A 57671-nucleotide genomic window follows, 5' to 3' on the forward strand; every position below is an offset into this window, starting at 1 on the left:
CCCCGGCGACGACCTGCTCGCCGCCACCGCCCCCACCGAGGAGGCCACCGGCGAGGCGTTCGCGCACACCGCGCTGCTGGCGGGCAGGCCCGGCAACGAGGCGCCGCTGCGCGAGGCCGGGCGGCTGTTCGGCCGGGTCGCGCACCTGCTGGACGCCGTCGAGGACCAGGCGGCCGACCGCGCCCGCGGCGCGTGGAACCCGATCACCGCCACCGGAACGGACATCACCCGGGTACGGCAACTGTGCGACGACGCGGTGCTGGGCGTGCGGCTGGCCCTCGCCGAAGCCGAGTTCACCGACGGCCGACTGGTCCACGCCCTGCTGGTCCACGAACTGGACCGCGCGGTACGGCGGGTCTTCGCCGCCTCCGGACACGGGGACGAGCACCCGCACTGCTCGGCCCGCCACCCCGGCCCCCGCACCGGCACGCCGCACGAGGACGACCGCCACGACACCCGGGACAAGCCGGTCGACCAGGGCGGGTGGTGCTGCACCACGCCCCGCGCCGAGCGGCCGCCGCGGCGCCGCGGCCTGTGGGCGGGCTGCGCGGTGGCGCTGTTCATGACCTGCACCGGCCAGGTGTGCTGCCGCGACCCCTACCCCGGCCCGTGGCGGGGAGAGCCCCGCGAGGCGTGCTGCTCCTCGTGCGGGGACTGCGTCCCCGACTGCGGCTGCGACTCCTTCGGGGACTGCTGCAAGGCCTGCGGCCGATGCGACTGCGACTGCTGCCCGTGCGACTGCTGACGGTCCGGCTCAGCGCACCAGCAGGTCCAGCAGGCGGGCCGCCTCGGCCGCCGGGTCGAGGGTGAGACCGGTGTGCACCGGCCCGGGCTGCACCACGGTGCTGCGGGGCGCGGTGAGCCACCGGAACCGGCGGCCGACGTCCTCGGCCGCCGCCGGACCCGCCCCCGGGGCGGCGGCGCACACGGCCTCCACGGCGCGCAGCGCCGACCGCACGGCCTCGGCGTCGGCGTCGGGGGCCAGCGCGTGCAGCCGGTCCACGTCGAGGTGGACGTGCGCGGCCAGGAAGCGGCGGTCCTGGCAGTACAGGACCACCCCGGCGTTGATGCACTCGCCGCGGCGCAGGTCGGGGACGACGCGCAGCAGCGCGTACTCGTAGGGGAGGCGGGTCATCGGACGGTCTCCGGAAGCCAGGAGCGGTCGGCGACACGGGCCAGCAGGTGGCGCACGTAGGCGTCGCGCACCTCGTCGGGCGAGGCGAAGCCGGGCTCGTCGGCGAGCCACCGGTCGGGGACGAGCGCGGTGACCTCGGCCAGCAGCGCACGGGTGATGCGGGGGGCGAGCGCGGCGTCGGCGGAGGCCAGGTCGGGGCGGGCGGTGGCCAGCACGTGGTCGTCGGCGTTGTAGGGGCGCAGCACCGCCCCCTCGGCGCCCGGCCAGTTGTGGTGGAAGATCAGGCTGGCCCCGTGGTCGATGAGGTAGGGGCTGCCATGCCACAGCAGCAGGTTGGGGTTGCGCCAGGTGCGGTCCACGTTGCTGGTGAAGGCGTCGAACCACAGGATGCGCCCGGCCAGGTCCGGGCCGAGGGAGTGGACCGCGGGGTCGTAGCCGATGGAGCCCGGCAGGTAGTCCATGGCGAGGTTGAGTCCGGCGCTGGCGCGCAGCAGCTCCTGGATCTCGGGGTCGGGCTCGGCGCGGGCGACCAGCGGGTCGAGGTGGATGAGCGCCAGGTCGGGGACGGGCAGGCCGAGGCGGCGGGCCAGCTCCCCGGAGACGATCTCGGCGACGAGGGACTTGCGGCCCTGACCCGCGCCGACGAACTTGATGACGTAGGTCCCCAGGTCGTCGGCCTCGACGACCGCGGGAAGGGAGCCGCCCTCCCGCAGGGGCGTGACATAGCGGGTGAGGGTGATTTCCGGGAGCACGGACCGATCCTAGTGCGCGGCCGCCGCGCCGCCCGCCGCGCGGGACAGCAGGAACACGGGCCCCCGGTGTAACAGAGATCACATCATCCGACAATATTTTTGTGGATTTTTTACGCCGCACGGCGTGTTCGCACCGTTCGGTGTCCCATCCTCCGCTCTTCTGTTGTCGGGTCATCCCATGCTTCGAAGGAGTGCAGTGACGCGCAGCGAGGCCGAGCCCCCCGTGCCGACTCCCCCCGAAACCCCCGGCCCCCACCACCCGGCCCCCGCGAAGCGGCGACGGCGGTCCGTCCTGCTGCTGGCCGTGGTCCTCGGCGTGCTCGCCGCCGCGGGCCCCCTGGCCACCGACCTGTACCTCCCCGCGTTCCCGATGATCGCCGAGGACCTGGGCACCACCGAGGCGCGCGTCCAACTGACCCTGACCTCCTCCCTCCTGGGCCTGGCCGTGGGACAACTGGCCGTGGGGCCGATGAGCGACGCGTGGGGACGGCGCGGACCGCTGCTGGCGGGCACCGCCCTGTTCTGCGTCACCTCACTGCTGTGCATGCTCGTCACCTCCGTGGAGGCGTTCGTCGCCATCCGGTTCGTCCAGGGACTGGCCGGCTCGGCGGGCGCGGTCGTCTCCCACGCGGTGGTCCGCGACCTCTACGAGGGCGACGAGGCGGCACGGTTCTTCTCCCGCCTGATGCTCGTGTCGGGCATGGCCCCGATCCTCGGACCGCTCCTGGGCGGCCAACTGCTGCTCGTGGGCCCCTGGCCGCTGGCCTTCGCCCTGCTGGCCGCGGTCAACGGACTGGGATTCCTGGCGGTGCTGCTCCTCCTGCCCGAGACCCTGCCGCGCGGCGACCGCCGGCCGCTGCGCCCGGGAGCACTGCTGGCCACCGTGGCACACCTCCTGCGCGACCTGCGCTTCCTCGGTCCCATGCTGGCGCTCAGCCTGAACTTCGGAATGATGTTCACCTACATCTCCTCCTTCTCCTTCGTGTCGCAGAACGAACTGGGCGCCTCCCCCCAGACCTTCGGCCTGCTGTTCGCGCTCAACGCGGTCGGCATGATGGCCGGCACCCAGCTCAACGGGCTGCTCATCGGCCGCATCGACACCACGCGGCGGCTGCTGGCCGGCCTGCTCCTCGGCTTCGGCAGCGTGGCGGCCATGGTCGTCCTGGAACTCACCGACACCGCCGCACTGCCCGCCCTCACCGCCGCCCTGGCGGTCATGATGTTCGGCATGGGCGTGGTCTTCCCCAACGCGACCACACTGGCGCTGTCCTCGCAGCCGCCGTCCGTGGCCGGAACCGCCTCCGCACTCTCCGGCTCCTCCCGCTTCGTGTTCGGCGGAATCCTGGCCGCACTCACCGGGATCGCCGCCGGAGGCCACGCGTCGCTGGCGAGCATGGTCTGGGTCATGGCGGCCACCGCGGTACTCGCCCTGGGCGTCTTCACGGCCACCGCCTGGCTGGGACGCAGCCCGGCCACCTGACCAGCCCCGCCAACACAGGACCGGACCAGCGACAAGACCCGCGACGGACTAGACTCGTCGCCCCCTGAGACCTGTTGCGCAAGGAGGCGACGATGGCGTTACGGCGGCTGCTGGCCGGACTGGGATTCGGCGGCGCCTCGGTGGAGACGGTCCTGGACGACGCCGTCGCCGTGCCCGGCGGCGTGATCCGCGGCCGGGTGCACATCGAAGGCGGCACGGTCGACCAGCACGTCCAGGAACTCACCGTGGGCCTGCAGACCCGCGTGGAGGTCGAAGCGGGCGACAGCGAGTACACCCGCGACATGGAGTTCACCCGCCAGCAGCTCGGCGGCGCACTGCACCTGGCCCCCGGAGCACGCCACACGGTCCCCTTCGAACTGCGGATCCCCTTCGAAGCCCCGCTGAACTGGTACCGCGGCACCCTGCTCCACCCGATGCGGCTGGGCGTCAACACCCGGCTGAGCATCGCCGGAGCCGTCGACCCCGGCGACCTCGACCCGGTCCGCATCGCACCGCTGCCCTCCCAGCAGGCGATCCTGGACGCCCTGGCCGCCCTCGGCTTCGTCGTCAAACACACCGACACCGAACAGGGACACCTGCGCGGCACCCGCCAGCGGCTGCCGTTCTACCAGGAGATCGAGTTCCACGCCCCGCCCCGCTACCGCGGCCTCAACGACCTGGAACTGTCGTTCGCCACCGACGAACGCGGCGCCGACGTCGTCCTCGAACTGGACCGCAAGTCCGGCCTGCTGACCGAACGCTCCGACACCTACTTCAGCTTCTCCTTCGACCACGCCACCGCGACCCAGCAGGACTGGACCGGCTACCTGCACACCCGGATCGACGCGATCGCGGGACGGCGCGGCTGGCTGTGACGGACCGTGAGCTTGCCCGAAGGTAACGATTCAGTGCACAGTAGGGCACGTTCGGATGACCGGGGACAACGGGGGGAGCTTCTCCGGCCCTGCTGCGAGGAGTGGGAAGGTAATGCGCCAGTCACGAATCCCTGATTCACCGCTGTCGCGCCCGGACGTGCTGGGCGAGTTGGCGTACCTGTGCGCCGAACGTGACGGCGACCGTGTGGTCCTGCAACTCCCCACCGAGGACGGCTGGCGGGACGTGACCGCCACCGAACTCCTCACCTCGGTGACCAAACTGGCCAAAGGCCTGATCGCCGCGGGCGTCGCCCACGGAGACTGGGTCCTCCTCACCGCGCCCGACGGCCACGAGCGGACACTGCTCACCCTCGCCGTGTGGGCCGTGGGAGGAGCCGCGGTGTGGGTGCCGTCGCGCTGCTCGCCCAAACTGCTGCAATGGACGCTGCGCGACAGCCGCCCCGTCGCAGCGGTGCTGCGCGACCAGCGGCAGGCCCGCGTGGCCGCCCCGCTGCAACGCGAACTGGTGGACCTGGGACGCATCTGGACCCTCGACGAGGCCGACCTGGACGCCATCGCCAAACCCGGCGCCTACATGGACGGCACCGCCGTACGGTTCCGCATCGAGGAGACCAGCGCCCAGGCGCCCGCACTCCTCCACTACACGGCCACCGCACGGCGACGGGTGCGCGCCGCCGTGCTCACCCACCGCAACCTGCTGTCCGCCGCCTCGGCGACCCTGGCCCGCCTCTCCCCGCTCCTGCAGAGCATCCCACCCGGCGAGGCCTCCACCCTCCTGGGACCCCAGACCCAGGGCTTCGCCGCCTGCGCCACCGTCGTCGCCGCACTCCTGGGAGGCGTGCGCACCGCCTTCGCCCGCCCCGACCGGCCCTTCGCCCACCAGGTCCGCGACTACGCGCCCACCCTGCTCGTGACCGACGCCGCCTTCCTGACCCGCGTCTACGAGGTGGAACGCTCCCGCGCCCAGCAGCAGGGCGGCTGGGACGGCGCCCAGGGCTTCGAAGCCGCCACCCGGCTCGCGGTGGACCTGGGACAGAAGAAGCGGCGGCCGTGGCAGCGGATGTCGCGCGCCATCTACGACTGGGCGTTCGCCCGGGTCCGCGACGCCCTCGGCGGCCGACTGCGCGCCGCCGTGTGCCTACAGGGCGGACTGGAACCGCGGATGGCCTACTACTACGCCGGCCTGGGCATCCCCGTCCTCGAAGGATTCGGACTGGTGGAGACCGGCGGCCTGGCGACCCTGGCCGCCCCGGGCGAACCCCGGCCCGGCACGGCGGGACCCGCACTCGACGGAACCGAGGTGAAGACCACCGCCGACGGCGAGGTGCTGCTCCGCGGCCCCGGCGTGTTCACCGGGTACCACGGCGCGGTACGCGAGAACGACCAGGCGCCGGCGGACGGCTGGCTGGCCACGGGATGGCTGGGAGAAGTGGACGACCACGGCTACCTGGCCCTGCGGGGCCGCCGCAGGGGCGCCCCCCACCGCGGAGCCGAACTCCCCCCGGTGGTCGGAGTCGTCACCGACGCCTCCGCACGGCCCGCGACCCCCGACTACGCGGACCTGGAGGCGCAACTGCTCGCGCACCCGCTGATCAGCCAGGCCCTCGTGCTGGGCGAGGGACGCCCCTACGCGACCGCGCTGATCACCCTGAAACGCGACCAGCTCGAGTACTGGCGGCTGGTCAACAACCTGCCGCTGTCCGTCCCCCTGGAACAGGTCGCACTGACCCCCGAAGTGGGAGCGGAGATCCGCCGCGCGGTGGAGGAGGTCAACAACGGACTGCCCGCCGAGATGGCGATCCGCGCCTTCCACGTGCTCCCCGAGGAGTTCAGCCAGGCCAGCGGACTGCTGCTGCCGTCGGGACGGCTGCGCCGCGACGCGGTGCTGCGCGCGTTCGCCGAGGAGATCGAGGCGCTGTACACGCCCCCGTCGATCGAGGGCGGCCGCTGACCCGGGCACGCGATGTGTGGACGCCGACCCGCCGGGTAGCGGTGGTCCCGGGCGCGCCCGCCCCGCGGCGGCGCGCACCGGCACCGTCGACCAGGGAGGACACCGCATGTCTCAGGTCATCGAAACCGTCGAGGTCAACGTCCCCGTCCAAGCCGCCTACGACCAGTGGACCCGCTTCGAGACGTTCCCGAGGTTCATGGAGGGCGTGGAACTCGTCGAACAACGCGACGACACCCACACCCACTGGCAGATCTCCATCGGCGGCCGGCACCGCGAGTTCGACGCGGTCATCACCGAGCAGATCCCCGACGAACGGGTGGCCTGGAAGAGCGAGGACGGCACCACCCACGCCGGCGTGGTGACCTTCCACCGCATCGCCCCGCAGCGCACCCGGGTGACCCTGCAGATGGACACCGCCCCCGAAGGCGTCGTGGAGAAGCTCGGCGACAAACTCGGCCTGGTCAAGGCACGCGTCAAGGGAGACCTCAGACGCTTCAAGGAGTTCATCGAGAAGCAGGGCGCTCCCCCCGAGGGCGGCTGGCGCGGCGAGGTCCGCCCCGGCCGGGGCAAGGTCGCCGGAGACCGGCCCGAACACCCCCGCGGGACGACCTAGCCCGCAGCGCGCACGGGGCCGGGGCGGCGGCGACCGCCCCGGCCCCGTGCCGTGCCCGGCCCCGCCCGCAGGCGCGGACCACGCCCGTGACACGGTGGTACCGGCGGGCAACGGCGCCCCCGCCGGGGCACGCCGACAGGAACGCGAAGAGTGCAGAAGCGTGTGCGCTGCGACGTCATCCGTTGGCCACACGTCGGCGACGCGCCGGAAAAATTCGGACGCTATAACGAATCGCCGGGACGCGGCACCCCTGCCGCGTCACAGAGTTGATTCAGGGGAGGCACCGTGCTGCCAGAGGTAGAGGCATGGCTCGACCGGCGCACCAGCCGTGCGCAGGACTGGGACGCCGGCGTCCTTGCCGAGAACAAGCGGGGCCAGCGGATCACCGTGGTCCTTCCGGCCCGTAACGAGAGCGCGACCGTCGGCACCATCGTGACCGACATCCGCACCGCCCTGTGCGAGCGGGTTCCCCTGGTGGACGAAATCGTGGTCATCGACTCGCGGAGCACCGACAACACCGCGGAGGTGGCCGCGCAAGCGGGGGCGACCGTCTACCACCAGGACGCGATCCGCCCCGACCTGCCACCCGGAGCCGGCAAGGGCGAAGCCCTGTGGAAGTCGCTGTTCGTGGCCACCGGAGACATCATCGTCTTCATCGACGCAGACCTGCTGAGCTTCACCCCCGACTACGTGTCGGGACTGCTCGGACCGCTGATCACCGACCCCGAGGTGGTCTACGTCAAGGGCTGCTACGACCGGCCGCTCAACGGCGCCTCGGACGGCACCTACAACGGCGGACGGGTCACCGAACTGGTGGCCAGGCCGCTGCTCAACCAGTACTGGCCCCAGCTCGCCGGATTCGTCCAGCCACTGGCCGGGGAGTACGCCGGACGCGCCGACGTGCTGCGCCGCGTACCGTTCGTCTCCCACTACGGAGTGGAACTGGGGCTACTCATCGACCTGCTGGAAACCGTCGGCCTGGACGCTCTCGCCCAGGTCGACCTGGGAGTGCGCGAACACACCAACCAGAGCACCCCGGACCTGGGGGTCATGGCCGCCCAGATCCAACACACCGCCCGCAACCGCCTGCTGCGGTCGGGCCGCCTGGTGGAGACCGTCGACACCTCCACCACGCTCGTACAGTACGTGCGCAGTGACACCGCCGACGGCACCTACCTGCCCTACCCGCGGGAGACCGCCATCACCGAACGGCCCCCAGCGGACAGCGTGACCGAACCCGTCCTGACCTGAGCCACAGCGCCCCGTGAGCCCGGGGCGCCCACCGCGGTGGATCCGCACCCCCGGCGGGCGGATCCACCGCGGACCCGTCCGGCTCCGCCCGCCGATTTCCGGTGACAGGGGCGGAGCTGTGATGATTCAACCGTGTGGCGCTTACTGATCCGTGAACTGTACCCCGACGCGGAATTCGCCGAACCGGCCAAGGAGGCCCTGTTCTGGCGGATCGAGGAGACGCTCGGCCTGCCCGTTCCCCTGGAACTGGTGGAACTGCTGCGCGAGACCAACGGGGTGTGGAACGAGTACGGCGACGCCGTGGTGTGGCCCGCCGAACGCATCGTCGAGGACAACCTCGCGATGCGCACGGAACCGGACTACCGCGAACTGTACGTGCCTTTCGACGACCTGCTGTTCTTCGGAGACAGCGACATGGGCCCCCAGTTCGCCTACGTCCACACCGGATACGGCCCCGGCATCATCACCTGGGACCACGAGACCGACGAACGCCGGCTCGTGGCGGTGTCCCTGCGCGACTACCTGGTGCGCTGCCTCACCCCGGGCGACAGGTTCCGGTGAACCGGGCGCCCTCAGCTCCGCGGCAGCCGGGGCCGGGGCGCACCGCTCCCGGCCAGCACCTCACGCATCGGCGGGCGCTCGCTGACCTCGACGTCCCAGTCCAGGGACTCGTAGCCGTCCGCGGTCTGCACGAACTGGGTGATCCCCCGGGAGAAAGGACGCTCCGGCACGACGATCCCCTGCCGGTGCATCCGCGACCACGCGGTGTCGAGGATCTGCCCCGCCATGCGCCCCAGCGCCGCGGTGGACTGGTGGGAGTGCTCGCGACAGCCCAGGTCCACCTGGGCCATGCGGTCCACGCCCACCAGTTCGGCCAGGTCCACCAGCAAGGCGAACTCCACGCCGTAGCCGCACACGAAGGGCACCGCCTCCAGGGCCGTACGCCGTCCCGCGTACTCCCCGGCCAGCGGCTGCACGAACCCCGACAGCTCCGGCCAGCACATGTTGAGCAGCGGACGCGCCAGCAGCTCGGTGACCCGCCCCCCGTCGAACGGACTGAAGGAGTCGGCCTCCCGCAGCGGACGGCTGTAGCAGCCCTTCACGTACACCAGCTCCGGATCGGCCAGCAGCGGACCCACCAGGCCCGTCACGAAGTGCGGCCCGAAGTTGCGGATGTCGGAGTCGACGAAGACGACCACGTCCCCGCTGGTGACCGCCAGCGACTTCCACAGCGCCTCGCCCTTGCCCCACAGCCCCGGCAGGTGGGACAGGATGTCGTCCTGGTGGTGCACGGTCGCGCCCGCCCGCGCCGCCACCTTCGCGGTGTCGTCGGCGGAACGCGAGTCGATCACGACGAGCTCGTCGACGAGTGGCACCCGCTCCACGAGGGCCTCCCGGATGGCCGAGACGATCGACCCCACCGTCTCCTGCTCGTCCCTGGCCGGCAGGACGACGCTGATCGTGGTGTCTCCCTTGAGCGCCAGGGCACGGGAAGCGGGCCAGTCCAGGTGCGAACTCATCCGGTTCGCCAGCCACTGGCGGGTGCGGGTTGGCATCATGGGCAACTCCTCACGGTTGCGGCGGGAGTCGGACCGTCCGGCCGCCCCGGACGGGGGCACGAAAAGCCCCGGTGACGTGCGCCCTCTCCCTAACCAGGATTGCCCGGTATGAACATCGAAGTGCGGGTTTATTGTGATGTGCCCGCAAACGCGGGGCGGCACCCCCGACACCCCCGGCCCTCCCGCACGCAGGACCCGGCACGGTGCGGCACCGGCTCAGGCGGTGCGCAGCACCGGAGTACGCCGCCCGAGGAACACCCAACCGGCGAACACCGCCCCGGCCGCGGCAGCGGTCAGCAGCATCACCACCGACATCGACATCAGGCTCGCCGCCCCGCCCTCGCCCATGCCCGTGGTCGCGGCCAGACCGCCGCCCACCGCGAACTGCAACGCACCCAGCAGCGCCGAACCGGTTCCGGCCACCGAGGAAGGCTGGCTGGCGATCGCCAGCGTCGTGGCGTTCGGCGAGATCAGACCGGTGAAGAACATCATCACGAACAGCACGGCCGTCACCGGCACCAGCCCGGCCCGCCCGGAGGCCGCCAGGCACACCAGCACCGCCACCGCACCCAGCGCACCCAGCAGGCCCGCCAGCAGCCGCCGGGGACCGTCCACCCGGCCGATCAGCACCGTGTTGACCTGGTTGCCCAGCACCATGCCCAGCGAGTTGACCCCGAAGATCAGGCTGAACTGCTGCGGAGTGGCACCGAACTCGCTCTCGGACACGAAGGAGAACGCGGAGATGTAGCTGAAGGTCATCGCGAAGCTCAGCGCCATCACCAGGGTCGGACCCATGAAACGCGGGTCCAGTTGCAGCCGCAGCAGCGACCGCAGCACCGAACCCCGCTCCCCGGAGCGTCGTACGCCCCGCTCCCGCGGCAGGGTCTCGGGCAGCGCCAGGTGCACCAGCACCAGGTTGGCCAGGCCTACCAGGGCCAGCACGCCGAACAGCAGCCGCCACGAGCCGAACAGCAGCAGTTGCCCGCCCAGCATCGGAGCCAGCATCGGAGCCAGACCGGTCAACAGGGACAGCCGGGAGAAGAAACGGGCTCCCTCCTCGCCGTCGAAGACGTCACGCACCACCGCACGGGCGATCACCGCACCCGCGGCACCCGACAGGCCCTGCAGCAGGCGCAGCACGCTCAACACCTCCACCGAGGGCGCCACGACCGACACCAACGACGACAGGGTGAACACGCCCGCACCGGCCAGCAGCGGCAGCCGACGCCCCAGACGGTCGCTGAGCGGCCCCAGCACCAACTGGCCCACGGCCAACCCCACCATGATCGCGGTCAGGGTCAACTGCACCTGCGCCTCGGAGGCGCCCAGGTCGGCGGAGATCTCGGGAAAAGCCGGCAGGTACAGGTCGGTGGCCAGCGAACTGGTCGCCGTCAGCAGGCTCAGCACGAACACCAGCAGGGCCACCGACCGCCGGGGACGGCCCCCCGGCACGGAGCCGACCGCCGGACGCCGGACGGCGGGCGCCCGGAACGCGGCGGAGGAAGCGGAAGCAGCGGACTGGCGGGGACGCAGAACGGTCAAAGACAACTGCACACTCCGAGACACGCGTCGAAGGAAAAGGAAGAACCAGGGAGGGTGCGCCACAGCACTGCACAGGGGCGCGGGAAGGATCCGCCGGGGCCGCGCTCAGGACGATCGGAGCGTCCCCTCCGCCGCACCCGCACACGGAGGCGGTTCCGCCACGGAACCGGATCCCGAACGGCACCGGACCGCCACCTTCGGGACACGCGCCTGACAACAAACCCGGAAGGCGGTAATAATCCGACGAAAACCCGTTGAAACGGCGTGACCTGCGACACGGCCGGAAACCCGCGCACCCGCCAGGAAACCGCGCCCTGTGAAAGCCGCCACTGCCGACCGCAGAAGGAACGGACCCGGCCGCAACGGCAAGCCCCGCCGCCGGCCCACCGGCCGGGCACGGCCGCCGCGAACCGGGACAGCGCTCCCCGGCCCCCGAACCGGCGGAGGCGGGAACACGGTGCCACGTGCCGGCCTGCGACTACGACGACACACTCGCCCCAGCCGGCAGAGTCGACGCCGCGACCGCGCACACGCCAAAACGGCTCTTGCACCCCGGGCTCCGCCAGGTCCCGGTGACCGGACGCCGACCCGACGACCTGCTCGGCGTGTTCGACACGGTCGTGGAGAACGGCGCCGTCCTCCACGACCCGGACCGGCACGACCGCCGACCGCTCGCCGAACAGCCCTCCGCCGAGTCCGTCACCCGGCCGCGCTCCCGGGACGTCGCCCCGCTCGCCGTGGCCGACGTGGTCGCCACCACCCGGGAACCGCACGGCCGGACCGTGCTCGACACCATCCGCGACCCGGGCCCGGACCTCCACACGGTCCGCAACCGGAGCGACGTCGTGGTGCTCCCCGCAGAAGCCGGCAAGGCGTCGGGACCGGCCGCGGCACTGCACCGGAAGCAGCTCTCCCCGCACTCCGCGGCCGCCGTCGGCGACGCCGAGAACGACCGCGCCGTGCCGCACCACTGCGAATGCGCCGCCGCCCTCGCCAACACCCTCGAACCGGTCACGAAGACGAACCACCCCGTCCTGGACCACCCCCGCGGCCGAGGAGTGGCCGACCCCCTCGACCAGCTCCTCACCGACGACCCCGCCGGAGTCCCCGTCACCCGGCACGACCTGCGCCTCGGCGCCGCCGACACGGCCCCCTCCCTCGCCCCCACGGCACAGTCGCGACCGTGGCGGGCCACTCCGACAGCCGCCGGGCCGCCGCGGCCGCACCTCCGGCCCGGCTCGGCCGCAGCGGCTACCAGTACTGCGTGATCACCCCGGAAGACGGCCACGCCCCCGCGAGGAGGCGACCGCGGTCGGCGACGCCACCCGCGCCCCTCGGCCGACGAGGCGGGGGCCGCGCTCCACGCCCCCGGCACCCGGGGCGTCGCCACCCGGCGGCCGTCCCCCGCACCAGCGCTCCACCCGCGCCGCCGACCTGCTGCCCCGCCTGGCAGGCTGCTGCGCAGAACTGGGCCACCCGCATGGCCGGCGGTCGACGAGGCCCACCGCCTCCTGCCCGCCGACCCGGCACGCCCCCGCCGCTGCGACAGCAGGTCCACACCGTCGTCGCGGTCGGCCCCCACACCCAGGACACCCCGGCGCGTTCGCCGCGGCCACCGGCCGCACCCCGCCCCGGACGACAGCCGAAGACGGACACCGTCGTGTGGCGGGTCGACCGCCCCGAGGCGCACCGGGCCGACCTCGCCCCCGGAGAACACACCGCACCCGGCACAGCCGCGGACACGCCGCGACCCCGCCCGGCAGGGCAGAGGGGGAAGTGCGGCCGCACCCCGAGGCCCGACCACCCCGCACGACCGGGCCGACCACGCCCCGGTGCCGCCCACCGCGACGCCGCACCGTGCACCGAGACGCCCTCCCCGCGCGGCAGCACACACCGCGCCGACACGCCGCACGGACAGGACGCGGACCCGGCCACACGCACCGTCGGCCGTGCCACCGCACGACGACGGCCCCGCCCACCGGCCCTCCGGGCCACGGCCAGGCGCAAGCCGCCCGGTGTGATCCTCGTCCGACCAACGGGCGTGAACCGCATACACCCTGACGTCCGTTATCGTCGAGAACGCCGGAGAGCGCGGTCGCTGATACCGTGCAGGAGCCGTTCCAGCCACGGAGTTCCCGGTGTACGGCCGCCCGACCATCTGGAAAGACGAGTCAAGCGATGTCTGAGCAGCACGTGTCCGAAGCCCCCGTCGACACCCGGGTGCGGGTCCAGGGACAGCCCGTGGACTCCTACCCCGAGCGGGCGCCCGAGGCCGCCCGCGGAAAGACGCTGCGGGTCACCGTTGTCGGCGAGGACGTCCTGCACCGGCGCAACGCCGAGGTCACCGAGTTCGGCACTCCCGAACTGCACACGCTCATCGACGACATGTTCCGCACCATGTACGTCGCAGAAGGGGTGGGACTGGCCGCCAACCAGGTGGGCGTCGACCTGCGCGTGTTCGTCTACGACTGCCCCGACGACGAGGGCGTGCGCCACGTGGGCCACGTCGTCAACCCCGTGCTGGAGACCTGGGGCGTGGAAGAAGAGGGCCTGGCCGTCGAGAACGAGGGCTGCCTGTCGGTGCCCGGACCGCACGCCGAACTGCCCCGCGCCCCCTACGCCCGGGTCACCGGCTTCGACCGGGACGGCAACCCGGTGACCATCGAGGGCAGCGGATACTTCGCACGCTGCCTGCAACACGAGACCGACCACACCCTGGGCCGCCTCTACATCGACCGGCTGCCCAAGCGGGAGCGCAAGAAGGTCCTCAAGACCATGAACGACATGAAGGACCAGGTGTTCGCGCGCCGCGCGGAGAACGCCGAGAACATGCGGTTCGAATAGCCGACACGCGGCCGGAACGCGGACACCGCCGCGGCGGGCTCCTAGGATCGCACCGTGGTCCACGTCCTCGGCAGCCGTGTCCTGCTGCACCCCACCGACCTGGAGCGCAGCCGCGCCTTCTACCGGGACGTGCTGGGACTGGCGATCTACCGCGAGTTCGGCCCGTACGAGCAGCGCGGCACGGTGTTCTTCCTGGGCGGCGGCTTCCTGGAACTGTCCGGAGGCAGCGGGCACCCGCCGGACCCCGAAGCCGTCCAGTTGTGGCTACAGGTGCCGGACGTGGCCGCCGCGCACGCCGAACTCGTCGAGCGCGGCGCCACCGTCCTCACAGCGCCCCGGCGCGAGCCGTGGGGACTGGTCGAGATGTGGATCACCGACCCCGACGGGCTGCGCATCTGCGTCGTCGAGGTGCCCGAGGAGCACCCGCTGCGCTACCGGCCCTGACCGCGCGGCCCGGCGCTAGGCTGCAAGGGTGAGTGGCAACCCCGTTCCCGCGGCCGCGCTCGTCGCAGCCGTCCCCGTTCTCGCTCCGGTCGGCCGCACCGAACGCGGCAGGGTCAGCTCCGCCACGGTGCCCCCGGGACGCGCACTGCCCGACAAGGTGGTGGTGGACTTCGGATGGCGCTCCGCCGACGCCCACCTCGACCTGGAGATCACCGTCCGCTGCTGGGAGGCCGAAGCACCTCCGCAGGAGCGGTGGCTGCGTGCGTTCTGCACCGAACGCGACATCATGCAGCGCTGCACCGTCGGCGCGGCCGACTGGGCCGCACCCGCGCCCGCACCCGACGCCGCCTGGTCCACCCGCTCCCTCACCGTCGACGGGACCGCACGGCCGTTCACCGTGCTCACGACCGGGCACTCGTGGGTCGCCGCCGCGGTGCTCGACGCCGACTGGGTGGTACGCCTGTTCGCGCCCGCCGAGCCGACCGGGCTCACCGCACTGCGCCGCGTCACCGACCCGGACGACCTGCGCCCCCTGCTCGGCCGGGGCTGACCCCGACGGTGCGCCGCCCTGGCGGCCCGCAAGCGGCCGGGGAAGCGCCGCTGCGGCACGACCGTGGAAGCACCCGCGGCCGACGGCGTGCGGCCGCGGGCTTCGCACGCGCAACAGGGAGCTCCGCGGCGAACACGCACGGCCCTCCCACCGGAGCAGCGCCGAAAATCCCTTGGCCTCCACCGACACGACGTGTGAGGCTGACCGGCATGTCCATCGCCGAGCTCTACGCGACCCTGCACGCCCGGAAACGCCCCGAGGACGTCGCCGACCTGATCCTCCGGGTCCTGCCGGGGGAGAAGCCGCGTGCCCTGAGACAGGCGGCGAAACACTCGCTGCGCCGTACCTGGCACGGCTACACCTCCATGCTCGAGGACTTCGCCCGCCCGGTCGGCGCGCACAAACAGCTCACCTCGGCCGCGCGGGTCTTCGAGACGCTGCGCGACCTCCCCGCTGACACGGCGGACGACCCCGAACGGCTCGCGGAAGCCGTCCGCGCGGCAGGCAGGGAGATCGCCAAGGAGTACGGCGCCAACGACTACCTCGGCCACCGGCTCAACCGGGCCCGGCGCAGCGAGGCGGGACTGGGGCAGATGTCGCGCCGCCAGTACAACAAGCGGTTCCGCGCACTGCGCCACCTGGAGGACAAGATCACCCGCCTGGCGCGGGCACAACACCTGCGGAAGGTGACCATGACCGGGAAGTCCGGACTGGCCACCAGACTGTCCTACGAGGAGTTCGCCGCCGACACCGCGACCGCGTGCTTCGTCGCCTACCTCACCGCGCGAGCCAACCTGCGCACCGAGTTCACCGTCACCGGCCACAAACGCGCCTACGACTCGGTCGCGCGGTCGCTGATGGAGATCCTGCGGCGCAACCCCGACCGCACCAACTGGTTCGCGGTGGCACACGTCTTCCCCACCACCGAGGTGCTGGGCCACCTCGACGACGAGCAGAAGGGGAGGCTGCTCGGCATGTGGTACGGCGTGCTCACCGAGGTCGGCGACCTCCTGGAGAGCCTCTGGAACAAACAGCGGCCGGACCGCTCCACCATGATCGTGCGCCCCGGAGACGACTCCACCACCTGGAACCAGGCCGCCCGGGCCTGGACGAAGGCGCGCGAGGGCTGGTTCGCGCTGCTGCACGCCGTGGGAGCCGAGGAGATCCTCGACCGGATGTGCCCCGGCAAGGTGCTGCTGCTGGTCGCCGCGGACCTCGCCGCCCTGCACCGGCAGCTCGGGGGCGGACTGCACCCCGACACACCGGTGTGGGCAGAACTCCCGCTGCCCTGGCAGGTGCTGCGCGGCGAGGCCGAGTGCCCCCGCTCCCTGGTGGAGGAGGTGTGCGCACGGCACGGGCTGGATCCCGCGGCCACCGGATGGACCGCGCCCCGCCCCGACCCGCAGCACGCGGTGCCGTTCGAACCCACCCCGGAACTGGTCCACGGCGTCGCGGTGAGCGATCCGCTGCTGGCCACGCTGCTGCGCTCGGCCGGAGTGTTCTCCGGCAAGAAGAAGCCCGCCGCAACGAAGGCCGCGACACGGACCGGAGAAAACCCGTCGCACGGCGATCCGCGGAAAACCGGTTGACCGCCCCGCCGCGGTGGTCCATCCTGGCGGCGCCCCCGGGGTAGTTCAGAGGTAGAACGCCCGGCTCGGGACCGGGTGGACGCAGGTTCGAGCCCTGCTCCCGGGGGCCTCCAGACCGGACGCGCCGCCGGAGCGGAGACGGAACGCCCAGCTCCCGACCGCACGGACGAGGGGTTCGGGCTCTGCTCACAGGTACGGCCCGGCGCTTTGGCTCCTCCCGCGCCGCAGACCGCTGCCGGGGAGTGCCCCGCGAAGGCACCGCGGCCCCGGCAGCGTTCCCGCCTCACCCAAAACCGGCTCCGCGGGGCCGCGCAGAACACGCACCCCCGCTCCGCTGTCGGCCACGGCCGAACGGAAACGGGCTAGGGTCACCACCGACGGACACGACCGCACCACCGGGAGGCCCCCATGCTCGACGACGCCGACATGCGGCACCTGCGCCGCTGCGTGGAACTGGCGGCCCAGGCCCTGGAGGCGGGCGACGAACCGTTCGGTTCGGTGCTCGTCGCCGCAGACGGCACCGTGCTCGCCGAGGACCACAACAGGGTCGCCTCCGGCGACCCCACCCGCCACCCCGAGTTCGCACTGGCACGCTGGGCCGCCGAACACCTGGACCAGACGCAGCGGGCCGCGGCGACCGTCTACACCTCCGGCGAGCACTGCCCGATGTGCGCCGCCGCACACGGCTGGGTGGGCCTGGGCCGTATCGTCTACGCGGCCTCCTCGGCACAGTTGACGGACTGGCTCGCCGAACTCGGGGCACCCGCCCCTCCGGTGCGTCCGCTTCCCGTCCGCGAGGTCGTCCCCGGCGTCGCGGTGGAGGGACCGGCGCCCGAACTCGCCGCACAGGTGCGCGAACTGCACCGCCGTTTCCACCGCACGACAGCAGCACAGCGCTGACCGGCAGGCCGCGGCGCGGCCGCCGCAGCAACAGGACGTGGAGACGGAGGCGAGGAAGATGTTCCTGGACCTGTCGGTGCCCCTCACCGAGCAGACACCGGTCTACCCGGGCGATCCGCAGATCCGGATCGACGCCGCCGCGGACCTGGTGCCCGACGGGTACCGTTGCGGGCGCGTCTCGCTGGGCACGCACGCGGGCACACACGTGGACGCCCCCAGCCACATGCTGGCCGACGGGCCGAGCCTGGACCACTACCCGGTGGACCGCTTCGTAGGCCGAGGACGCTACGTCGACGCCCGAGACGGATTCACCCTCGACGCCGTGCGGCGGGCAGACCTCGCCGAGGGCGACATCGTGCTGTTCCACACCGGGATGGATGCCGCCCGCTCCGACCCGTCCTACTTCACCGACTTCCCGGCACTTCCCCTGGAGATCGCCGACTACCTGGTGGAACGCCGGGTGTCCATGGCGGGGGTGGACACGTGCAGCGTCGACCACGAGCCCTTCGAGGTCCATCGCGCACTGCTGGCGGGCGACGTGCTCATCATCGAGAACCTGTCCGGGCTCGACCGGCTGAGGGGACGGGAGTTCCGCGTCTACGCCCTGCCGCTGCGCCTGGACGCGGACGGCGCACCCGCGCGGGTGGTGGCCGAACTGCGCTGAACCGCCCTCACCCGCCCCTCCCGCGTGCGACGAACACCTCGATACCGTCGAGGACACGCGCCAGACCGAACTCGAAGGCGCGGTCGGGATCGTAGGACGTGCGGTACGCCTCGCCCACGGCCGTACCGACCCGTCCGGCCACCGGGAACCGCGCCGGGTCCATGACCTTCTCCAGGAACGGCGCCTGGGCGCGCCACCACTGCTCGTCGGTGACGCCCGAGTCGCGGCGGCTGCGCGCGGTGTCGAGCGCATTGCGGGCCGCGCCGTGCACGTAGTCGGTGACCAGGGTGATCACCGAGTCCATCTCCAGGTCGCTCAGCCCGATGCCGTCGATGGCGCGCAACTGGTACTCGTAGTTGAGCGAGATGTTCGGCCCCAGAGGCACCCGGTTGGTGAGCACCCGCAGCAGCCAGGGATGGCGGTGGCACAGCGCCCAGTTGTCACGGGCGATGAGCTCCAGACGGCGCCGCCAGCCCCCGGCGGCCTCGTGGTGGCGGCCCAGCTCGCCGTGGACGGTGTCGATCATGGCGTCGAGCAGTTCGCTCTTACCAGGCACGTAGGTGTAGAGGGACATCGTGCCGACACCGAGGCGCTCGGCGACCCGGCGCATCGACAGCGCCGCCACCCCCTCGGCGTCGGCCAGCTCGATCGCCGCATGCACGATACGGTCCACGCTCAGACCGTGCTTCCTGCCCCTGCGGCCGCTGCTCTCCCCGGTACGCCACAGCAGAGCCAGACTGCGGGCGGGATCGGAGGTCTCGGTGCGGTGCTCGTCGGTGGTCATCTCCCGACCATCCTACGGAGCCGCCGGAGACGGGACCGGCAGAGCCGCGCGACCGGTTCCGGTGCTCGGCGCACAGCCAGGGGTGGCGTCCGGCGATCACCGAGTGGAGGCGGCGGCACAGCAGCGCGGTGATCCGGGGCAGACCGCCGCGGACGCGCGGCCCGTGCACCGGAGCGCCGTGACGGGCGAGGACGTGGTCCAGGCAGTAGGGCTGCCCGCGCCGCGGCGGCTCGGCGGACGTGGTGCGGGGCAGCTCCCGGCGGGGCAGTCCGCTGCTTCGGGGCTCAGCGGAAGAGGAACCTCCCCGGGCGGTGCTGTGCGGGGCCGTCCGGGGAGGTTCGGGGCGTCCCTCCGGCTCGGGCGGGCGGGGCGCGGCGGCCCGGACCGTTTCCATGGCCTTCTTCCGGCGCTGCTCGGCGGCGCGCCGCGAGGCCGCGGCGCGGCGTGCCGCCTGCTGCGCCCGGGCGGCGAAGTCGGCGCCGGCCTCTGCGGCCCGCACCCGCTCCACCCGGTACAGGGCTATGGGTCCGGAGGAGCGGAAGTACGGATTGGGAAGCAGCGAATCGGGGTCGCCGAGCAGGTCGCGGACCATCGCGGGGGTCCAGCCGCGGTGGCGCAGGTCGGAGACGGTGAGCAGGACTGGGGCGTCGGACACAGCGGGACTCCCGTGGGTCGGCGTGGGCGTGCGGGCGGCCGGAGCGCTGCCGTGGGCTGCGGCCTTCCCCGTCGGTTCACTCGTGGGGCAACCGTAGGCGGCCGCAACCGGACGCTTCCAGCGCGACCGCCGAGGTGTGGACAACGTTCGCCGACGGTGCGGAAACCCGGGGCTCTTTGCCCCGAAAGCGGGGAAGCGACACCGCCTCCCCTTTCCGTATGCTGTACGGTACGTTGTACGAAAAAGGAGGCGGTGTCCGGGAGGGGCGCACCCGGCCGCCGCATCTGCACCGCCCGGAGCGGTCGGCACCGCACGCCGTGCACCCCGACCGCCCCCACCGGAACCGCCTCCTCAGGGGAGACGGCCGTGTGCGCCTTCCGCCCCCGGGACATGCCGCGACCGTCCACCACGACACCCGCACCGGACCACCGGGCGCCCGGCCGCGCCCCCGCACCCGCGGACCGGGGAATCTCCGCACCCGCGGACACCGTTTCCCACCGCAACAGCCGACAGGGAGAAGAGCACCCCGGATGACCGCGATCGCACCCCACGAGGCGAGAAGACTGGCCCGCTGCGCCGTGGCCGTGGAGCCGGGCGACCCGCCGCGCACCACCACCCTCGTCCTGTGGAGTCAGGACACCGCGGACCTCCGCACCGGCGCAGACGTCGGCGAACCCGGCACGGCCACCGTCGCCCTGCCGCACGGCGACGGAGTCCGGACCACCACCGTGCCCGCCCTGCGACTGGGAGTCGCCGAGGCCCTGCCGGTGCTGCTCGCAGCCCGCACCAGCACCGACGCCCACCCGGCCGCCGTCTTCTGGGGAACGGCCGCCGCAACGGCCCTGGGCCTCGTCGCACGCGGCCGCCTCCTTCCCGGCCTGACCCCCGCAGCCCACGACGCCTGGCGGATCGGCCCGCTCGACGCCGACGACACGCACGCCCTGAAGACCCTCGCCGCCGCCATGCCGCCCTCAGCCCGCGCGATCCCCCTCCCCGACACCGACCCGCCCGTCCTGGCCCTCGCCGAACCACTGGTGCGCGGCCTGGCAGACGCGGTCGCCGACACCCTGCCCCGAACCCCCGCCGCCCCCCGCCTCACCGGATCCGCCCCCTTCGCCGCCGCCGAACCGCAGCACGTGCCGCACCTGCGCGCCTGGACCGACCAGGTCGCCGCCGAACTCGACACTGGGGTGCGCATCTCGCTGCGCGTGGAACTCCCCGACGGAGCCGAGGACCTCGACGACCTTCCCGACGACGCAGCCCTGCGCGCCGTCCTACAGGTCCACAGCCGCACCGACCCCGGACTCGTGGTCGACGCCGCCGACCTGTGGCGCGACGGAGAGACCGGCCTGGGACCACGGGCCCGCCTGGACACGACACTGGCGCTCCGCCGGGCCGCCCGGCTCTGGCCGCCCCTGGAACGGCTGCTGGACCGAAGCGTCCCCGACGCCCTCACCCTCACCGACACCGAACTCGACGACCTGCTGGGAACAGCCGCCGAACGCCTCGCCGGGGCGGACGTCGCCGTGCACTGGCCGCGGACCCTGGTCCGCGGCCTCACCGCCACCGCCGTGGTCGGCGACACCGGCGCTCCCGGCCGCGCCGGACCGGGCCTGGGCACGGAACCGTTCGCGCTGGACTGGCGCATCACCCTCGACGGCACCGAACTCACCGCGGCCGAACTCGACCGCGTCGCCCAAGCGCACCGCCCCCTCGTACGGCTGCGCGACAGGTGGGTGCTGCTCTCCCCCGACCTCGCCCGCAGGGCACGACACCGCGGCCGCACACCACTCGCCCCCGTCGACGCACTCGCCGCCGCACTGACCGGAACCGTCGACGTCGACGGAGAACAGGTACCCCTGACCGCCACGGGCCGACTCGAACAGGTGCGTGCGCTCCTCAGCGACCCCGACGGTGGGGACGAGCCCCCGCGTCCTCCCACGGCCCTGACCGCCACACTGCGCGACTACCAACTGCGCGGACTGCGGTGGCTGGACCGCACGACCCGGCTGGGACTGGGCTGCTGCCTGGCCGACGACATGGGACTGGGCAAGACCGTCACCCTCATCGCCCTGCACCTGCTGCGCGCCGAACGGGCAGAGCAGCCCGGCGCCACCCTCGTGGTGTGCCCGGCGTCGCTGCTGGGCAACTGGGAAAAGGAGATCCGCCGTTTCGCCCCGGCCACCCCGGTACGCCGCTTCCACGGCAGCGACCGCGTCCTGGACCCCCAACCCGGCTCCGTCACCCTCACCACCTACGGCACCCTGCGCGTCGACGCCGAACGCCTCGCCGGCACCTTCTGGGACCTGGTCGTCGCCGACGAGGCCCAACACGCCAAGAACCCCGTCTCGGCCACCGCCCGAGCACTGCGCCGCCTCCCCGCCTCCGCACGCGTCGCGCTCACCGGCACCCCCGTGGAGAACAACCTGACCGAACTGTGGGCCGTCCTCGACTGGACCACTCCCGGGCTGCTCGGCCCCCTGGCGCGGTTCCGCGCCCGCTGGGCCGACGCCGCAGAGTCCGGCACCGACCCGGAGGCCGCCGAGCGTCTCGCCCGGCTCGTCCGCCCGTTCCTGCTGCGCCGCCGCAAGAGCGACCCAGGCATCGCCCCGGAACTGCCCCCCAAGACCGAAACCGAGCACCCGGTCACCCTCACCCCCGAACAGGCCGGACTGTACGAGGCCCTGGTCCGCGAGACCATGGAGCGCATCCGCGCCTCCTCCGGCACGGCCCGCCGAGGCCAGGTCATGGCACTGCTCACCGGCCTCAAACAGATCTGCAACCATCCGGCCCAGTACCTGAAGGAGACCGCACCGCGCCTGCCAGGCCGCTCCGGAAAACTGGACCTGCTCGACGAGCTCGTCACGACGATCCTCGCCGAAGGCGGATCCGCACTGGTGTTCACCCAGTACGTCGCCATGGCACGGCTCATCGAACGCCACCTGCGCGACCGAGGCGTCCCCTCCCTGCTGCTCCACGGTGGCACCCCGGTGGCGCGCCGCGAACAGACGGTCCACGCCTTCCAGGAGGGAGACGTCCCGATCCTGCTGCTGTCGCTGCGCGCCGCGGGCACCGGCCTCAACCTCACCCGCGCCGACCACGTCGTCCACTACGACCGGTGGTGGAACCCGGCAGTGGAGGAGCAGGCCACCGACCGCGCCCACCGCATCGGCCAGACCCGCCCCGTACAGGTGCACCGACTGGTCGCCGAAGGCACCGTCGAGGACCGGATCGCCGCCGTCCTGGAGGCCAAACGCGACCTCGCCGAGGCCGTCCTGGCCTCCGGTGAGACCGCCCTCAGCGAACTGTCCGACACCGAACTCTCCGAACTGGTGGAACTGAGGAGGGCCCCATGAGAGCACAGGACGCCGAGGCCCGCGGTTTCCCTCCCTTTCCCGCAACCCGGAGCCGCCGCGGAGGGGCCACGGCCCGCACCTGGTGGGGCAGGGCCTGGAACAGCGCGGTGGAACAGGCCGCGCTCGACGCGGACCAGTTGCGTGCCGGCCGCACCTACGCCCGCAGCGGGAGAGTGGGCAGCATCGCCGTCAGCCCCGGCCGGATCTCCGCGTCCGTCGACGACACCGACGGGCTCCTGCGGGTGACCGTGTCGGTACGCACCCTCACCGACGCCGAATGGAACCGCTTCGCCGCCGAGGCCGCGGCCCGCACCGGACACGTCGCCGCACTCCTGGACCACGACATACCCCGCGACCTCCACCAGGCAGCCGAGGACGGGGGAGTGCGGCTGCTGCCCCGCGACGACGAGTTCGACTTCACGTGCGACTGCCCCGGATGGGAGCACCCCTGCCGGCATGCTGCGGCCCTGTGCCACCAGTTCGCCTGGCTGCTGGACAGCGACCCCCTCCTGCTCCTGCTGCTGCGGGGCCGTACCGGGCACGCGCTTGCCGACGAGCTCCGCCGGGTCCGCCTCCCCTCCGAGGCCGCGGAGCCCTCCGACGCCGCCCACACGCACGAAGGAGAGGACGCCGCGCGGGCCTGGCGGCGCCCCGCGCCACCGCTGCCCGAACCCTTCCCGCCGCCTGGGGGCACCGGCACGCCGCCCGCGCTTCCCGACACGGAGGAACTCGACGCCGCCGCGGTGCGGCAGCTCGCCGCAGACGCCGCGCACCGCGCCGCCGCCCTGCTGCGCGGTGCACGGCCCGCCGACCTCGACGCGTGGCAGGACACCGTGCGGCTGGCCGCGTCCTGCCCCGAGGAGCGGCTACGGCGGCGCCTGGCGCGGGCGAGCGGACGCGTCGAAGGATTCGACCGGGCTGTCCGAGCCTGGCAGTACGGCGGTGCAGACGGCTTGGAGACGCTGGAACAGCCCTGGACGCCTCCCGCGGCCGTGACGGCGCGGGCACGTGCCGCACTGCGCGCTGCCTGGGAGGAGCTCGGCGAGGCACGGGTCTGGCGCAACCGGTGGACACTGCCCGAACGCGGTGTGCAACTGCGGTACGGCCGTGACGGCCGCTGGCACCCCTACCTGCTGGTGGAGGGGGAGTGGTGGCCTGCCGCGCCCGGCTCCGCGGATCCGGGGGCGGCGCTGTCCGCACTGTTGGCCGGGGAGCTGTGAGTACGGCCGGTGCCGGCCGCGGAGTCGGACACGGCTAGGACAGCAGGTCCTGCGCGGTGTCGACGGTGAGGGCGCGGCGGATCCAGGTGGTGAGCTGGTCGAGGTCGGTGCAGGAGGTGATGCGCTCGCGGATGGTGTCGCAGACCAGGATGCCGCGGGTCTTCAGGATCAGCAGCACCGACTTCGCCTCGCCTTTTGCTTCCCCCTGGGCTTCGCCGAGGGCGAAGGCCCGGCCGAAGAGGTCGGACCTGAACTCGTAGGTGCCGGTGGTCACAGCGTCCTCCGGGTACTTCCTGGCTGCGGCGGGCAGCGCCGCGAGCACGTAGTCAGCGTACAAAGCTCCCCTGTCGGGGGCGAGCGCGTCGATCGCGGGCAGCAGCGCGTCCAGGACGGCCGGATCGTCGGTGTGGTGGACGATCGCGGCCAGGATCGCCAGTTCCGGTTCGGCGCGGGCCCGTTCCGGATCGGCGATCGGGGGGCAGGTCCGCCAGGGACAGCGCGACAGGCCGGTGCACCAGGGAGCCCCAGCCCAGGTCGATCGGGGCCGCGCACCACTCGGCCACCGCCCTGCTCGGGGAGAGGGTGAGCAGCACCGTCGGGCACTTCAGTCGGGCACGCAGGTTGGCCACGTAGGCGGGCCCACCGAAGCGCTTGCGCTCGTCGGGGCGGCGCTGGCACTCCACGACGATCACCAGCACCGGGACTGGGCTGCCGACGCCGGGGGCGGGACCGCGCTCCAGGACGACGACGGCGTCGGCGCGCAGTTCCGGCGGTGCGGTGGTGGTCGCGTCCCCCGAGTCGCACCGGGCCCGGGAGAACTCCGGCAGCGGCACCTTGGAGGCACGCTCCGGCAGACAGGGGGCCAGGACAGGAAAGTGGCGGATGAGGTCGAGGGGAAGTTCATGCTCCAAAGACGGCAGGGCGGAAAGATACGGGGAATTCGGGGAAAGGTGGTAATGGGAAAAGATCTGAACTGTCTGGCTTCTGGGTTGTTTCTTGGTGGTGCAGACGTAATTGTTGGTTTATGTTTTTCTTGTGAATTTGTGGCGTCTGTGGCTTGTTTCCCCTGGGGTGAAGGTGACGAGCTTCGTGGGGAGAAGTCTGCTCCGGTCAGTTGCAGACCAGCCGCGGCATGCCGGTCCGTGCCTCTTTCCTTGCTTTGGTAAGGACTTAAGATCTTGCTCCGCTCGGGCCAGAGGCAGACGAGGCCGTGCCGAACAGCTTGGAAGACGGATTCCGGTTTCGGAGAAAAGAACGTCCCGCGGGAGGAGTCGCGTGCCGCGGCGTGTCCGTTCCGGAAGGACGTGCCGCGGACCATGCCGGGACGGTCGAAGTGGACGCTTCGGCAGGAAAGGGGTGACGACGACAAGGCCGCTTGCCGTCGGGCGTCGTCGATTCCCGGGGTGGGGCCCGGGCTGCCGAAGCAGCGGAGGACTCGGTGCTCCGTGCGGGGGGAGCGGTCCGTGCCGGGCCGGGGTGTGGGCGGCAGGAAGGTCGGCCGCGTGGGACGGGCCTGCCGGAGGCGGGCCCGCACGGAGCGGCAGCCGCAGGCGGAACGACCGAAACAGGCCACCGTACCGCCGGCGGGTCGCGGCGCCCAACCGTTTTCCGCCCTGGTGAGGCAGCGGGCCCCCGCTGACGCCCGGCGCGGTTCGGCGTACTTCGGAAAGCGGTTTCACAAAGAGGCGGAACAACATACGGGGGATCATGCGGGGTGCCGCCGGGAACGGCGTCGCCAGACGCAGGGGATACCGCCACCCCTGACCAGGTCGGTCCCGGCCGTCCGCGACGACGGGGCGGGGGAGTGGAGCTCCCGACGGCTCCCGGAGCATCCCCGAAACGGTGCTCGTGGGACGGCCGGCGGAGAAGCTGCGCGTGACCGCCGAGCAGCACGGGATCGAACGGTGGAGCACCGACCTCGACACGGCGCTCTCGACGACTCCGTCGAGGTGCACTTCGACGCCCAGATCACGCACGCCCGCGAGGCCGCGGCGCGCTCCGCCATCGCCGCGGGCAGGCACGGCTGCGTCGAGAAGCCGACCGCCGACAACCCGGCTGGCGCAGCCCTGGAGCCGGCCGAACCCGCCCGAGACGCGGGGGTGAAGAACGGCGCCGCCCAGGACGGGCAGTTCCCCCCGCGGCATGCTCACGCTGCGCCGCCTCAGCGACAGCGGCTTCCTCTGCCGCATCCTGTCGAACCGCGGCGAGTTCGGCTGCTGGGCGTTCGAAGGAGACCGGCAGCCCGCACAGCGCCCCAGCCGGAACTGCCGCGCCGAGGACGGCGGCGGCATCGCCCTCGGCATGTTCCTCCACCGGCATTCCGTCCCGCAACAGCGGGCGTGACCCCCGTCGTCATGGCCAGCCGCGCCCTCGCAGCCGCCGCGGACGACCCCGAGGACTACGCCAGGCGGTACCGGCGGCTGCTCTCCGAGACCGGCCGGTCGTCCCGCACCGACGGGGAGCAGTCTTCGCCCGGCACTCGACGGGCACCGGGACCACGCCGACCCGGCCGACGCGGTCGAGGACGTGGCCGCCCCCATCGCCGACCCCGCACGCCGCTGGTGCCCCGGCCGGGACACCAGCGGCACCGGACCAGAAGGACTCAGCCGACCCGGTCGCGCAGGGCCTCCAGGAAGCGCAGCACCGCCACCGATCCGGGGTCGGCCTCACCCACACTGCGCTGCCCCACCCAGGCGGCACGGCCGCGGGACGAGGCCAGTTCCCGGGTCTCGGCCACGGTGCGTTCGGCCGCCGCGACAGCCGCCTCGGCCGCCGAACGCGCGTCGGCGGTACCGGACAGCGCCTCCGCCACCGCCAGCAGCACGTCGAGGAAGGTCTTGTCGCCGCGGCGGGCACCGCCGCGCTCCTGCACGCGGCGGGCGACGGCCTCCGTGATCCGGGCGGCGTCCGCCGCGGTGGGCCCGGCGACGCCGTCGACCTCGGCGGCGGCGTGCAACAGCCCGGTTCCCACCAGCGCTGCGAACGTGGAGGGGTTGGCGGAGGCGAACGCCACACCCGCCGCCCGCAGCAGGTCGGCCGCGTGCACGTCCTCGGGCAGGCCCAGCAGCGCCTCGCGGACCGCCTCTGCCCCCGCGGACACGGTGATGCCCAGGTCGCCGTCGCCCAGGCGGGCGTCCAGGGCGCGCAGCTCCTCGGCGTGGGCGGGCAGCGCGGGCAGCACGTCGAGCAGCAGGGCGCGCAGCGCGCTGGGGGAGCCGGTCCGCCGCACCCGCACCTCGGACGGGGCGTCCCCGCCGCTCCCGGGGACGCCGTCGACGGCCCGGGCGGCAGGCCGGACCGGCGCGGGCTGCCCCTGGGAGAAGAACGGGGAGGCCGCGGGCGCGTCCAGCAGTTCGGCCAGTTCGTCGTCGAGCAGCAGCAGCGACAGCGACGCCCCCGCCATCTCCAGGCTGGTGGCGAACTCGCCGATGTAGCGGCGGTGGATGACCACGCCCCGTTCGGCGAGGACCTGGTGGGCGCGCCGGTAGACGAGGTAGAGCTCCTCCAGCGGGGTGGCGCCCAACCCGTTGACCAGCACCGCGACCCGCTGGCCCGGGGCCGGGTCGAGTTCGGCGAGGATCTCGGTGAGGAACCGGTCGGTGATCTCGTCGGCGCTCTCCAACGGCCCCCGGTGGCTGCCCGGCTCGCCGTGGATGCCGATACCGACCTCCATCTCGCCGTCGGCCAGGGTGAAGGTCGGTCGGCCCGCGGCGGGCAGGATCGTCGGGGACAGGCCCACGCCCATCGTGCGGGTGGCGTCCACGGTGCGCTGCGCGATCTCCCGCACGCCCTCCAGGTCGTCGCCGCGGTCGGCGGCGGCTCCCGCGGTCTTGTAGGCGAAGAACAGCCCGGCCACCCCGCGCCGGGTCGACTCCCTGCCCCTGGGGGCCGACAGGATGTCGTCGGTGCCCAGCACGGTGGCGGTGGCGATGCCCTCGGCCGCGACGATGTCGGCGGCCAGGTCGAAGTTGTAGATGTCGCCCCCGTAGTTGCCGTACAGGTACAGCACACCCGCCCCGCCGTCGGAGGCGCGGGTGGCCGCCGCGATCTGCTCGGCGGAGGGGGAGGAGAAGACGTTGCCGACCGCGACGCCGGTGGCCAGCCCCTGGCCGACGTAGCCGAGGAAGAGGGGCAGGTGGCCGGAGCCGCCGCCGGTCACGATCCCCACCCGGCTGGGCACGGGGGCGTCCGCACGGACCAGCGCCCGCCGGTCGGCCGAGGCGGCGCGCAGCCGGTCGGGGTGGGCCAGCAGCAGCGACTCGGTCAGCTCGTCGACGAAGTCCTCGGGCTTGTTGATGATCTTCTTCAGTGCCACGTCGCTCACTCGCTTCTCGATGGGGCGGCGGGCGGCCGCGTCGCGCCCGCCGCGTGGTGGTGCTCGGACCCGCCGCGGGTCAGGCCACGGCCGCGGCGGTCGCCCGCAGCTCTTCGAGGTCGGCGGCGGAGACGGACCCGCAACTGACCCGGACCGGTCCCACGGGCAGTCCCCGCACCTGCAACCCCGCCTTGAGGTGGGCGATGTTGCCCGCCTTGACCGCGGCGACCGCCCGCTCCACCAGGGGCTGCGCCGCGGCCGCGGCCGCGGCGTCACCGGAGCGCAGTGCGTCGCGCAGGGCCACGAACGGCTCGGGGAACACCGAGGAGACCCCAGAGACCACGCCCGTGCCGCCGGAGCGGACGAGCTCGGCGTAGGAGACGTCGTTGCCGGAGAAGAACGCGAAGCCCTCCGGGGCCTCGGCGAGGAACGCCGCGACCGACTCGTCGCTCTCCCCGCTGATCTTGACCCCGCTCACGCCGACGTCGGCGAGGCGGCGCAGCACGGACGGCGCGGCCGGGGTGGTGGAGCGGGCCTGGAACAGGTAGGCGAACACCTGGGCGCCGTCCGCGGCGGCGACGACCCGCTCGAAGTAGCGCAGCAGCGCGTCCTCGGGGGCGGGCAGGTAGAACGGGGTGATGGCGGCGACCCGGCGGGCGCCCGCGGCCACGGCGGCCCGGGCGAGCCGTTCGGCCTGCCGGGCAGTTGCCGCGCCCACGTGCGCGTAGGTGCGGTCGGGGCCGAACACCTCCAGGGCGACGCGCAGCACCTCCAGCCGCTCCTCGTCGTCCAGGGCGGTGAACTCGCCGGTGGTGCCCGCCGCGAACACTCCGTCGGCGCCGCTGTCGCGGATCCGGGCCGCCAGGACGGCCAGGGTGTCGGTGTCGAGCCGCTCGTCGGCGGTGAACGGGGTGGGCATCGCGGTGATCAACTGTGCTTCGGGCATGCGCGGTCTCCTCGGGAGGAAAGGAAGAAGGGGTCAGCGGGTGGGGGCGGCCGCCCCGGCGGTGCGGCGGCGCCTCCAGGCGGCGCGCAGCGGCGGCAGCAGCAGGGCCAGCAGGCTCACCGTCAGGATCGCCATGGCGAGCGGGCTGGTCAGGATGTTGGAGGGACCGCCGATCTCCAGGGCGCGGCGCAGGTTGCTCTCGGCGAGCTTGCCCAGCAGCAGGCCCAGCACCACCGGGCCGGCCGGGACGGAGAAGCGCCGCAGGAACAGGCCGACGAGCCCGAAGGCCAGCATCACGCCGACGTCGAAGACGCTGTTGTTGACGGCGTAGGTGCCCACCATGCAGAAGATCAGGATGACCGTCCACAGGAAGTGCCGCGGCAGGTCGAGGAGCTTGGCGACGCTCCGCATGCGCAGCAGGCTCAGCCCCAGGGCCAGCAGCGTGGCCACGATCATGATCCCCGCGATGCTGTAGACCAGCTCGGGGTTGTTGGTGAACAGCGACGGACCGGGCTGGATGCCCCAGACGATCATGGAGCCGATCATCACGGCCATCACCGAGTCGCCGGGGATGCCCAGGGCCAGTGAGGTGGTCGTGGAGCCGCCCAGGGTGGCGTTGGAGGCGGTGTCGGCGGCGGTGATGCCCTCCAGCGACCCCTTGCCGAACTTCTCCGGGTGCTTGGAGACGCGCCGGGCCTGGTCCCAGGCGAGGATGCCGGCGATGTCGCCGCCGGTGGCGGGCACCACGCCGACCACCCCGCCCACGCCGCTGCCCACGAGCAGCGGTTTGACCATGACGCGCCAGTCGGAGCGGCGGGGGAACCACCGGCCGAACTGGGTGATCGGGGCGGGGCCGCTGCCGGTGCGGTGGGTGAGGATCTGGTCGAAGACCTCGGCGATGCCGAACAGGCCGATGATCGCGGCGATGAACGGGATCCCGTCGGACAGTTCGAGGACGCCGAAGGTGAACCGGGGGTCGCCGGTGATGGGGTCGCGGCCCACCGCCCCCAGCAGCAGCCCCAGGGCGCCGGCCATGAGGCCCTTGACGATCTGCCCTCCCGAGATCCCGACCATCATTGTCAGGCCGAAGGCGACCAGGGCGAACATCTCGGCGGGACCGAACTGCAGGGCCAGCCGGGACAGCGGGATGGCCGCGAACATCAGCAGCAGCAGTCCCGCGAACGTGCCGATCGCGGAGGCGAACGCCGACGCGGTCAGCGCCAGGCCGGCCCTGCCCTGCTTGGCCAGCGCGTAGCCGTCGAAGGTGGTGGCGATGGAGGCGGGCGTGCCGGGGGTGTTGACCAGGATCGCGGGGACCCGGTCGCCGAAGTTGGCGGAGACGTAGATGGTCAGCAGCACCGCCAGGCCCGGAAGCGGGTCCAGGGAGAGCGTGAAGCCGCTGGCCAGGGCCACCGCCATGGTGGCGGTGATGCCGGGGAAGGCGCCGACCAGCATGCCCAGCACGGCCCCCGCCGCGATGCACAGCAGCACGGTGGGGTCCAGCAGCGAGCCGAAGCCTTCGACGAGAGGACTCATCGGGTCGTCGGGGCCGTCCGGCCGGACATTGGCCGTGGGGAGGGGCCCCTTCCTCCTCTCCGGGGGACGGGACGGTCGTGCGGGGCCGGGAGCGGACTCCGGTCCGCGGGCGCGGACGGGGGCGCGGCCGGCCGGGAGCGGGGCGGGCGCATCAGAGCGGAACCTTCAGCAGCACGCCGAACAGCAGGTAGAGGACGGCGGTGACCACGGCGGGGAAGACGAGCAGCGCCTTCCAGCCGCGGCCGCCGCCCAGGTGGACCAGGGCGGCGAGCAGGACCGGGGTGGAGACCCGGAAGTCCACGAAGTACCAGAGGACCCCGTAGCCGAGGACCGCCAGCAGCATCGCGGTGAGGCGGAGCGCCCCGGTGCGGCTGGCCGGGTCGGGAAGCTCCGCGGTCGCGCGGGGGCGCAGCAGCGCCAGCGCGGCGTGCAGGACGCTCAGCCCCAGCAGCACGTACGCCAGCGCCTCCGGCCACCAGCGCGGACTGAAACTGGTCAACCCGGTCTTCTCCGGGACCTGGGCCGCCAGCACCAGGGCGCCGACGGCCACGGCGGCCCCGGCCAGCGCCGGGACCAGTTCGCGCAGCGGTGCGGAGGGGCGGGCCGCCGCCACCGGGGACGGCCCGCCCTCCTCGGGAACGGATGCGGTGGACAACGCCGATCAGCCCCGGTCGCTCAGGAGGCCTTCGAAGCGCTGGGTCTCGCTCTGCACGAACGAGGCGAACTCGTCGGCGGGGACGTTGACCGGGATGCTGCCGGAGTCGGTGATGATCGCCGTGAACTCCTCGGACGAGGCCGCGACCTCGAACGCCTCCTCCAGGGCCTGCTTCACCCCGTCGGGGAGGCCGGCGGGAGCACCGATGCCGCCCCAGCCGCCCATGACGACGTCCACGCCCTCCTCGGCGGCGGTGGGCACGCCCGGCAGCGACTCCGACGGCTGCTCGTCGAACACCGCGAGGACGCGCAACTGGCCGTCGGCGTGGGCGGGAGCGGTCTCGGAGATGCCGGCGATGACCGCGTCCACCTCGCCGCCGATGGCGGCGGTCACGGCGGGGGCGCCGCCGTCGAAGGGAACCGGCTTGAACTCGGTGCCGGTGGCCTCGCCCAGGGCCGCGGTGGTGGCCTCCCAGATGGAGCCCGCACCGGAGTTGGAGACGGTGATCTTCCCGGGCTCCTTCTCCGCCGCCTCGACCAGGTCGCCGAGGGTCTCGTACGGGCTGTCGGCGGGGACGGCCACGGTCGCCGGGACCGACACCATCTGGCCGATCAGGTCGTAGTCGGCCGGGTCGACCTCGTAGCCCTGGAAGCCGAGCATGACCGTCTCCACCGGCAGGTAGCCGATGGTGTAGCCGTCGGCGGGCGCCGAGGCCAGGTGCTGCAGGCCCACCGAGCCGGCGCCGCCGGTGCGGTTCTCCACGATGATGCTGGTGCCGAGCTCCTGCTCGAGCTGCTCGGCGAGGGTGCGGGCGGCCAGGTCGGAGGCGCCTCCGGCCTGGTAGGGGACGACGAGGGTGATGTCCTTGCTGGGGTAGTCGGCAGCGTCCTCGGAGACCGCTCCGCGGTCGGCGCAGCCCGCGGCGGTCACGAGGGCGGCCAGGGCGAGGACGCCGCCCGCGGTGCGGAGGGTGGTGGGGCGCATGACGCCTCCTTCGGGTGTGACGAGTCCAGTGACGAATGTGCGGGTTTTGGCATGAAGATCCGATGATCGGAGGTATTCGGGCGGAAGGGCCCCTTGTGAGGGGCGGCCCGGGACCGGGGCTATGCGCTCCCCGGGAACTGCTCCTGCTCCGTGTAGGGTCTGCGGAGCCTGCGCCTGGCGTTGTCCAGGTGCGCGTGCAGTTCGGCGAAGACGGCTTCGGGGTCTCCCTCCTCGACCAGGCGGGCCAGCAGCTCGTGCGCGCGGACCGAGGGGGTGAGATCGGCGTAGCGCTCGTTGGACGCGAGCAGCAGCATCTCGATGGTGGGACGGTACTGCGCCCAGACGTCGCCCAGCCGCCGGTGCGCGGCGACGTCGTAGAAGACCGAGTGGAAACGCAGGTCGGCCGCTGTGAAGGCGGTGGGGTCCCGCTCCTCGGCGGCGCGCCGCATGCCGCGCAGCGCGGCCTGGAGGCCCTCGGTGAGGCCCCTGCGGTCCCGTCCCAGCGCGATCTCCAGGGCGAGCCGCTCCATCGCCTCCCGCAGGGAGAACAGCTCGTCGATGTCGGCGCCGCTGAGCCCCACGACGGTGGCGCTGCGCCGGTTGGTGTCGACCAGCCCCTCGGCCGCCAGGGTCTTGAGGGCGTCGCGGATCGGCCCGCGGCTCAGGTTGAACTTCTCGGCCAGGTGGCTCTCCACCAGCGTGGTCCCCGGAGCGTAGCGGCCGGTGATGATCATGCGTCGAAGCTCGCCGGCCACCTGGTCCCCCAGGGCCCGCGGCTTGATGGGCAGGATCTCCGACATCGTTTCCTCTCGGTTAACTGTTAACAGTTGACCAGATTGAATCACGGCCCGATCCGTGTCAAGTCGCCGGGGCACGGAATTCCGACCTGCTGACCTGGAAGAAGACGGAAACCCCTGCGGGTACGGGGAAACACGGCCGGGGCCCGGGCCGCGACGAAGAGGCCCCGGGGCGACGGCACCACACGTGCGGCACCGCCGCCCCGGGGCCCCGGAGCCGCGGGACAGGAGGTCAGCTCCGCGTGGGCGGAGCCGTGCTCTCCCGCACGACGACCTCGCCGCCGACCGGCACCACCCGGGGCTCCTCGGGCGTCTCCCCGTCCAGGGCCAGCCGGGCCGCCTCCTCGCCCATCCGCTCCAGGGGCAGCCGCACCGTGGTCAGCGCCGGAGTGAGGTCGCGCAGCGTGGGAATGTCGTCGAACCCGGCCACCGACAGGTCCTGCGGCACCCGCAGCCCCAGGTCGCGCAGGGCCGCCATCGCACCCGTGGCCATGACGTCGTTGACCGCGAACAGGCAGGTCGCGTCCGTGCCCGCAGCCATCAGCCGCCGGGTCGACTCGTACCCCCCATCACGGGTGAAGGCGCCGTGCACCACGTTGTGGTGGGCGAGCTCGACCCCCGCGCTCGACAGCGCCGAGTGGAACCCGTCCAACCGGTCGCGCGCGGTACGCAGATCGGCGGGACCGGCCAGGATCGCGAACCTGCGGTGCCCCTGCTCGACGAGGTGCCGCGCCAGCGCCGCGGCGCCGTTGCGGTTGTCGGGCACCACCGTGTCCGCGGGCAGCCCCTCCTGGGAGACGCAGGCGACCCGCCCGCCCTGGCGGGTGAAGATCCGGATCTCCTCGGCCAGTCGGCGCGTGCCCTCCTCGTCGATCGTGCGGCTGCCCACCAGCACCACCGCGCGGGCGCGGTGCGCGCGCAGCGTCGCCAGCATCTGCACCTCGCGCTGTGGGGCGCGCCCGGTGGTGCCCAGCACCACCACCAGGCTCTCCCCCTCGGCACGGCGGGTCACCCCCGCGGCGATGCCGGAGAAGTAGGGGTCGGCGATGTCGTGCACGATCAGCCCCACCAGCGAACTGGTGTTGCGGGCGAGCGTCTGCGCCGAGGCGTTGGCGAGGTACCCCAGCTCCCGGGCGCTCGCGGTGACCCGCTGTCGCAGCTTCTCGCCGACCTGGCGGGTACTCCCGTTGATCACGCGCGACGCGGTCGCCAGGGACACCCCGGCATGTTTGGCCACCTGCTCCAGTGTCACGTATCCGGACCCCACCCCGTTGCCCTTTCCGCTGCGTGCCACCAGGAAAACTCTTTCCTCTCCGCTCGTGGGCGGCGTCGGCGGCTCAGGAGTTCGCGCCGCCGACGCCGCCCGGTACGTTCTGCCGCAGTTCGGTACGCCGGTGCCTCCCGGAACGCCAGCCTAGGGCCTCGTGTGCCGCCGACGAGCTGAAATCCGACCGCCCGCCGGCCAGGCCCGCCGTGGCCGGGCGCCCCGGCGGACGCGGCCCGGCGGCCGCCCCACCGGGCCGCGGAGGGCCCCGCACCGCAGGCCGGGGAGGGGAGGCGGCGCGGGACGGTGTGGACCGCGGGCCCGACCGGGCAGCAGTTCCTCCGCCTGCACCGGGGCGCCCGACCCCGTCGAGGCGTTGACGGCCGGGCCGGCCGGCAGGGCGTGGGTGCCGTCGTTGCGGTCGGGGCGGATGCCGTCGCCGTGGGAGCCTTCGCCCACCGCGGCGGAGACGTCCTGCGCGGGGCTCGGTGCGGGCGCGGGGGGCGGTATGGCCGTGGTGTTCTCCTCGGAGGGCGGGCGTGGCGCGCACCGGCGTCGTCTCGTCCCGGTGCGGGGAGGCCCACGGGATCCCGGTGACGTCGAGCTCCGGGCGGCCCCCGGCCGCCGGTGGACGAGATCCGGCAGCCCTCCCAGGCCGCCAGGCGGCAGGTGGGCCTGGCATCCGAGGCGTGGCGAGCAGCACCGGCAGGTCCTCCCCCGATGGGTGATGCCGGGACCGAAGACGTTGAGGCCGCGCCGGCAGCCGTGCTCGTGCCCGACGTCCGGGGAAGCCGGGTCGGGGCCAGGGCTGCCGCTCAGGTGCAGTGCGAACGGGGCGTTCCCGGCGGCCGGACCGCCGTGGCTGCGCTCGTGGTCGGCGGCGACGCCGTGGCGGCGGCCTCCTCGCCGCAGGAGAAGAGGCCGGCCCGGGCGAAGACCTCGGCGGGACGGGAGTCGGTCCACCGGTTGACCAGGTCGGGGCGGCGGCTGGCCTGGGGCGTCAGGAGGCCGCCGCAGTGGCGCTCGGCGCGGTGCCGGCGGCGGAACCGGGCGGTGCCGTGGCGCAGGCCGAGCAGCCACGCGAAGGGCGCCGAGCCGGTCTCTGCGACGGCCCCCGAGGCAGCATCGCGCAGGTGCCCGTGGACGGGGCTGTGCCGGTGGTTGGACCCGCCGAGCCCTGGCCGCAGGTGCGCTCCCGGGCGTCGCGGACGCGGCGGCAGCCGTCCAGGCCGACGGTAGCGGCCTCTCGGCGGCGACGGCGCGGCCCGACTCCAGGGCGGCCGCGATGCAGCCGGCGCGCAGACGGTCGGGGGCGCACACGGCGACCTCGTCCACCGGCTCGGCGTCGAGCCTCCGGGGAAGTCGTCGGGCGTGCAGGCGGTAGCGGGCCGGGGCCCGCCTCGGCGACGATCGTTGCGGACACCCGTCCGGGGGCGGTTGGCGCCGCACAGGGCGGTCGGCCCCGGACGGCGCGCGTGGTGACCAGGCGCGGGGGACGTCCGGGGGCGCGGCCCGGCGCCCACGGTCGCCCACCGGCGTGCGGGGTTCGGTTCCGGAAGCGGGGCAGGTTCGTCCACCCCTCGGTAAACGCTTTCTGTGCGGAGGAGGGGACGGCCGGGCGCCTCGCAGAGCGCGGGGACCGAGGCGGGCGGCCCCGACCGGCCGGTGCTGCCCGCCGACAGCGGCGCCATGGCGCACTTCCGGGCCACCCGGCTCGGCGCGGTCAGCTCCGCGCCGGGCCGCGAGCCGACTGCTGCGCCACCCGGGCGGGCCGGGCACGCGCGCACCGGCATGCACGTCAGGCCCGCGGTGTTCTGCTCCGTCTGCGCCGACACCGGGTACCCGGAGGAGGCCGCCGGGTGCGTCGGCTTCCTGCCCGGCAGCGGGGAGGCCCGCGGTCCTGCCGGCCGGGGCGGCCTGTCGGCGTCGACGTCCGCGGGCCCGCCGCGGGCGCTGCCCGAGGCCGACAGGCGCAGCGCCGAGTTCCTCGCCGCGCGACACCGCCAGGCGCCCCGACGACGGCCTGATGCCCGGCGGACTCGCCCCGGCCGAGGCCGCCGCCGGGGCGCCTGGCCCCTCCCGCCCCGTCCAGCGGAAGGGCCCGCCGCGTCCTCCCCTTGCCGCGCGGCGGGCCTGCCCCGTCCGGCCGTCAGAGCGCGGCCTCGACCCGTTCGGCCAGGTCTTCCGACAGCAGACGGGAGTAGGTGGCCGTGATGTGGTGGCTGTCCCGGTAGACGAGGACGTTGCCGATCACCGCCGGGCAGACGTCGTCGAGGCAGAACCGGTCGCTCAGGTCCACCACACGGGCGTCCACGCCGCTCTCCTCCGCGGCGATGACCTGCGGGTCGCCGCCTCCCAGCGCGCGGTCGCGCTCCCGGACGCACGCGTCGGTGTCGGGGGCGTGCAGGTCGATGCACTCCACGATACGGCTGCGGGCCGTGGGGGTGTCGCGCAGCGCCACCACGGTGACGCCCATCGCGTCCAGCTTCCGCCACAGCTCGGACATGCCCTCGGCCACCGCCTCGCGCGCCTTCTCCTCGTCGTCGATCCCGTAGGGGGCGGCCTGCGCCCGGGAGCTGGTGAACACGATGTCCGGCCCCAGGTCGCGCAGCCGCTCCAGCACGTTGCCGGTCCACTCCCGGCACTGGGTGTAGGGCTCCTCCTCGCCGGGGCGCACGAGCAGTGTCGCGGTGAAGGCGCACGACGACTTGGTGAACGTGTGCAGCTCCCACCCGCGCTCCTCGGCGACCTCCTGCAACGCGGGGGACCAGTGCGCGGCGTGCGAGTCGCCCACGAGCGCCACCGTGGTGTCGGCGTCCTCGGCGCCGTAGACGCACGGCGAGGGCTCGGTGTCGGTCTCGGAGGACTGGCAGCCGTCGCCGTAGAGGTCGGGCAGGTCGTCCTCGGCGGTCAGCACCGAGGGGTAGGGGGGAGCGGTGAGCGCGTCGGGCTCGTCCGCGACGTCCAGGGCCTGCGGCCCGAGGTGGACCTGCGGGTCGAACTCGGTGGAGCGGACCTGCTGCACGTGGAGCTGGATGCCCCACGCGGCGCCCGCCACCACCAGCACGCCCGACAGGGCGAACGCCGCTGCCGACCGCCCGGTGGCGAGCAGACCGCGCACCCGCACCGGGTCCTCCAGCACGATCTTGGTGGCCCAGGCCAGGGCCAGGGAGAGCGCGGCCACCGCCGCCGCCTGGGCGGGGGACAGCTCCGGCACGTTGAGCACGCCCAGCGTGATCACGACGACCGGCCAGTGCCACAGGTACAGGGCGTAGGAGAGGTCGCCGACGAGGCGCGCGGGCCGGGTGCTCAGCAGCCGCCCCGCGCTGTAGCGGCTCCTGCCCTCGCCCGCGGCGATCACCGCGGCCGCACCCAGCACCGGCAGCGCGGCGGCGTACCCGGGGAAGGCGGTGTGCCCGTCGTAGGCGACTGCGGCGACGGCGACGGCCGCCAGGCCGGCCCAGCCCAGCGGGTCGCGCAGCGGGCCGGGGACGCTCCACCGGGACAGCGCGAGGGCCAGCAGGCCGCCCGCGGCCAGCTCCCACATCCGGGTCCAGGGCAGGAAGTAGGCGGCGGTCGGGTCGGACGAGGTCAGCAGCACCGAGCAGACCAGGGAGGCCGCGACGACCGCGGCCACGGCGCCGCCCAGTACGGCGGCGGCCCGCCGGGCGCGGATCCGGGAGCGCAGCGCCGCCCACCCCACGAACAGCAGCGGCCACACCAGGTAGAACTGCTCCTCCACGGCCAGCGACCAGAAGTGCTGGACCGGGCTGGGCGCCTCCTCGGCGGCCAGGTAGTCCACGGTCTGCCCGGCCAGGACGAAGTTCTCGATGTAGGCGGCGCTGGAGGCCAGTTCGAGCGCGGTCTGCTCCAGGCGGGTCGAGGGCAGCAGGAGCAGGGCGGCGGCCGCGGTCGCCGTGAGCACCAGCGTCGCGGCGGGCAGGATGCGCCGCACCCGCCGGATGTAGAACCGGCTGATCGAGACCCTGCCGCTGGAGCGGACCTCGCGCAGCAGCAGGGAGGTGATGAGGAAGCCGGAGATCACGAAGAAGACGTCGACTCCCACGTAGCCGCCGGTCAGGTAGGAGGAGTCGAGGTGGTAGACGAGCACCAGCAGTACCGCCACGGCCCGCAGCCCCTGCACCTCGGGGAGGAAGCGCCGGGGTGCGGGGCGGTGCGGACGCGTGCCCGTGGGCGCGGCGGAGTGCGGTGCAGGGGCGTCCACTGACACGAGGTATCGCTCCAAGCGTCGGTCGGAAGCAGGTTGGTACCCGAGGGGTCACGGCGTTCCGTCGCGGAACGTGCTCGGGGGAAGAGATCCTCTCAGGATCTGTTCAGAAAATTCTCATATTTCGCCCAGAAAATCACGTGGTTCGGGCGTGGTGGACACGCTGGGCGACCGCCACGATACACAGGTGCGCCCCGGGGCGGGGGCGAACGCGGGAACGCGGAGCGCGGGCGGGCAGGTCAGGCGCGCCGCCGTCCGCGGCGGGCCCGCCCGGCGAGAGCGCGACGGCTCACCCGGCCCGCGCCGGGGCGGCGGCCGCGCCCTCGGCCGCGCCCGGGGCCAGGTGGGCGCGGACGAGGTCCCGCAGCACCGCGGCGACGCGGTCGGGGGCCTCCAGCGGGGTCATGTGGCCGATGCCCGGCAGCAGGACGAGGTCCTCGCAGGCGGGCAGCGCCTCGGCGAGCCGGTGGGCGTGCAGCGGCGGGGTGAGCCGGTCGGCGGTTCCGGCGAGGACGCGGGCGGGCACGTCGAGGCGGCGCAGCGGCCCGGTCAGGTCGAGGTCCCGCAGGACCGCTCCCCACCGGGCGCGCGGCACCGGCCGGCAGGCGTGCACGATGCGGGCGCACAGGTCCACCGTGTCGGCCGGGGCGTCGGCGGCCATGACGACGCGGCGCAGGCCCGCGCGGGTGAGCGGGGTGACCGGCCCCAGCGGCAGCGGGACGGTCAGCGCGCTCCGCCGCAGGGCCGCGCGCAGCCGGGCCGGGCGGCGCAGCGGGCCGCCCAGGACGAGGGCGGAGGACACCAGGTCGCGGCTGCCGGTGCTGGCCAGCAGCACGGCCGCGGTCCGGGAGCGGAACGCGGGGCGCTCGGCGGCGGCCATGACCGCCATGCCGCCCATGCTGTGGCCGGCGACGACGGCCCGCGTGCCGCGGGCCACCGTCGCCCGCAGGACCGCGCACAGGTCGTCGGCCAGGGCGGTCGTGCCGTAGCCGCCGCGGCGCGGGACCTCGCTGCGGCCGTGGCCGCGCTGGTCGTAGAGGACGACCCGCAGGTCGGCGCCGAGGGCGCGCAGCACGGGCGTCCAGAACAGGGTGGAGCAGGCCCAGCCGTGGCTGAGGACCACGGTGGGGGCGTCCTCGGGGCCGTGGACCTCGGCGTGCAGCAGGGTGCCGTCGTCGGAGCGCACGCGCAGCACACCGGCGGGCCGCGGGGGCCGCAGCGCGTCGGGGAGTCGCACACTGCCTCCGGTGCGGTCGTGGCGGGCGGGGCGCGGACGGGGCGGCGCCTCCCGGCGGGTCCGTGCGGGCCCCGCCGTGCAGGCCGCCGGACGGCCCGGCGGAGCCGGGAGCGGTTCCGTCCGCCGCAGGCCATCGTAGCCCCGGCTCCGCCGGACCGCCCGGCGGCCGTGCTCCGCCCGCACCGCCCCCGGCAGCCGCCGTCGGACCGGCGGGTGCGCACGTGCGCCGGGCCGGGCCCCGGTCACAGCCGGTCGAGGAGCTCGGTCTTCTTGGCCTGGAACTCCTCCTCGGTGAGCAGGCCCTCGTCGCGCAGCCGCCCCAGTTCCCGGATGCGGTCGTAGACCGTCTTCTCCCCGGCGGGGGCGCCGAGGTCCGGGGCGGGCAGGGCCGCGGCGCGCCGGGAGTCGGCTTCCCGCGCCCGCAGGTGGGCGGTCACGGTCGCCGCCATCAGCAGCATGCGGGCCTCCTCCCTGCGGGAGGAGCCGGTCACCAGGCAGTGCGGGTCCTTGTCCGGCTTGGCGGAGGGGGAACCCCCCGAGTCGTGGGTCAGGATCCGCAGGTGTCCCTCGACCCAGCCGTCGGAGGGCACCCACTCGACGCTGCGGATCTCCGGGAGGGCGAACTCCCGGCGCTGCTGCTTCCGCTTGGCGGAGTCCGCGGCCCACCCCGACCACACCAGGCGCACCGTCTCGCCGTCGAAGAAGGCCGTCCCCTCGGAGGTCTGGACGTGCAGCGGCAGCGGCGGGACCAGGCGCACGGCCAGTTGCTCCGGGGCGGGCGAGGGGGCCGCGCCGCGCGCGGCCTGCGCGGCGGCGGTGAACTGGTCGGCGTAGTACTCGGCGAGCAGTTCGCGCTGCGGGGCTCCGGTCAGCACGAACGGGTGGCTTCTGCCGTTCAGGCCCGCGCCGACCGCGGAGAAGGGGTCGACGCGGTCGTGCAGCCGCAGTCTCAACTGCCAGCTCTTCCCCCGGAGCCTGGAGGGGGTGAACTCCGCCGAGGAGAGGGCCGCCACGGGCACGTCGCACCGGCCGAGCTCGGCCAGGAACGGGTCGGCGCGCCAGCCTGTGCGGTAGTGGAGGGAGACCGTCTCCCCGTCGAACCGCCAGACTCCCTCGCGTCCCTGCAACTCGTCCACCCGGCAATTCTAGGAAACCGGTGCAGGACGGGCGCCCTGCCGCGGCCCCCTCCCGCTGACCGGGGTGGCGACCGCGGCTCCGCGGATCAGGCCGCGGCCCCGTCGACGAGGCTCCCCGACGGCTGCTGGAACTGTGTCCGGTACAGCTGCGCGTAGCGGCCGCCTGCGGCCAGCAGCTCGGCGTGCGTGCCGCGCTCCACGATCCGCCCCGCCTCGACCACCAGGATGAGGTCGGCCGACTGGACGGTGGACAGCCGGTGCGCGATCACCAGGGCGGTGCGCCCCTCCAGCGCCTCGGAGAGCGCCTCCTGCACCTGCGCCTCCGAGTCGGAGTCCAGGTGCGCGGTGGCCTCGTCCAGGATCACCACCCGGGGCCGCGCCAGCAGCAGCCGCGCGATGGTCAGCCGCTGGCGCTCACCGCCGGAGAACCGGTAGCCGCGCTCGCCCACCACCGTGTCCAACCCGTCGGGCAGGGACGCGACCAGGTCGGCGATCCGGGCCCGCCGCAGCGCCTCCCACAGCTCCTCCTCGCCGGCCTCGGGGCGGGCCAGCAGCAGGTTGGCCCGGACGGTGTCGTGGAACAGGTGCCCGTCCTGGGTCACCATGCCCAGGGTGGCGCGCAGCGAGTCGAACGACAGGTCCCGCACGTCGACCCCGGACAGCCGCACCGCCCCCTCGTCGACGTCGTAGAGGCGCGGCAGCAGTTGGGCGATCGTCGACTTGCCCGCGCCCGAGGAGCCCACCAGCGCCACCATCTGCCCCGGCTCGGCACGGAACGACACCCCGTGCAGCACCTCCTCGCCGCCGCGGGCGTCCAGCCGCGCCACCTCCTCCAGCGAGGCCAGCGACACCTTCTCGGGCGAGGGGTAGGCGAAGCGCACCCCGTCGAACTCCACCGACACCGGGCCGTCGGGCACCTCGCGGGCGTCCGCGCGCTCCTGGATCAGCGGCTCCAGGTCCAGCACCTCGAAGACCCGGTCGAAGCTCACCAGCGCGCCCATCACCTCCACCCGCGCGTTGGCCAGCGCGGTCAGCGGGGCGTAGAGGCGGGTCAGCAGCAGCGCCAGCGCCACCACCGAGCCCGGGTCCAGTCGGCCGTGCAGCGCGTAGAACCCGCCCAGCCCGTAGACCAGCGCCAGGGCCAGCGCCGAGACGAGGGTCAGCGCGGTGAAGAACACGTGCTGCAGCATGGCGCGGCGCACGCCGATGTCGTGCACCCGTCCGGCGCGCGCGGCGAACTCCGCCGACTCCTGCTCGGGGCGGCCGAACAGCTTGACCAGGGTCGCCCCCGGGGCGGAGAAGCGCTCGGCCATCTGCGTGCTCATCGCGGAGTTGTGGTCGGCCGCCTCGCGCTCCAGGCGGGCCAGCCGGGCGCCCATGCGGCGCGCGGGCAGGACGAACACCGGCAGCAGCGCCAGCGCCAGCAGGGTGACCTGCCAGGACAGCCCCACCATCACCACCAGCGTCAGGGTGAGCGTCACCAGGTTGCCCACCACCCCCGACAGGGTGTCGCTGAACGCCCGCTGCGCCCCGATGACGTCGTTGTTGAGCCGGCTGACCAGCGCCCCGGTGCGGGTGCGGGTGAAGAACGCCACCGGCATGCGCTGCACGTGGTCGAACACGGCGGTGCGCAACTGCAGGATGAGCCCCTCGCCGATGCGGGCCGACAGCCACCGCGTGGCCAGGCCGACGCCCGCCTCGGCCAGGGCGATGGCGGCGATGAGCACGGCCAGCCCCACGACGAGCCCGGTCTCGGCGCCGCCGACGATGCCGTCGACCACCCGGCCCGCCAGCACCGGGGTGGCCACCGCCAGCACCGCACCGACCACGCTGCACACCAGGAACCAGACCAGCCGGACCGCGTGGGGGCGGGCGAACCCGGCGATGCGCCGCAGCGTGGCCGCGGACAGCGGGCGCCGCTCGTCGGGGGCGTGCGTGGCGCGGTACAGCGCGCGCCAGGCGGTCATCTCCATGCTCATGAGGTGGTCACCGGCCTTTCCGGGTAGGGACGAAGGACAGCGGGCGGGGCACTGCTCGACGCCCGACGCGACGGAGCCTAAAAGCTCGACTTAGGTTGAGGTCAACTCCGCGGGGCGGGCGGGCCGGGGGCTCCACCCCCGTCTTCGTCGAACACGTGTACGATAACAGTGGCGGCTGGGAGGAGCCCTCCGCAGACACCCGGGCGAGGGCGGTCGGGCGGGGCCCAGCGGAGCCGCCGGAAGGAAGGCCGCCATGGCGCAGTCCCACACCGCGTCGACCGCCCGCTGCGGGCCGACGGGGGGCGGACCGTGAACCGCCCCGTCGGCCCGGCCGTCGAGGCGGCCGGCCTGGTCAAGAACTTCGGGCGCACCCGCGCCGTCGACGGCGTCGACCTGCGGGTCCCGGCCGGGGGCGTGTACGGCGTCCTGGGGCCCAACGGAGCGGGTAAGACCACCGTCATCCGCATGCTCGCCACCCTGCTGCGCCCCGACAGCGGGTGGGCCCGGGTCTTCGGCCGCGACGTGGTGCGGGAGGCCGACGCCGTGCGCACCCTGGTGAGCCTGACCGGGCAGTTCGCCTCGGTCGACGAGGATCTCACCGGCACCGAGAACCTCGTCATGCTGGCCCGGCTGCTCGGCTACCGCCGTGCCGCCGCCCGGGCCCGGGCCCGCGAGCTGCTGGCCGCCTTCGACCTCGCCGAGGCCGCCGCAAAACAGGTCAAGACCTACTCCGGCGGCATGCGGCGGCGGCTCGACATCGCCGCGAGCATCGTGGTCACCCCGCGGCTGCTGTTCCTCGACGAGCCCACCACCGGCCTCGACCCGCGCAGCCGCAGCCAGGTCTGGGACATCGTGCGCGCCTTGGTCGCCCGGGGCACGACGGTGCTGCTCACCACCCAGTACCTGGACGAGGCCGACCAGCTCGCCGACCGGGTCGCGGTGATCGACCGCGGCCGCGTCATCGCCGAGGGCAGCCCCGGCGAGCTCAAGGCGTCGGTCGGCACCGGCACCCTGCACGTGCGCCTGCGCGACCCCGACCGGCGCGGCGAGGCCCGGCGTCTGCTCGGCGAGGTGCTGGACGCGCCCGTGCAGGAGGAGGGCGACACCTCGGCGCTGTCCGCCCGGGTCTTCGACCCCGCCCTGGCGGCCCGCGCCCTGGCCGAGCTGTCCGCCGCCGGGCTCGCCGTCACCCACTTCTCCCTGGGGCGGCCCAGCCTCGACGAGGTGTTCCTGGCCCTGACCGGCCGCCCCACCGGCACCGACGACACCAGCGAGGAGGCGGCATGACCGCCACGACCACCCGGTCCCCGGCCGGGACCGACGAGAGGCTGCACACCGCCCTGGCGCACCGCGCCCGGCCGCCGCGCCCCGGACCGGTGACCGCGTCGCTCGTCTTCGGGTGGCGGGCGCTGCTGAAGATCAAGCACGTGCCCGAGCAGCTGTTCGACGTCACCGTCTTCCCGGTGCTGTTCCTGCTGATGTTCACCTTCCTGTTCGGCGGCGCGCTGGCGGGCTCCCCGGACGTCTACATCCAGACCCTGCTGCCGGGCATCCTGGTCATGACCGTCGTCATGATCACGATGTACACGGCCGTGGTCCTCAACACCGACATCCAGAAGGGGGTCTTCGACCGGATCCGGTCGCTGCCGGTGTGGCGGCCCGCGGCACTGGCGGGCGCCCTGCTGGGCGACGCGGTCCGCTACACGGTCGCCTCGACCGTGGTCGTCGTGCTCGGGCTGGCCCTGGGGTTCCGGCCGCAGGGCGGCGCGGCCGGGGTGCTGGCCGCCGTGGCGGTGCTGGTCGCCTTCTGCTACAGCCTGTCGTGGCTGTGGAGCATGCTGGGCCTGGTGCTGCGCACGCCCAACTCGGTGATGAGCGTGAGCATGATGGTGCTCTTCCCGGGGACCTTCCTGACCAACGTCTTCGTCGACCCGGCCACCATGCCCGGCTGGCTGCGCGCGTTCGTCGAGGCCAACCCGGTCACCCACCTGGTCACGGCGGTGCGCGGCCTGGTGCACGGCACGGCCGCCGCCTCCGAGGTGGCCCTGGTGTTCGCCGAGTGCGCGGTGCTGGTCGGAGTGTTCGCGCCGCTCACCCTGTACCTGTACAACCGCCGCAACTGAGCGGTGCGCGGCGCCGTCGGGCCGCGGCGGCCGTGGTCTGCCGCACGTACCAGGACAGCAGCGGCCCCCTGCCGCGGATCGCGGTGCGCACCGGCGGGGCGGCAGTGGACGCCGCGCGCGGGCCCGCGGGCCGCACGGCCGGAGAACCGGCTTCCCCTGCCGTGGAAGAGGCGTTTCGCACCCCCGGCGGACGAGGAAGCGCCCGGGAGGCCCGCCGCAAAAGGTCGCCGTGCGCAACTGCCCGGGCCGTGGGCGCGGAGGGTTGTTTGGCGCAACTGTTCGGGGGTGCAATCCTCGGGAGGGATGGACACGACACCGGCACACCGGCTGCACCGGGCGCTGACGGACCTGATGCGCCTGTCGGGGCTGCTCCACAACGACCAGCAGGTCCTCGGCCACCCCGTCTCGCTCTCCCAGGCGTTCGCCCTGGACGAGCTGGACACCCCCGGACCCCCGCTGTCCCAGCAGGACCTGGCCGAACGGCTGGGACTGGAGAAGAGCACCGTCAGCCGCCTGGTCGCCGACCTGGAACGCAAGGGGCTGGTGCACCGCGAACGCGACCCCGCCGACCGCCGCACCTACCGGCTGCGCCCCACCGAGCGGGGCCGGCAGGTCCGCGCCCACATCGCCGAACTGTTCCGGCAGCGCTACGAGCGGTGGAGCGCGGCCATGACCCCCGACGAGCACGACGCCCTGATGCACGGCCTGTCCGCCCTGCTGCGCGCCGTCCGCGACGACCCGCCGCACCCGGTCCGTCCCCGGCACGCGCGCAGCCGCCACACACGAGGAGGCACCCGCCCGTGGAGAACGACAGAGGACTCCGCCCGCCGCCGACCGGCCTGAGCCGCCTGCTGTTCCGGCTGCCCGTCCACCTGTACCGCGCCCGCCTGGGCTGGCTGTTCGGCGACCGGCTGCTGATGCTCACCCACACCGGCCGCGTCACCGGCCGCACGCGCCGCACGGTCGTCGAGATCGTCGAACGGGACCCCGCCGACGGCTCCTTCACCGTCTGCTCCGGGTACGGCCCCCGGGCCGACTGGTACCGCAACCTCATGGCCCGCCCCGAGGCCGCCGTCCAGGTCGGCACCCGCACGATCCCGGTCACCGCCGAACCGCTGCCCGCCGACCGGGCCGCGGAGGCGCTGGTGCGCTACGCCCGGCGCCACCCCAGGGCCGCGCGCTCCCTCAGCCGGCTCGTCGGGCTGCCGCTCGACGGCTCCGAGGCCGGCTACCGCCGCGCGGCCGAGATCCTGCCCTTCGTCCGGCTCGTCCCCCGGCACCGCGGCTGACCCCGCTCCGCGCGGCCGACGACGCCCCGGACGCCGTCGGCCGCGGCGTCCTCCGCCGAGGAGGGCCGCACCCGGAAGAGGAGAACCGCCCGGCGGAACCGCCGGCGGGCCTGCCCGTACTCCTGGCCCCGCCGGACCCGAAGACGGTGACCGGGCCCCCGGTGGACCACGGCCGTGCCCCGCCACTGCGGCACGGGCCGTCGGCCGCGCCGAAACGCCGGTTCTCCCCGTACCCGGCCGCGAAGGCCGCGGCGGCGCACCGCAGCCGCGCGTCGTCGAAGAGCCGCACGGCCTCCCCCTCGACCACCGGGGCCAGCCCTTCGCCGGGCGCGGTGCGGCCGGTGGCCGGCACACGGTGCGGAGCGGCCGCCGGGCCGGCGGCCCTGCGCTCGTGCAGCCCGGCGCACGAGCACAGCGCACCGTCCCGCCGTACCGCCGTCAGCGGGGCGACGTGCAGGCGCCCGCACGCCGCCCCGTCGACGGCCGGAACACCTCGGCCGACGCCGGCAGGGCGCGCGCCCGCTCCCGGTCGAACGCGGCCGCCCCCTCGCTGCTGTACCCGGCACCCGGCTCCCCCGCCGGGGCTGCGCGTCCCGTCGCGGCCCCTCCCGCGGGCCGCTCCGTGCCCCCCGGGGCGCACCGGCCGACCGTCGGCCGGGGGCCTCGGGCGGGCGGCTTCCCCGCGGGGCCGCGGCACCGTCAGTCCAGGATCGGACGGAGCGCGGCGACCAGCCGCCGCTTCCAGGACACGACGTCGCCCGGCACGTCCGGGTACTCGGCGACGAACTCCGCCCAGTCCACCTCCCAGCCCATGACCAACGACTCGGTCAGGCCGTCGAACCGGTACTCGGCGTCGGCCAGCACCCGGGCGACCAGCTCGCGCGACGGGAGGTACCGCTCGGCCAGCAGCACCGCGTCGTAGAGGTCCTTGCCCTGCGGGTAGCAGTCGTCGTGCAGCCACAGCAGCTTCCAGGCCAGCGACAGCTGCGGGCTCGCCCCCAGCAGGTGCAGCGCGCCGCCGTCGAGGGTGGGCACCAGCGCCTCGACGGGGGGCTCCGGCAGGTGCTCCCCGAACACGAAGTCGAGCTGGAGGGTGCCGTCGGGCACCTCCGGGTGGGACCAGCGCAGCAGCATTCGGCGCCCCGGGACGCGGTCGTAGGTCCAGATGTCCTCGACGGCGACGTCGCCCGTGTCGATGCGGGCCCCCATGAGGGTCAGGGAACTGCCGTGCACCGCCTCGACCAGCCGGTCGAGCAGCTCCGCGGCCTTCGGGTCGTCGACGCCCAGGGAGGGCGGGACCACCACCCAGTCCAGGTCGCCGGGGTCGCGGGCCGCGCCGCCCACCCACGACGGCATCAGGGCGCTGCCGCGCAGCACCAGGTGGTCGGCCCACTCCGCGGCGGACACCAGCCGCAGCAGGTGCTCGCGCACCGAACGGCGCACCAGGCGCCACCGCGCGGCGGTCGCGGGGTCGTCGAAGACCGGCTCCCCCGCCCGGAACGCGTTGTCGAACTGCTTGGTCGCCGGGTCGAAGACCGGGTACTGGCGGGCCTGCTCCCCGTGGGTGACGGGCTGGTAGGTCGCCGGGAAGCCCGCGCTGCCCGCCTCGGGGACGCGCCTGCCGGCGGGGCCGGCGCCGTCCGGGGCCCGCCAGGACGTCTGCTCGGGGGTGGACCATCCCGCGTCCAGCGACAGCCGGTCGTCGAGGACGACGAACTCCCGCTCGACCTCCAGGACGGCGACCCCCAGGTCCGCCAGGACCGCCAGCAGCTCGTCCAGGCGCCGGCCCGCCTCCTGGGCGCCGATCCGGTAGCCGCGCTGGGTGACGAACCGCTCGTGCCGTCCGTCGGCGCGCCGCCGCCGGGCGTTGCGCGACAGGTGCGCGCCGTGCCGCGCCACCGCCCCGCGCACCCGGTCCAGGTCCTCGTCGTCCAGCAGCAGCTTCACGTGGTGCTCGAAGTACTGGTCGGGCCGGTTGGCCACGGCTTCCTCGTCGGTCTGCGGCACCCCCGGGTTCCACGGCGCCGCCTCGATCTTGGTGCGCACCACCGGCCAGCCGAGCCCGGCCAGTTCGGCGGCGTAGCGCTCGGCGGCCGCGCGCTGCTCCTCCAGCGAGCCCGAGGCGGTGAAGGTCAGCATCGGCTGGTCGGCGTGGCGTCCCCGGTCCAGCAGGATGCGGGTGTACTTCAGCCCGCGCCCGGCAGCCCAGCGCTCCAGCTCCTGCTCGTCGCCGCCGCTGAGGGGGGACACCGTCAGATGGGTCTCGAACTCCCCGGTCTGCACCGACATCATGCACCACTCCCTAAGGTCCGGCGCCCGTGGCGCCCGCGGACGGATCCGCGGCCACGCTACTGGGGAGGCAGGCGCTCCTCCCACCGAATTTTCCGGTTCCGCGGCGCGGCGGGACCGCGCGGATCGGCGGCCCGCCGGGGGTTTGCCGCCCCCCGCCGGGGATAGTGCGGACGCCGTGACCCGGACCTCGGGCGCACGGATCCCGCAGCGGCGCCCGTCGACGACGGCCCCGCCCGGCCCGGGAGCGGGGCGGCCCGCTCCCGGGCCGCAGCCAGCAGACGGAAGGGTGATGACGACAATGACCGCTTCGGACGTGGTCCAGCCGACCACCGCGGCGCCCCGGAGACGGCCCAGGGGGTCGGTCATCGCCGCGTGGATGTCCTCCACCGACCACAAGGTCATCGGCTACCTGTACATCTCCACCGCGTTCGTCTTCTTCCTCGTGGCGGGGGTCATGGCGATGCTGATCCGCGCGGAGCTGATGTTCCCCGGCATGCAGTTGATGACCAACGAGACCTACAACCAGTTGTTCACGGTGCACGGCGGCGCCATGCTGCTGCTGTTCGCCACCCCCATGTTCACCGGGTTCGCCAACGTCATCATGCCGTTGCAGATCGGCGCGCCCGACGTGGCCTTCCCCCGGCTGAACATGTTCAGCTACTGGCTGTTTCTGTTCGGCGGGCTCATCGTCGTCTCCGGGTTCGTCACCCCCAGCGGCGCGGCGAGCTTCGGCTGGTTCTCCTACGTGCCGCTGTCGGACGCGGTGCGCTCGCCCGGCATCGGCGGCGACCTGTGGGTGCTCGGCCTGATCGTCGCCGGCCTGGGCACCATCCTCGGCTCGGTCAACTTCATCACCACCATCGCGTGCATGCGCGCGCCCGGCATGACCCTGTTCCGCATGCCGATCTTCACCTGGAACGTGCTGTTCACCAGCATCCTGGTGCTGCTGGCCTTCCCGGTGTTCACCGGGGCGCTGGCGGGACTGGCCGCCGACCGGATCCTGGGGGCGCAGGTCTTCGACCCCTCGCACGGCGGCCCGATCACCTACCAGCACCTGTTCTGGTTCTTCGGCCACCCCGAGGTCTACGTCATCGCGCTGCCGTTCTTCGGCATCGTCACCGAGGTCGTCCCGGTGTTCAGCCGCAAGCCGCTCTTCGGCTACAAGGGCATGGTGGCCGCGACCGTGGCGATCACCGGCCTGTCGATGACGGTGTGGGCGCACCACATGTACCCCACCGGCGCGGTGCTGCTGCCGTTCTTCGCCTTCCTGTCGTTCCTGATCGCGGTGCCCACCGGCGTGAAGTTCTTCAACTGGATCGGCACCATGTGGCGCGGCCAGCTCACCTTCGAGTCGCCGATGCTGTTCGCCGTCGGCTTCATGGTCACCTTCCTGTTCGGCGGCCTGACCGGCGTGATCCTGGCCTCCCCGCCGCTGGACTTCCACGTCACCGACACCTACTTCGTGGTGGCCCACTTCCACTACGTGGTGTTCGGCACCGTGGTGTTCGCGATGTTCGCGGGCTTCTACTTCTGGTGGCCCAAGTTCACCGGGAAGATGCTCAACGAGACGCTGGCCAAGTGGCACTTCTGGCTGCTCTTCTTCGGCTTCCACGGCACCTTCCTGGTGCAGCACTGGCTGGGTGCCGAGGGCATGCCGCGGCGCTACGCCGACTACCTGCCCAGCGACGGCTTCACCACGCTGAACCAGATCTCCACGGTCGCCTCCTTCGTCCTGGGTGCGTCCACCCTGATCTTCCTCTGGAACATCTGGACCACCCACAAGAAGGCGCCGAAGGTGACCGTGGACGACCCGTGGGGCTACGGCGCGTCCCTGGAGTGGGCGACCTCCTGCCCGCCGCCGCGGCACAACTTCACCTCGCTGCCGCGCATCCGCTCCGAGCGTCCCGCCTTCGACCTGCACCACCCGTACGCGGCGGCTCCCGCAGCCGCTGCGGAGAGCGCGAAGAAGTAGGAGGGGAGCAGCATGCGCGTTCAGGCACTCCTGTTCATGGGGGTCTCCAGCTTCTTCGGTGCGATGGCCGTCATCTACGCCCTGGCGAGCTGGTACTTCGTCGGCGAGATCGAGTGGACCGGTACGGTCACCCTGCTCATCGCGATCGGCTTCGGCTGGATGGTCGGCTTCTGGCTGTTGCAGGCCACCCGGCGCAGTGAGCGCTACCACGGCCTGCCGCCGGAGGAGCGGATCGACGCCGAGATCGACGAGGGCGCGGGCGAGTACGGCTTCTTCAGCCCGCACAGTTGGTGGCCGCTGTTCGTGGCCATGTCGGTGGCCTTCACCGCGGTGGGCGTCGCGGTCGGCTGGTGGATGGCCGCCATCGGCGCACTCGCGCTCATCCTGACCGTCATCGGCTGGGTGTTCGAGTACTACCGGGGCGAATTCCAGCACTGACAGCACTCCGGACACACCGGGGGCGGCGCCTGCTTGGCCGGGCGCCGCCCCTTTCGGTATCTTTCTGATCACGGGCCAGGTGCGTGTCGAAAACGTGACACGCGCCGGGGCCCTTTTTCTTTTTTCGCTTGAACTTTTCGGTCAGGCCGCGCGTCCTACCAGCCGCAGAACCATGTTCACCAGAGGAATCAGATACTGGAGGTCGCACGAGTGGAGGGCAGAGCATTCCCGGCGGCTCGCCGTCTCGGGGTTGGATTGGCGGCAGCGAGCCTCCTCTTCACCGTGGCGTGCTCCGGTTCGGGAGGAGAAGAAGCCAGCGGCGTCAGCAACGAGTCTCCTACGGTAGAGCTCACCATCGTCCCGGCCGACGGGGAGACCGAGGTCGCCCCGAACACCCCGGTGACGGTCACCGCGTCCATCGGCACGATCGAAGAGGTCACCGTCACCCAGACCCCCGCCGCCCCGGAGGACGCCGACGCCTCCGCCTCGCCCGAGGCAGCGGAGACCGAGGAAGCCGAAGAGGCCGGCGCGGGGGAGGTCGACGAGATCACCGGGACCCTCAACGAGGACGGGACCGAGTGGGTCAGCGACTGGACGCTGACCCCCGGCAGCACCGTCACCGTCGTGGCCACCGGCAAGAGCCCCGAGGGCGAGACCGCGGAGTTCACCAGTACCTTCACCACCCTGGAGGCCACCCCCGGCCACCGGCTGGAGGTCCAGTCGAACTTCCCGGTCAGCGGTGACGTGGTCGGCGTGGGCATGCCGGTCATCATCAACTTCGACCTGCCGGTGGAGAACAAGGCCGCGGTGGAGGCGGCACTGGAGGTCGTCTCGGAGAAGCCCACCCAGGGCGCGTGGAACTGGTTCGGCGACCAGACGGTGGTGTTCCGCACCGAGGAGTACTGGGAGCCCTACCAGAAGGTGACCGTCAACATGCACCTGGCGGGCGTGCAGGCTGCCGAGGGGGTCTACGGGATCGAGAACCACCAGCTCACCTTCGAGGTGGGCCGCTCCCAGATCAGCGAGGTCGACAGCGAGACCCACCGCATGGTCGTCACCCGCGACGGGGAGCAGATCAAGGACTTCCCGATCAGCACCGGCAACGCCACCACCCGCGCCTACACCACGACGTCCGGGACCCACCTGACCATGGAGAAGTACCAGCACCTGGTCATGGACTCGGCCACGGTCGGTATCCCGCCGGGGCACCCGGACTACTACAAGCTGGACGTCAACTACGCGGTCCGCTTCTCCAACAGCGGCGAGTTCACCCACGCGGCGCCGTGGAACGGCTCGCTGGGCCAGGCCAACCTCAGCCACGGCTGCGTCAACATGAGCACCGCGGACGCCCAGTGGTTCTACGAGAACTCCTACATGGGCGACCCGCTGGTGGTCACCGGCACCGACCGGGAGCTCGAGGTCGACAACGGCTGGGGCTACTGGCAGCGGTCCTGGGAGGAGTGGCTGGCCAACAGCACGCTGGGCGAGGCGGACCGTACCGACGAGCCCGGCTCTCCCGGCTCCCCGCACCGTTCTGTCGGGGAGCAGGCCGAGGCCGCCGAGTAGGCCGCACCACCCCGCACCCGAGGAGCACAGAGGCCCCCGCAGCGCTGCTGCGGGGGCCTCTTCCCGTCTTCTCCCCGTTCCCTTCCCAGGGCTGGCCTCCCGGGCGCCCACGGGCCGCTGGAGCGCCTTCCAGGAGGGGCAGGTGGCCGACCGGTCCCGGACGGCGGGGAGGAGCCCTGACGGCGGCCACGGCGCCGGCGGGAGGTCCAGAGGGGCGGGAGCCCTCGGGGGCTCCGGAAGCCGCCGCCCCGGCCGGAGGGCCCTCCCGCGGCGGCCAGGGGCTGCCCGATCCGCCTCCGTCCGGCAGCGGGAGGGACGGCAAGCCCGGCAGGGGAGGCGGGGCCGGGCGGCGGGAGGCCCGGCACGGGGCTCTGGCGGCCCTGCCGGGCACACGAGAAGGCCCGGCGGGGAAGAACCCCGCCGGGCCTCGGCCGTTGCCGTGGCGGCCGCCACGGCGCCTGCGGTTAGTGCTGTCCGACCTTCTCCTCGGAGTGCGCGCCGTGCAGGTGGGCGTGCGGCTCCACGTCCTCGAAGGACACGTTGTCCTTCGTGTACCAGTGGGCCAGGCGGATCCGGAGCTTGCCGAAGAGGCCGCGCGCGGCGGGGGACTCCACGCCGTTGGCGTCCACGGTCGGCGGGACGGACCGGAAGCCCTGGTACTTGGCGCTCTGGAGCACCTCGACGGTCTCCGGAGAGGACGGCTTGTGGACCTCGACGAACTCACCGCCCGGGAGCTGCGTGATGGTACCGCTCTCGTACCCGTGCTCCAGGGTCGCGCGGTCCCGGCGTTGCAGGCCCAGGCAGATCCGCTTGGTGATGATGAACGCCAGGACCGGTGCCACGAACAGCGAGATCCGGAAGACCCACGTGGTCGTGTACAGGCTGATCTGGAACGTGTGCGACAGGATGTCGTTCGATCCGGCCAGCCAGAGCACACCGTAGAAGGTGATGCCCGCGACGCCCAGGCCGGTGCGGACCGGAGCGTTGCGCGGCCGGTCGGCCACGTTGTGCGCCCGCTTGTCGCCGGTGATCCAGGCCTCCAGGAACGGGTAGACCGCCAGGCCGCCGAAGAGCAGACCCATGAAGCCCAGACCCGGGATCAGCACGCCGGTCACCACCGCGTACCCGCCGATGTCGAAGTCGAACCAGTCGGGGAACAGGCGCAGCGAACCCTCCAGGAAGCCCATGTACCAGTCGGGTTGCAGACCCGAGGTGATGGACGTCGGAGTGAACGGCCCGAACAGGTGGATCGGGTTGATCTGCACGAACGCGCTCAGGCCGGCGATGGCCGCGAACGTGAAGAAGAAGAACCCGCCCGCCTTGATCGCGAAGCCCGGGAACATCGGCGTGCCGACGACCTGCTTCTCCGTCCGGTTCGGCCCCGGGTACTGGGTGTGCTTCTGGTACCACAGGATCATGAAGTGCGCCGCGATCAGCGCCAGCAGGATGCCCGGCAGCAGCAGGATGTGCAGCATGTACAGCCGCGGGATGATCGCCTCGCCGGGGAACTCGCCGCCGAACATGAAGAACGACAGGTACGTTCCGATGACCGGGATCGCCAGCAGCACACCCTGGAAGATGCGGATGCCCATGCCGGACGGCAGGTCGTCGGGCAGCGAGTAGCCGAAGAGGCCCTCGACGATCGCGAGGGAGAAGATCCCCACGCCGATCAGCCAGTTGATCTCACGCGGCTTGCGGAACGCGCCGGTGAAGAACACCCGCAGCATGTGCACGACCAGCGACGCCACGAAGATGAGCGCCGCCCAGTGGTGGATCTGCCGGATCAGCAGACCGCCGCGCACGTCGAAGGTGATGTGCAGGGTCGAGGCGTAGGCCTCGCTCATCCCCACGCCGCGCAGCCGCTCGTAGGAGCCCTCGTAGGTGGTGTGCGCCATGCTGGGGTTGAACCACAGGGTCAGGAACACACCGGTGAGCAGCAGGATGATGAACGAGTACAGCGCGATCTCGCCCAGCATGAACGACCAGTGGTTCGGGAAGACCTTGCGCAGGTTCTTCTCGCCGATCTTGGCCAGATGGAACCGGTCGTCGATGTAGTTGCCGATGCCGCGCAACGCCTTGGGCGCCTGCGGTGCCTGGTTGTCGCTCATCAGTCCTCAACTCCAGCGTCCCAGAAGGTGGGGCCGACCGGGGCGGAGAAGTCTCCGGCCGCGACGAGGTAGCCCTCCTCGTCGACCCTGATGGGCAGTTGCGGCAGAGGCCGGTGCGCCGGGCCGAAGACCACCTTGGCGCCGTTGGCGGCGTCGAAGGTGGACTGGTGGCACGGGCACAGGATCCTGTGCGTGGTCTGCTCGTACAGGGCCGCCGGACAACCCACGTGGGTGCAGACCTTGGAGTAGGCGACGATGCCGTCGTGCGTCCACTCAAGCTGCTGTTCGGACATGTCCGGACCGAAGTCCTTGGGGTCCATCCTGATGAGGATGGTGATCGTCTCGGCCTGGTCGTTCATGCTCAGCCCGTGCTCGGGGTCCTCGACCTCGGGAAGCACGGAGATCATGCTGCCCGGGACGAGGTCCTCGGCCCGGACGCGCCGGTTGGTGCCCTCGACGACCAGGTGCATACCGTCCCGCCAGAGCGTCCGCTTGAGCTGGTCACCGGGCAGCGGGCCCATGTCGCGCAGCAGCACGACCGGGGCCAGCCCCAGCGGCACCATGGCCAGCAGCAGGGTGCGCCGCATCAGCGGGCGCTTGGTGAAGCCGCTCTCGTTGGCCCCCCGCATGAAGAACTCGCTGAAGGAGCGCTTCTCCTCCTCCGACGAGGGCATCTCGTCGTAGGGCGAGGAGACCTCGTAGTGCGGCAGCACCCGGCGCGCCCACACGGTCATGCCCGCGCCGATGCTGAAGAGCGCCAGTGCGAGGGTGCCGCCGAGCAGCATGTTCGCCCACTGGGCGGTCTGCGGGTCCGCGATGGAGGGTGTGCCGTCGCTGTTGGCCGGGAACATGAAGTAGCTGACGAAGAAGCCGATGCCCGCCAGGAAGGCGAGGAGGAACCACAGCGCGGCCAGGCGTTCGCCCTTGCGCTGCACCTCCTCGGGACGGACATGGGTCTCCTCAGCCGGGTAGGGGCCCTCGTGTCGGCGGTGCGGCGCGTCCTCGGCGGCGGCCAGCGAGGCTCCGTCAGAGGCCGCCGGAGTGCCGATGACCCGTTCCCGGGGCTTGTCGGCGCCGGATTCGGCGTCGTGGTGGTTGGTGTTGTCAGTCATGGGCTCGCTGCTTCGCGGTGATCCAGATCGCGCACGCCACGATCAGGCTGAGGCCGATGGTCCAGCCGATGAACCCCTCGGCGACCTGGCCGACCCGGTCGAGGGAGAAGGGGCCGCCGGCGTTCGGCTCGGCCTGCAGATTCTTGACGAACGAGATCAGTGCCTGCTTGTCCTCCGGGCTGAGGGTGGCGTCGTTGAACACCGGCATGGCACCGGGGCCGACGACCATGGCCTCGTAGATCTCCCGAGGAGAGGCCTGGGAGAGCGCCGGAGCCCAGCGCCCGTCGGTGAGGGCACCGCCGGCGCCCGACCAACTGTGGCAGTGGGCGCAGTTGGTCATGTACAGGCGCATCCCGGCCTCGGTGTCCCCGCCGCCGACGTAGGCTTCGTAGTTCTTCTCGTACTCGGCCAGCGCCGCCTCGTAGTCGGCCTCCGAGTCGAAGTCGCTGCGCTGCGGGGCTTCGCCGGGCACGTTGTACGGGATGCCCGGCCCGCCCCCGAACGCGCTCTCCACGTAGGCGGCCAGGTCGGCGATCTCCTCGTCGGAGTAGACCTGCGGCCTGCGTGGCATCTGCACGTTGGGGTCGGTGGACGGCATACGGCCGGTGCTGACGTAGAAGTCCACGGCCGCAGCGCCCACACCCTCCAGGCTCGGACCCCAGGCGGCGGCGTCGCCGGTCTCCTCCTGGGTGCGGCCCTTGCCGTCCTCGCCGTGGCAGCTCATGCAGCTCTGCGTGTAGATCTGCTTGCCGTTGGCGATGTCGACCTCGCCCTGCTCCGACGAGGCAGCCACGGTGTCGGCCGCGGCTTGGTCAGGGGTGGGTGCGACGAGGGCGTAGCCCACCCCGAGAAAGGCCAGCGCGATGATGACGACGACATACCCCGCCAGGGGATGCCGTCGCCGCGCGGTAATCCATTTCACGGTTTCCCCGTTCGGGTCACTGGAGTAGGTAGATGGATGCGTACAGGCCGACCCAGACGACGTCGACGAAGTGCCAGTAGTAGGACACGACGATCGCGCTGGTCGCCTGCTGGTGGGTGAAGCGCTTCGCGGCGTACGTGCGTCCCAGCATGAGCAGGAACGCGATCAGACCACCGATGACGTGGAGACCGTGGAACCCCGTGGTGAGGTAGAACATCGAGCCGTAGGCGCTGGACTGCAGCGTCAGCCCCTCGTGCACGATGAGCTCGTAGTACTCGAAGCCCTGGCCGACGATGAAGATCGCGCCCATGACGAACGAGATGATGAACCACCTACGGAGCTTCTTGACGTCACCGCGCTCCGCGGCCCAGACGCCGAACTGCGCGGTGAAGCTGGAAGCCACCAGAATGATGGTGATGGTGGTGGACAGCGCGACGTTCAGGTGCGCGTCCGGCCACGGACCCAGTTCGGGGTTGCCCTTGGTCACGGATCGGATGGTGAAGTACATCGCGAACAGCGCCGCAAAGAACATGAGTTCGTTGGCAAGCCAGACGATGGTGCCAACACTCACCAGGTCAGGTCGCTTA

General features: G+C 73.1%; 46 protein-coding genes and 1 tRNA gene (2 of these 47 cut by a window edge). 25 read left to right on the forward strand and 22 right to left on the reverse strand.

Annotated elements, in window-relative coordinates; translation table 11 throughout:
- On the forward strand, nucleotides 1-745 hold the 3' portion of the coding sequence (locus tag AC529_RS14355; protein WP_068757498.1) for a DUF5685 family protein. 482 nt of this gene lie to the left of the window's left edge; only the last 745 of its 1227 coding nucleotides appear in the window; the start codon falls outside the window, past its left edge; it ends in the stop codon at nucleotides 743-745.
- Nucleotides 746-754: 9 nt separating this feature from the next.
- Here the strand turns inward: AC529_RS14355 and AC529_RS14360 are convergent, their stop codons facing one another.
- Nucleotides 755-1135: a DUF3037 domain-containing protein gene (locus tag AC529_RS14360; RefSeq protein WP_068757500.1), complete on the reverse strand. Its 381-nt coding sequence runs from the start codon at nucleotides 1133-1135 to the stop codon at nucleotides 755-757.
- Complete coding sequence (locus tag AC529_RS14365; protein ID WP_068757502.1) at nucleotides 1132-1887, reverse strand: HipA family kinase; 756 nt, start codon at nucleotides 1885-1887, stop codon at nucleotides 1132-1134. The genes AC529_RS14360 and AC529_RS14365 overlap by 4 nt, the downstream gene beginning before the upstream one ends.
- Before the next feature lie 178 nt (nucleotides 1888-2065).
- On the opposite strand from AC529_RS14365, the gene AC529_RS14370 reads away from it, so the two are divergent.
- From AC529_RS14370 to AC529_RS14395, 6 genes are all read left to right on the forward strand, one after another.
- A complete protein-coding gene (locus AC529_RS14370; protein ID WP_083948247.1) occupies nucleotides 2066-3367 on the forward strand; it encodes a multidrug effflux MFS transporter in 1302 nt (433 codons plus the stop codon).
- Nucleotides 3368-3459: 92 nt separating this feature from the next.
- On the forward strand, nucleotides 3460-4242 hold the full coding sequence (locus AC529_RS14375; protein WP_068757508.1) for a sporulation protein: 783 nt from the start codon (nucleotides 3460-3462) through the stop codon (nucleotides 4240-4242).
- Nucleotides 4243-4354: 112 nt separating this feature from the next.
- Nucleotides 4355-6214, forward strand: a complete 1860-nt coding sequence (locus AC529_RS14380) for an AMP-dependent synthetase/ligase (RefSeq protein WP_068757510.1) — start codon at nucleotides 4355-4357, stop codon at nucleotides 6212-6214.
- Nucleotides 6215-6320: 106 nt separating this feature from the next.
- Nucleotides 6321-6827: an SRPBCC family protein gene (locus tag AC529_RS14385; RefSeq protein ID WP_068757513.1), complete on the forward strand. Its 507-nt coding sequence runs from the start codon at nucleotides 6321-6323 to the stop codon at nucleotides 6825-6827.
- 285 nt (nucleotides 6828-7112) lie between these two features.
- Complete coding sequence (locus AC529_RS14390; protein ID WP_068757517.1) at nucleotides 7113-8078, forward strand: glucosyl-3-phosphoglycerate synthase; 966 nt, start codon at nucleotides 7113-7115, stop codon at nucleotides 8076-8078.
- 132 nt (nucleotides 8079-8210) lie between these two features.
- Nucleotides 8211-8639 (forward strand): SMI1/KNR4 family protein, encoded by a 429-nt coding sequence (locus AC529_RS14395; RefSeq protein WP_068757519.1) that lies wholly within the window; start codon nucleotides 8211-8213, stop codon nucleotides 8637-8639.
- Nucleotides 8640-8650: 11 nt separating this feature from the next.
- Here AC529_RS14395 and AC529_RS14400 read toward each other — a convergent pair whose 3' ends face one another.
- Both AC529_RS14400 and AC529_RS14405 read right to left on the reverse strand, forming a co-directional pair.
- The gene (locus AC529_RS14400; protein WP_068757521.1) at nucleotides 8651-9637 is read right to left on the reverse strand and encodes a glucosyl-3-phosphoglycerate synthase; all 987 of its coding nucleotides are present in this window, start codon (nucleotides 9635-9637) and stop codon (nucleotides 8651-8653) included.
- Between the two features lie 216 nt (nucleotides 9638-9853).
- Nucleotides 9854-11185 carry a multidrug effflux MFS transporter gene (locus AC529_RS14405; RefSeq protein ID WP_083948250.1) on the reverse strand — a complete coding sequence of 444 codons (1332 nt, stop codon included), beginning with the start codon at nucleotides 11183-11185 and terminating at the stop codon, nucleotides 9854-9856.
- 566 nt (nucleotides 11186-11751) lie between these two features.
- On the opposite strand from AC529_RS14405, the gene AC529_RS14410 reads away from it, so the two are divergent.
- The 8 genes from AC529_RS14410 (at nucleotide 11752) to AC529_RS14445 (ending at nucleotide 18170) form a co-directional block, all read left to right on the forward strand.
- Entirely contained in the window at nucleotides 11752-12447 is a 696-nt protein-coding gene (locus tag AC529_RS14410; RefSeq protein ID WP_198156434.1) for an HAD family hydrolase, read from the forward strand.
- Nucleotides 12448-13357: 910 nt separating this feature from the next.
- The gene (gene def / locus AC529_RS14415; protein ID WP_068757527.1) at nucleotides 13358-14023 is read left to right on the forward strand and encodes a peptide deformylase; all 666 of its coding nucleotides are present in this window, start codon (nucleotides 13358-13360) and stop codon (nucleotides 14021-14023) included.
- 54 nt (nucleotides 14024-14077) lie between these two features.
- Complete coding sequence (locus AC529_RS14420) at nucleotides 14078-14467, forward strand: VOC family protein (RefSeq protein ID WP_068757531.1); 390 nt, start codon at nucleotides 14078-14080, stop codon at nucleotides 14465-14467.
- Between the two features lie 28 nt (nucleotides 14468-14495).
- On the forward strand, nucleotides 14496-15017 hold the full coding sequence (locus tag AC529_RS14425) for a hypothetical protein (protein ID WP_068757533.1): 522 nt from the start codon (nucleotides 14496-14498) through the stop codon (nucleotides 15015-15017).
- 209 nt (nucleotides 15018-15226) lie between these two features.
- Nucleotides 15227-16606, forward strand: coding sequence for a hypothetical protein (locus AC529_RS14430; RefSeq protein WP_198156435.1), 1380 nt, complete (start codon nucleotides 15227-15229; stop codon nucleotides 16604-16606).
- A gap of 34 nt (nucleotides 16607-16640) precedes the next feature.
- Nucleotides 16641-16712, forward strand: a tRNA-Pro gene (locus AC529_RS14435).
- Between the two features lie 302 nt (nucleotides 16713-17014).
- The gene (locus AC529_RS14440) at nucleotides 17015-17506 is read left to right on the forward strand and encodes a nucleoside deaminase (protein WP_068757534.1); all 492 of its coding nucleotides are present in this window, start codon (nucleotides 17015-17017) and stop codon (nucleotides 17504-17506) included.
- Between the two features lie 37 nt (nucleotides 17507-17543).
- A complete protein-coding gene (locus AC529_RS14445) occupies nucleotides 17544-18170 on the forward strand; it encodes a cyclase family protein (RefSeq protein ID WP_157080210.1) in 627 nt (208 codons plus the stop codon).
- 7 nt (nucleotides 18171-18177) lie between these two features.
- Here AC529_RS14445 and AC529_RS14450 read toward each other — a convergent pair whose 3' ends face one another.
- Nucleotides 18178-18954, reverse strand: a complete 777-nt coding sequence (locus AC529_RS14450) for a TetR/AcrR family transcriptional regulator (RefSeq protein ID WP_068757538.1) — start codon at nucleotides 18952-18954, stop codon at nucleotides 18178-18180.
- A gap of 1185 nt (nucleotides 18955-20139) precedes the next feature.
- On the opposite strand from AC529_RS14450, the gene AC529_RS14455 reads away from it, so the two are divergent.
- Nucleotides 20140-22965 (forward strand): DEAD/DEAH box helicase, encoded by a 2826-nt coding sequence (locus tag AC529_RS14455; RefSeq protein ID WP_083948253.1) that lies wholly within the window; start codon nucleotides 20140-20142, stop codon nucleotides 22963-22965.
- Entirely contained in the window at nucleotides 22962-24185 is a 1224-nt protein-coding gene (locus tag AC529_RS14460) for an SWIM zinc finger family protein (RefSeq protein WP_083948256.1), read from the forward strand. The genes AC529_RS14455 and AC529_RS14460 overlap by 4 nt, the downstream gene beginning before the upstream one ends.
- Before the next feature lie 34 nt (nucleotides 24186-24219).
- Here AC529_RS14460 and AC529_RS20980 read toward each other — a convergent pair whose 3' ends face one another.
- Nucleotides 24220-24522, reverse strand: a complete 303-nt coding sequence (locus AC529_RS20980; RefSeq protein ID WP_232306741.1) for a hypothetical protein — start codon at nucleotides 24520-24522, stop codon at nucleotides 24220-24222.
- 1805 nt (nucleotides 24523-26327) lie between these two features.
- On the opposite strand from AC529_RS20980, the gene AC529_RS21280 reads away from it, so the two are divergent.
- Nucleotides 26328-26528, forward strand: a complete 201-nt coding sequence (locus tag AC529_RS21280; protein ID WP_068757541.1) for a hypothetical protein — start codon at nucleotides 26328-26330, stop codon at nucleotides 26526-26528.
- A 259-nt stretch (nucleotides 26529-26787) separates the two neighbouring features.
- On the opposite strand, the gene AC529_RS14475 is transcribed toward AC529_RS21280, so the two are convergent.
- From AC529_RS14475 to AC529_RS14525, 11 genes are all read right to left on the reverse strand, one after another.
- Nucleotides 26788-28509: a dihydroxyacetone kinase family protein gene (locus AC529_RS14475; RefSeq protein WP_232306742.1), complete on the reverse strand. Its 1722-nt coding sequence runs from the start codon at nucleotides 28507-28509 to the stop codon at nucleotides 26788-26790.
- 70 nt (nucleotides 28510-28579) lie between these two features.
- On the reverse strand, nucleotides 28580-29446 hold the full coding sequence (locus tag AC529_RS14480; RefSeq protein ID WP_068757543.1) for a dihydrodipicolinate synthase family protein: 867 nt from the start codon (nucleotides 29444-29446) through the stop codon (nucleotides 28580-28582).
- Nucleotides 29447-29479: 33 nt separating this feature from the next.
- Nucleotides 29480-30982, reverse strand: a complete 1503-nt coding sequence (locus tag AC529_RS14485) for a tripartite tricarboxylate transporter permease (RefSeq protein ID WP_068757544.1) — start codon at nucleotides 30980-30982, stop codon at nucleotides 29480-29482.
- 151 nt (nucleotides 30983-31133) lie between these two features.
- Nucleotides 31134-31637, reverse strand: a complete 504-nt coding sequence (locus AC529_RS14490; protein WP_068757547.1) for a tripartite tricarboxylate transporter TctB family protein — start codon at nucleotides 31635-31637, stop codon at nucleotides 31134-31136.
- A gap of 6 nt (nucleotides 31638-31643) precedes the next feature.
- Nucleotides 31644-32621, reverse strand: coding sequence for a tripartite tricarboxylate transporter substrate binding protein (locus AC529_RS14495; protein ID WP_068757548.1), 978 nt, complete (start codon nucleotides 32619-32621; stop codon nucleotides 31644-31646).
- A 119-nt stretch (nucleotides 32622-32740) separates the two neighbouring features.
- Complete coding sequence (locus AC529_RS14500; RefSeq protein WP_068757550.1) at nucleotides 32741-33421, reverse strand: GntR family transcriptional regulator; 681 nt, start codon at nucleotides 33419-33421, stop codon at nucleotides 32741-32743.
- A gap of 229 nt (nucleotides 33422-33650) precedes the next feature.
- Nucleotides 33651-34685, reverse strand: a complete 1035-nt coding sequence (locus AC529_RS14505) for a LacI family DNA-binding transcriptional regulator (protein WP_068757669.1) — start codon at nucleotides 34683-34685, stop codon at nucleotides 33651-33653.
- A gap of 2146 nt (nucleotides 34686-36831) precedes the next feature.
- Nucleotides 36832-38907, reverse strand: a complete 2076-nt coding sequence (locus AC529_RS14510; protein ID WP_269745547.1) for an acyltransferase family protein — start codon at nucleotides 38905-38907, stop codon at nucleotides 36832-36834.
- Nucleotides 38908-39199: 292 nt separating this feature from the next.
- Nucleotides 39200-40147 (reverse strand): alpha/beta fold hydrolase, encoded by a 948-nt coding sequence (locus tag AC529_RS14515; protein ID WP_068757551.1) that lies wholly within the window; start codon nucleotides 40145-40147, stop codon nucleotides 39200-39202.
- Between the two features lie 242 nt (nucleotides 40148-40389).
- Nucleotides 40390-41283, reverse strand: a complete 894-nt coding sequence (locus tag AC529_RS14520) for a DUF4429 domain-containing protein (RefSeq protein ID WP_068757552.1) — start codon at nucleotides 41281-41283, stop codon at nucleotides 40390-40392.
- Between the two features lie 86 nt (nucleotides 41284-41369).
- The gene (locus AC529_RS14525) at nucleotides 41370-43262 is read right to left on the reverse strand and encodes an ABC transporter ATP-binding protein (RefSeq protein WP_068757554.1); all 1893 of its coding nucleotides are present in this window, start codon (nucleotides 43260-43262) and stop codon (nucleotides 41370-41372) included.
- A gap of 309 nt (nucleotides 43263-43571) precedes the next feature.
- Here AC529_RS14525 and AC529_RS14530 point away from each other — a divergent pair, with 309 nt between their 5' ends.
- From AC529_RS14530 to AC529_RS14545, 4 genes are all read left to right on the forward strand, one after another.
- Nucleotides 43572-44549 carry an ATP-binding cassette domain-containing protein gene (locus AC529_RS14530; protein WP_068757555.1) on the forward strand — a complete coding sequence of 326 codons (978 nt, stop codon included), beginning with the start codon at nucleotides 43572-43574 and terminating at the stop codon, nucleotides 44547-44549.
- Nucleotides 44546-45385: an ABC transporter permease gene (locus tag AC529_RS14535; RefSeq protein WP_068757557.1), complete on the forward strand. Its 840-nt coding sequence runs from the start codon at nucleotides 44546-44548 to the stop codon at nucleotides 45383-45385. Before AC529_RS14530 ends, AC529_RS14535 begins: the two co-directional genes overlap by 4 nt.
- A gap of 303 nt (nucleotides 45386-45688) precedes the next feature.
- Complete coding sequence (locus tag AC529_RS14540; protein WP_068757559.1) at nucleotides 45689-46228, forward strand: MarR family winged helix-turn-helix transcriptional regulator; 540 nt, start codon at nucleotides 45689-45691, stop codon at nucleotides 46226-46228.
- Complete coding sequence (locus AC529_RS14545; protein WP_068757561.1) at nucleotides 46186-46674, forward strand: nitroreductase family deazaflavin-dependent oxidoreductase; 489 nt, start codon at nucleotides 46186-46188, stop codon at nucleotides 46672-46674. The genes AC529_RS14540 and AC529_RS14545 overlap by 43 nt, the downstream gene beginning before the upstream one ends.
- A gap of 699 nt (nucleotides 46675-47373) precedes the next feature.
- On the opposite strand, the gene AC529_RS14550 is transcribed toward AC529_RS14545, so the two are convergent.
- Nucleotides 47374-48966: a nucleotidyl transferase AbiEii/AbiGii toxin family protein gene (locus tag AC529_RS14550; protein ID WP_068757562.1), complete on the reverse strand. Its 1593-nt coding sequence runs from the start codon at nucleotides 48964-48966 to the stop codon at nucleotides 47374-47376.
- A 298-nt stretch (nucleotides 48967-49264) separates the two neighbouring features.
- On the opposite strand from AC529_RS14550, the gene ctaD reads away from it, so the two are divergent.
- The 3 genes from ctaD to AC529_RS14565 all read left to right on the forward strand — a co-directional run bounded on the left by ctaD (nucleotide 49265) and on the right by AC529_RS14565 (nucleotide 52942).
- Nucleotides 49265-50938, forward strand: a complete 1674-nt coding sequence (gene ctaD, locus AC529_RS14555) for an aa3-type cytochrome oxidase subunit I (protein ID WP_068757564.1) — start codon at nucleotides 49265-49267, stop codon at nucleotides 50936-50938.
- A gap of 12 nt (nucleotides 50939-50950) precedes the next feature.
- Nucleotides 50951-51376, forward strand: coding sequence for a cytochrome c oxidase subunit 4 (locus tag AC529_RS14560; protein ID WP_068757565.1), 426 nt, complete (start codon nucleotides 50951-50953; stop codon nucleotides 51374-51376).
- A 255-nt stretch (nucleotides 51377-51631) separates the two neighbouring features.
- Nucleotides 51632-52942, forward strand: a complete 1311-nt coding sequence (locus AC529_RS14565; protein WP_232306743.1) for a L,D-transpeptidase — start codon at nucleotides 51632-51634, stop codon at nucleotides 52940-52942.
- 464 nt (nucleotides 52943-53406) lie between these two features.
- Here AC529_RS14565 and qcrB read toward each other — a convergent pair whose 3' ends face one another.
- The 4 genes in view from qcrB to ctaE are tightly spaced (at most 16 nt apart) and all read right to left on the reverse strand, a layout consistent with a single transcriptional unit that may run on beyond the window.
- Nucleotides 53407-55050, reverse strand: a complete 1644-nt coding sequence (gene qcrB / locus AC529_RS14570; RefSeq protein WP_068757567.1) for a cytochrome bc1 complex cytochrome b subunit — start codon at nucleotides 55048-55050, stop codon at nucleotides 53407-53409.
- Complete coding sequence (gene qcrA, locus AC529_RS14575) at nucleotides 55050-56162, reverse strand: cytochrome bc1 complex Rieske iron-sulfur subunit (RefSeq protein ID WP_068757569.1); 1113 nt, start codon at nucleotides 56160-56162, stop codon at nucleotides 55050-55052. The genes qcrB and qcrA overlap by 1 nt, the downstream gene beginning before the upstream one ends.
- The gene (gene qcrC, locus AC529_RS14580; RefSeq protein ID WP_068757570.1) at nucleotides 56155-57084 is read right to left on the reverse strand and encodes a cytochrome bc1 complex diheme cytochrome c subunit; all 930 of its coding nucleotides are present in this window, start codon (nucleotides 57082-57084) and stop codon (nucleotides 56155-56157) included. Before qcrC ends, qcrA begins: the two co-directional genes overlap by 8 nt.
- Before the next feature lie 16 nt (nucleotides 57085-57100).
- On the reverse strand, nucleotides 57101-57671 hold the 3' portion of the coding sequence (ctaE, locus tag AC529_RS14585; RefSeq protein ID WP_083948259.1) for an aa3-type cytochrome oxidase subunit III. 56 nt of this gene lie beyond the right edge of the window; only the last 571 of its 627 coding nucleotides appear in the window; its start codon lies beyond the right edge, outside the window; it ends in the stop codon at nucleotides 57101-57103.

Source organism: Thermobifida cellulosilytica TB100 (assembly GCF_001517975.1).
GTDB classification, from domain to species: Bacteria; Actinomycetota; Actinomycetes; order Streptosporangiales; family Streptosporangiaceae; genus Thermobifida; species Thermobifida cellulosilytica.

Excerpts from the sequence above, each read along its gene's own strand:
- AC529_RS14430 (WP_198156435.1), top strand. The coding sequence starts at position 15,227 with ATGTCCATCGCCGAGCTCTACGCGACCCTGCACGCCCGGAAACGCCCC.
- AC529_RS14480 (WP_068757543.1), bottom strand. The coding sequence starts at position 29,446 with ATGCCCGAAGCACAGTTGATCACCGCGATGCCCACCCCGTTCACCGCC.
- AC529_RS14360 (WP_068757500.1), bottom strand. The coding sequence starts at position 1,135 with ATGACCCGCCTCCCCTACGAGTACGCGCTGCTGCGCGTCGTCCCCGAC.
- ctaD (WP_068757564.1), top strand. The coding sequence starts at position 49,265 with ATGACCGCTTCGGACGTGGTCCAGCCGACCACCGCGGCGCCCCGGAGA.
- AC529_RS14440 (WP_068757534.1), top strand. The coding sequence starts at position 17,015 with ATGCTCGACGACGCCGACATGCGGCACCTGCGCCGCTGCGTGGAACTG.
- AC529_RS14525 (WP_068757554.1), bottom strand. The coding sequence starts at position 43,262 with ATGAGCATGGAGATGACCGCCTGGCGCGCGCTGTACCGCGCCACGCAC.
- AC529_RS14370 (WP_083948247.1), top strand. The coding sequence starts at position 2,066 with ATGCTTCGAAGGAGTGCAGTGACGCGCAGCGAGGCCGAGCCCCCCGTG.
- AC529_RS14550 (WP_068757562.1), bottom strand. The coding sequence starts at position 48,966 with ATGATGTCGGTGCAGACCGGGGAGTTCGAGACCCATCTGACGGTGTCC.
- AC529_RS21280 (WP_068757541.1), top strand. The coding sequence starts at position 26,328 with ATGCTCACGCTGCGCCGCCTCAGCGACAGCGGCTTCCTCTGCCGCATC.
- qcrB (WP_068757567.1), bottom strand. The coding sequence starts at position 55,050 with ATGAGCGACAACCAGGCACCGCAGGCGCCCAAGGCGTTGCGCGGCATC.
- AC529_RS14485 (WP_068757544.1), bottom strand. The coding sequence starts at position 30,982 with ATGAGTCCTCTCGTCGAAGGCTTCGGCTCGCTGCTGGACCCCACCGTG.
- AC529_RS14455 (WP_083948253.1), top strand. The coding sequence starts at position 20,140 with ATGACCGCGATCGCACCCCACGAGGCGAGAAGACTGGCCCGCTGCGCC.
- AC529_RS14535 (WP_068757557.1), top strand. The coding sequence starts at position 44,546 with ATGACCGCCACGACCACCCGGTCCCCGGCCGGGACCGACGAGAGGCTG.
- def (WP_068757527.1), top strand. The coding sequence starts at position 13,358 with ATGTCTGAGCAGCACGTGTCCGAAGCCCCCGTCGACACCCGGGTGCGG.
- AC529_RS14560 (WP_068757565.1), top strand. The coding sequence starts at position 50,951 with ATGCGCGTTCAGGCACTCCTGTTCATGGGGGTCTCCAGCTTCTTCGGT.
- AC529_RS14380 (WP_068757510.1), top strand. The coding sequence starts at position 4,355 with ATGCGCCAGTCACGAATCCCTGATTCACCGCTGTCGCGCCCGGACGTG.
- AC529_RS14375 (WP_068757508.1), top strand. The coding sequence starts at position 3,460 with ATGGCGTTACGGCGGCTGCTGGCCGGACTGGGATTCGGCGGCGCCTCG.
- AC529_RS14460 (WP_083948256.1), top strand. The coding sequence starts at position 22,962 with ATGAGAGCACAGGACGCCGAGGCCCGCGGTTTCCCTCCCTTTCCCGCA.
- AC529_RS14540 (WP_068757559.1), top strand. The coding sequence starts at position 45,689 with ATGGACACGACACCGGCACACCGGCTGCACCGGGCGCTGACGGACCTG.
- AC529_RS14450 (WP_068757538.1), bottom strand. The coding sequence starts at position 18,954 with ATGACCACCGACGAGCACCGCACCGAGACCTCCGATCCCGCCCGCAGT.
- AC529_RS14500 (WP_068757550.1), bottom strand. The coding sequence starts at position 33,421 with ATGTCGGAGATCCTGCCCATCAAGCCGCGGGCCCTGGGGGACCAGGTG.
- AC529_RS14495 (WP_068757548.1), bottom strand. The coding sequence starts at position 32,621 with ATGCGCCCCACCACCCTCCGCACCGCGGGCGGCGTCCTCGCCCTGGCC.
- AC529_RS14400 (WP_068757521.1), bottom strand. The coding sequence starts at position 9,637 with ATGATGCCAACCCGCACCCGCCAGTGGCTGGCGAACCGGATGAGTTCG.
- qcrA (WP_068757569.1), bottom strand. The coding sequence starts at position 56,162 with ATGACTGACAACACCAACCACCACGACGCCGAATCCGGCGCCGACAAG.
- AC529_RS14385 (WP_068757513.1), top strand. The coding sequence starts at position 6,321 with ATGTCTCAGGTCATCGAAACCGTCGAGGTCAACGTCCCCGTCCAAGCC.